The sequence below is a fragment of the Sphingobacterium griseoflavum genome (genome assembly GCF_014653155.1).
Classification (GTDB): domain Bacteria; phylum Bacteroidota; class Bacteroidia; order Sphingobacteriales; family Sphingobacteriaceae; genus Sphingobacterium; species Sphingobacterium griseoflavum.
On record NZ_BNAF01000001.1, the window covers coordinates 346,029 to 403,699 of the forward strand.

Genomic DNA, 57,671 nt, shown 5'->3' on the forward strand with positions numbered 1-57,671 from the left:
ACAAGAGCTTGGTCACGACTGGAAATAACCGTGAGAAAGTCTTGTTTTGAACACCAAAAAGCCTTCCGCATCCACACGGATAGTCCAACATCCAAATGACCAAATCTGGAAAAATTGTATAGAAAATGGCGACAGGAGGAAGCATAAAAAAGCCGTCTCACCATGATTTATGAAACGGCCTCCGGTTATTAATAGGTGGTTAGTAGTTAGAGTTCTATTTAACGCAAGAACAACAGTTCGCGTAACTTTGGTAATGGCCATTTGCCATCATCGACAATTTTTTCCAACTTGTTCACATGGTAACGGATTTCATCAAAGTACGGTTTCACAACCTCATCATATGCAATCGATTTTTCGCGAACATCTTCGATATTGTTTGCTGTTTTCCGAGATTGGCGCATTTCTTCCGCTTTCTCCAAAATAAGATTTGTATGCTTAGAGATGCGCTCTACCAAGTTCAATTGCGAGCTGAAAGCATCTTTCGCTAACCCAAGATCTTTCAAGCCTTTCACGTTTTCGATCAACTCATTTTGATAAACGAAACAAGCGGGTGCTATTTGGCTGGTCACCACTTCTTCGATGACGCGCGCCTCTATTTGCAACTTTTTGTAGAAGTTTTCCAGCAAAATTTCGTGGCGTGCTTCCGATTCGCGTTTCGAATAAATACCTAGTTTTTCAAACAAGGCTAGCGTTTCTTCCTTCACGTAAACATCCAATGCTTTTGGAGTTGACTTGATGTTAGACAAGCCACGTGCTTCCGCTTCTGCAGCCCATTCGTCACTGTACCCGTTACCTTCGAAACGAATAGCTTTTGAATCTTTGATGTATTTTCGTACAACATTCAAGATGGCTAGATCTTTTTTCGTTCCTTTCTTGATTTGCTTGTCAACCTCTGTTTTGAAATCGATAAGCTGCGCAGCAACAATCGCGTTCAAAATTGTCATTGGTAAGGCCGAATTAGCAGATGAACCTACTGCACGGAACTCGAATTTATTACCGGTAAACGCGAATGGAGAGGTACGGTTACGATCCGTATTGTCCATTTTCAATTCCGGAATTTTAGGAATGCCATGCCATAGGTTGGTTTCATTCCGGACTTTTTTGGCAACACGAGCAGACTCTACTTCTTCAAGTATTTCGTCCAATTGTGATCCCAAGAATATCGATATGATAGCAGGAGGAGCCTCGTTCGCACCAAGACGGTGATCGTTGCTATGACTAGCAATGGAAGCACGCATCAAATCTGCATATTCAAAAACAGCTTTTATCGTGTTCACAAAGAACGTCAAGAACATCAGGTTGTTTTTAGGCGTTTTTCCTGGCGACAACAAGTTTACACCTGTGTTCGTAATCAGTGACCAGTTGTTGTGCTTACCAGATCCGTTCACCCCGCTGTATGGCTTTTCGTGTAATAACACTTTGAAATTGTGACGTACAGCAACTTGCTCCATCAAATTCATCAGCAATTGGTTATGATCAATTGCTAGGTTGATCTCCTCGTACATCGGTGCACACTCAAATTGCGAAGGAGCAACCTCGTTGTGGCGAGTTTTTAATGGAATACCTAACTTCAACGCTTCGTTTTCCAAATCAACCATGTATGCCAAGACACGCTCTGGAATAGCGCCAAAATAATGGTCTTCCAATTGTTGTCCTTTCGCAGACATATGTCCAAAAAGTGTACGACCTGTTAACTGCAAATCTGGACGTCCGTGGAACAGCGATAGGTCAACCAAGAAATATTCCTGTTCGATACCTAACGATGCGTTTACTTTAGATACGGACTTGTCGAAGAAATGTACGACATCAGTAGCAGCCTTGTCGATCGCCGCAACAGCTTTTAACAAGGGGGCTTTGTAATCCAATGATTCACCTGTATAAGAAACAAAAACAGTTGGAATACATAAAGTCTTGCCCGCTACAGTCTCAAAAATAAAGGCCGGAGATGAAGGATCCCAAGCTGTATATCCACGTGCTTCAAACGTATTGCGGATGCCGCCATTAGGGAATGAAGAGGCATCAGGCTCTTGTTGCACCAATGCATCGCCCGTAAATTTCTCGATAGCGTTGCCGTTTTCATCGGGCTCAAAGAAAGCGTCATGTTTTTCTGCCGTAGATCCTGTGAGGGGTTGAAACCAGTGTGTATAGTGAGTAGCACCATTCTCAATCGCCCAAGCTTTTACAGCTTGTGCAATATGATCAGCGATCTCCCTAGAGATTTGCGATCCATGCTCGATAAGCTGAACCAACTCTTTGTACGTGTTTTTAGAAAGATAATCTTTCATTTTTGCGATGGTGAATACGTTTTTTCCGTAAATCGTGGTCGCTTTTAAAGATTCTACTTTTTTACTATCCCCCAGAGGTCGCGATACGGCTGACTCTGCTGCTTTAAATCTAAGGCTTGACATTTTCTGTTTAATAGTTTTATTATTTTTTATACAGTTATTGGTTGTTTTGTGTTGTAAATGTACGTTAATTTTTAAAAAACTAGTAACAAAAATAAAAAAATTACAATTTCAACGCGTTTTTCCTGCCAAGAAAACGAAAATGCGACTCCATTTGGTGATGGAATCGCATTTTTGGCTTATTTTCGCGAGGCGCTCTAATCGAGCCCCCAGTCTATACCTTTTTCTATGGCAGGTACACCGCTGCTTATCCATTTTGGAGCAGGTTTTCCTTTGAGGAAATGGTCAAAAAATTGCGCTTGCCGGATTTGTATATCTTTCCGGTTTTGCCGTTTCATCAAGTTATGTTCGTCGCCATTGTAATTTAACATCCAAACGGGCTTTTGCAGCCGCCGGAGGGCCGTGAACATCTCGATACCCTGATACCATGGCACAGCACCGTCGTTATCGTTGTGCATAATGACTACCGGCGTGGTTACCTGATCTAAATGAAACAAGGGCGAATTTTCTAGATACAATGCTTGGTCTTCCCATAACGTTTTTCCGATACGGGATTGGGTGTGCTCATATTGGAATTGGCGTGACATGCCCGACTGCCAGCGTATCCCGCCATAGGCGGATGTCATGTTTACAACGGGGGCTCCAGTCCAAGCGGCCGCGTACATCCCGGCTCGGGTAATGAGGTGTGCTACCTGATAACCGCCCCAACTTTGACCTTGTATAGCCATCTTCGTAGAATCGACCCAGCTGTTTTTGGCAAGATGGCGCATGCCGGAGTTGATATACAGTTCGGCAGATTTACCTGGATGACCGATGTCATAGCGTATATCCGGCGCAAACACCAAATATTCATTACTGACGAAATATGGAATGTTCAGGCGCGACGGTGTGGGAGCAGGCGCTTGGTAGCTGTAAAGCCCGTTGGTAAGCGTTTCGTAGAAGTATGCGATAATCGGGTACTTTTTGTTTGGGTCAAAGTTTTCCGGTTTGTAAAGAATACCTTCGGCAGGCTTCCCGTCTGGGGTTGTCCACTGCACAAGTTCTGCAGTCCCCCAGTTGTAGGATGATTGCTGCGGGTTTGCGTCCGTCAGCTTTTCTTCGTTTTTGAATAACGTGCTCACATGTAGGTTCGGCGATTCGCCGAAATTCTCTTTTGTATAGATAATGGTTTTGCCATCTTCCGACGCTTGGAATGCACGGTAGGTAAAATTGGCCATGCCGATAATTTCCTTCGGACGCCTGCTTTTTGAACTTGATGTCTCAAAAATAGCGTTTTGCTTCGTTTCTTCATGAAAGGCGGTTAGGAATACGGCTTTCTTTTCTGGGATGTAGGTTGTCCTGTTACGCGGATTATCGGATCGTTCGAGGTTTGCATATCGAAATATGGTTTTCGTAGCTCTTCCTTCACCGTTGGTGGTCAGTTGTTTGTCTTTGCCGCTCAGATCAAATTTCCAGATGTCATAGCGGTCATAGATAAATACGCTGCGGTTGTCCTGCGACCAACCGGCTATACCGTAGGCCCCGGGAAGGGTAGGCGAATCGTTTTCTTCGTCCACGAAACTCACGGGCACGCCGTCGTTTAACATTGCAACATGGTCGTTCTTTATCTGGTGGCTATACCAATTGCCTTGGTCGCGATCGAAATACACGACGTAATCGCCTAGTGGAGAAAGGTAAGCATAGCCATTCAGATCTTTCTTGATGATTCTTTTTTGGCCAGATTGCGTGGATACGATATAGACGTCAGATCTCGTGCCACCTTCCCACTGCCCCTGGATGCGTTTCCCAAAATCTGAAGTTGTCAATGCCCATTCATTGTTTGCCTTATCGGTGAAACTTGTTCTCGCAAATGTGTCGTCTACCAAGGATAATAGTCGACGTCCATTTTTTGGATAGATTACAGCAGGATAGGATCTGCTTAGGTCTCTTTTCAAGTTGACGAGCTGCTGGGGCTGTAGATAGTCATCTTGCCAGTGCCAAATGTCCAGTTGCGCATGTTCAAATTCCACCAAAGTCGTATCCTTCACCCGTGGAATGGGCGCTAGTCCAAAAAAAAGTTTTTGTCCATCTGCACTAAAACTGAGCGAACCATCGCCACTCACATACCAGTTTTGTGGCACACCGCTGCTCTGTTGGCTAGCGATTACGTTTGCCGAATCCAGTTGCTGCGTGTAATAGTACAGCCGAAAATCCTTCAATAGCGACTTCTCGGGTGATTTATCGGCCAAGAATGCAAGCTGCGCGCCTTGGTCGTCAAAAGTAAGCTCTTTATAGGTGCCTTTTCCGTTGCTTATTTTCTTTAGACTTTTATTGGCGATATTGTAGATATACAAGCCTGCATCCGTAGCGGTAGAATCTTTCGTGTCATTCTTTTTGGAGAACAGCAGAAAATCCTCGTTTGGGCTCCAGGTATACTGATCCGCTTTCCAAAAGGTTGTGGTATCGCCTGATACGAGGTTCTTTAAATAAAGCACAGAAATGCTTTTTGCCTTTGAAGTACTGGTCTTGGTTGTGGCGATGCTATCGGAAGCCGTAGCCGACGGTGTCTTCTCTTCTTTTACGTCAGCTAGAAAAGCGATGTACTCATTTTTATTCTCTGCTAGCTTGAACGATTTCACCTGCGGAAATTTCCACTCTTGTTTATTTTCCAAGTTGACGATAACCAGAGAGTCTTTGGGCATGTCATCTGCTTTTTTCTTCTTGATTTTAGCCTGTCTAGTTTCTTCGAAGGTAGGTTTGATATACGCTGCCAAGAATTTTTCGTCCGCAGATAGCTGCGCGCCCGATGCTCGTGGGATGGAGAGCAAAAGCTGGTTCGTAGCGGTTTTTAGTTGGAATAGGGCGTTGCCTTCTTGTGGTGTCAAATTATAGAAGATCAACTGACCGCTTTTGCTGATCGAAGCACCCGTGATGCTTTTCCATTGATCGTAAACGCTGTGGTCTAGTGGACGTTTTTGGGCGAAAGACGCGCCCGTTAGCAAAAGAAAAATGCCAAGGCTGGCAACTTTATTATACATATGATGAACTGAAATTTGTGTAATTCACGGAAAAGTAGTTAAAAATGTGTATATTGAACAAGATGTTTTAATATTTTTACACGTTTACATCAGCTTGAACGCATGAAATCACCACACATTATCGTTGCTTTGATAGGCGGCATAGCAATCGTGCTTTTCGCTATTATTTTAGGGAATGCCTACAAGTTTAAATACAAATCGGCCAATACGGTGAACGTTACCGGCAATGCGAAAAAAGATTTCGAATCGGACATTGTGAAATGGTCGGCGTCTTATAGTCGCAAATCCATGGACTTGCGCGCTGCCTCCGAGCAACTGGAGCAAGATCGGGAACTGGTTCGGCAATTTCTCTCCAGTCAGGGCGTCGATCCGAAAGAAATCCTTTTCAACGCCGTCAATATCAACCGTGAGTTTTCCTACCATTCAGACGGTAGTGGTAACAGTTACAATACCTTTACAGGATATAACCTTTCCCAAAGTGTCCGTGTCGAATCCAAAGATCTTGATAAAGTGGATAATGTTTCTCGCGAAATTTCTAACCTGATATCCAGAGGATTGGAGTTAAGCTCCAACTCGCCAAGCTATTACTATTCCAAATTGGAAGACCTGAAGCTCGAACTGATATCGCAAGCATCGCAGAACGCCAATCAAAGGGCCACGAATATTGCAAAGGAAGCCGGTTCTGCTTTAGGGGATCTGATTAAAGCGGATTTGGGGATTTTTCAGATTACTGGACAAAATGACAATGAGGAGTATAGCTATGGTGGTGCGTTCAACACGACATCGCGCAGTAAAACTGCGAATATCACGGTCAAGGCCAGCTATTTAGCCCGATAAGGTTTTACGCTTGCGCGGTGCGGGCAGGGCTTCCTATTATGCTGCCTACAGATCTAACCCTTTTTTTTCTTCTATTTCAAAAACCGAATCAATTTGCCAATTGGCTTTATCTTTGGAGGCCTTCACTGCCAACTGGTCACAACGCTCGTTTAATGGATGTCCGGCGTGTCCTTTTACCCATACCAATTTTACGTTATGGTGTTTGTATAGATTGATCAGCCTCAGCCAAAGATCCTTGTTTTTCTTTCCTTGAAATCCTTTCTGTATCCAGCCGAACACCCATCGTTTGTCGATGGCGTCGATTACATATTTCGAGTCGGAGTAGATTGTCACTTTTTGGTTGATGTTTTTTAACGCTTCAAGCCCGACAATTACCGCTAGGAGCTCCATTCTGTTGTTTGTAGTTTTTCTAAACCCGCCGGAAAATTCCTTTTCAATCAGCTTTCCTTGAAATGCCTCGTTCGTGCCTTGGTAAACGGTCCTTAATATGGTGCCATAGCCTCCTGGTCCGGGATTTCCGCTGGACGCACCATCTGTGTACAGTTCAATCATTCCCCAAAATTACACATATCTTTTTTTTCGTTTACAATATATTTATATCTTTATCGTTAGTTTAAAATTTAAATGGTGATGAAAATTATAAATCTAACACTTGGTGTGTTCCTGTTATGTTGCCCAATGTTTGCTTTAAAAGCGCAGCAACAACCGCAAGACGATAAGATGACTTGGTTTGCAGATGCCAAACTGGGTGTTTTTATCCACTGGGGTATTTATGCTGTGGATGGTATTTCCGAATCATGGGCGTTCTTTAACAACTACGTCAGCCATGAACGTTACCTACGTCAGTTGGATGGCTTTACCGCGAAGAAATATAAACCCAAGGAATGGGCAGATTTGATTCAGGCTTCCGGAGCTAAGTATGCCGTCATCACGTCCAAGCACCACGACGGCGTCGCGCTGTGGGATTCTCAGGCGCCAGAGGCCTTAACTACAAAAAAGCATGCCGCCGCGAAAAGTGACGTATTAAGCCCTTTTATCGACCGATTGAAACAAACCGGTTTGAAAACCGGTATTTATTTTTCCTTGCCCGATTGGAGCCATCCGTATTACGATGTACATACGCGCACGCGGAGACGGTATGATATCGCTGCCGATCCGAAGCGATGGGATAGCTATGTACAATATTATCAACAACAGTTGGATGAACTTTCGAAAGCATACCGTCCCGACTTGTTGTGGTTTGATGGTAATTGGGAGCATAGTTCTGCCCAGTGGGATGCTGCAGGTACCCTGCAGCTGCTCCGCCGGTACAATCCACAGATTATTATCAACTCGCGTTTGGACCATCACGGCGACTACGAGACGCCAGAGCAGGGCATACCTATCGTCAAGCCTGAAGGCGCACATTGGGAGCTCTGCTATACGATGAATGATTCTTGGGGCTACCAGCCTTTTGATCGACATTATAAAACGCCGAATATGATTGTGCGCACACTCATCGATTGTATGGCGATGGGCGGCAATCTATTGTTGGATATAGGGCCCAAGGCCGATGGTACCTTGCCTGAAGAGCAGGTTGCGATTTTGCGCGAGCTGGGGCGTTGGACAAAAAAACATGCGGAGGCGGTTTATGGAACACGAGCGGGCTTGAACGATGGTCGCTTGCGCGAAAAAAGTACTTTTTCCAAAGACGGTAAGACGCTTTACATCTACCTTGATAGCCAGCGAGCTAAGTATCGTTTGCACAACCTGCTGACGCCTGTAAAAAATGTACGTATAGTTGGGCAACCGACGAAGCTCGTCTACAGCTTTAACGAACAATTGTTGGATGTTAACTTGCCGGCAAATGCTTTTGATGCAGTGGCTTCAGTATTGGCTATCGATTTTGATACCGCACCTCAGTTTACGCAGGGAAAGACCTCAACGGCCTACAGCCTCGTCGACATGCTCGCCGAGCCCAGCGCTCAGCATGCTGCCGAACATATCGCCGTAAGCAGCGATGCTGGAGATAATATCTTTGCAGGCAAGCTAACCGAGGATGGTGTTTTCCTAACTTCAGAATATGATGCGGCCAATGCAGCGTTGAAGCAATGGATAAGTAAACACGCCGAAGTTCTTCACGATGCACATGCCGGGATGCCACAAGGACATTATGCTGGATATTCCGCGTTGTCAAAAGATCGCAAAACACTGTATCTTTTTGTAGCGGGACAGCCGACTGGTCCGATTGCTTTGAAGGGGCTGAAAAATAGCATTGCCCGTATTTTTATCGTCGGTGAGGGCTCTATGTTGGGGCATCAGGTCTTTAACAAGTTTTATTGGAGCGCTATTCCGGGCATTGTCTATATCGATATTCCGAAAGAAAGACTAGATAAAAAGATGACGGTTCTTTCCGTTTTGTTGGATAAGCCTATTGATCTGTATCGCGTGGAAGTTGGCGCCATCGAGAGTAACCTGTAGCGCTTTATTTTTTGCCAACCTCCGTGTGCACTTATTGCTCTATAAAGACACCCAATTGCTTGCGGATTTTGCGCAAGATATAGGCGGAGCTAACCACAATGGAAAGACCAATAAGACAACCAATACCGACGGAGGCAAACCGCAGTATCGGCGTGTAAGAAAGTTCTTCCTGATGGGGCTGTACCATAATGATCAACAGGGCGACAACGGCAACCCTCGCCATGTTCATGATGTGGAAGAAACGGCAAACAAGAATTGTTGCCAGCATACCAATAACGATCATATACAATGAATTGCCGTTAATAAGGATGCAAAACAATGCCACAAAGGAGCCAACAAAATTTGATTTAAATCGCTCGATGGATAGCCTTTTTGAGTCGTTTTCCTCGGGAGATATCACCAATATGATGGAGAGAAGTGACCAAAAAAGTTCGAAGTGCACAAACTTGGTGTAAAGTAGGTATCCGATTGTAAATCCCAGCAGGCAACGAAGCGTATAAATGAGTACAGGCGATGAGATGCTTCTTTTAATCAAATGATCAATCATTATCGTTTATTCTACAGAAAAGGGGAGCATGCCCTTACATTATGGGGCACAAAGGTAAGTCATTTCGTCTAAAATGTATAAGGGGAGGGATAATTTTGCAAAAAAAAGTATACCACCCTGTTTGCAGGATGGTATACGCAATCAGACGAATATGCTACGTCAATTTTAGGGTAAGTTCTTTCGCATTTTTGACCTTTTGTTCCATTAAAGCTAATTCGATCACTTCAGACATTCTCGTCACGTAGTGGAAATTTAAATCCTTGATATAGTCTTCTTTGATCTCCAGAATATCTTTCTCGTTGGCTTTGCAGAGGATGATTTCTTTGATGTTAGCGCGTTTGGCAGCCAATATTTTTTCTTTGATTCCGCCGACTGGAAGCACGCGTCCACGTAAGGTAATTTCACCAGTCATGGCCAACTTCTCCTTTACCTTACGTTGTGTAAACAGCGAGGTAAGCGCTGTCAGCATCGTGATCCCCGCAGAAGGTCCGTCTTTTGGTGTAGCTCCTGCCGGCACGTGCACATTGACATCCCATTGATCGAACACTTTGTAGTCGATGTCAAAATCTTCGGCGTGCGAACGCAAATAAGCCATGGCGATGGCGGCCGATTCTTTCATCACATCACCTAGATTTCCGGTCAAACTAAGTTTCCCCTTTCCTGGGCTAAGGCTTGACTCTATAAACAGGATATCGCCACCTACAGAAGTCCAGGCAAGTCCTGTCACGACGCCAGCTACCTCATTATCTTCGTACAAGTCTTTGTCGAAAATAGGGGCGCCCAAAATCTCTTCTACCATCGGTGCATCGATCTTCGGACTGTGCTCTTTCTCCATCACGATACGGGTGGCTATGCCGCGAACGATCGATCCAATCTTCTTTTCTAACCCGCGCACGCCCGACTCGCGCGTATATTCATCGATGATCTTCTCTATGACTTTGTTGTTCAGATTGGCATCTTTCTTCGTCAATCCGTGTACCTCCAATTGCTTAGGAAGCAGGTGCTTTTTTGAAATTTCGATTTTTTCTTCGATCGTGTAGCCGTTCACTTCAATAATCTCCATCCGGTCGAGCAGGGCAGGCTGTATACCATTCAGGGAGTTGGCCGTAGCAATAAACATCACTTTGGAAAGGTCGTATTCCATTTCTACGTAATGGTCGTAAAAGTTGGTGTTCTGCTCTGGGTCCAACACCTCCAGCAGTGCCGAAGAAGGATCTCCTTTAAAGTCGGATCCAAGCTTGTCGATCTCATCGAGCACAAATACCGGGTTGGAAGCACCTGCTTTCTTTAAGGATTGTATAATCCGTCCGGGCATCGCGCCGATATACGTTTTGCGATGTCCACGAATTTCGGCTTCGTCGCGCACACCTCCAAGCGCCATACGCGTATACTTCCGTCCTAGCGCCTTGGCTACCGATTTGCCCAGCGATGTTTTCCCTACACCCGGCGGCCCCACCAAACACAAGATAGGGGCCTTCATGTTGTTTTTTAATTTCAGCACCGCCAGGTACTCGATAATACGGCGTTTAACTTTCTCTAGACCATAATGATCTTTGTCCAAGACTTTCACGGCGCGGTTGAGATCGAAATTATCCTTGGTATAATCACCCCATGGTAAATCCAACAGTAACTCGAGGTAATTGATCTGCACCGAATAGTCTGCCGCCGCAGGGTTTATGCGGCCAAGCTTTTCCAGTTCCTTGCTAAAGTGTTTATGTACTTCTGCAGGCCATTTTTTTGCGCGGGCACGCTTTTCAAGTTCCTGCATTTCCAAATCGGGCGTATTTCCACCCAACTCCTCTTGGATCGTCTTCAGCTGCTGGTTAAGAAAATAGTCCCGTTGCTGCTTGTCCAAGTCTATACGTACCTTGTTTTGGATTTGGTTTTTCAATTCCAAAAGCTGTATTTCCGTAGTCAAATGTTCCAACAATGTCTTGGCCCGCTTGACAAAATCCTTTGTTTCCAACAAACTTTGCTTTTGCTCGGTCTCGAGCGACATGTTGGAAGATATGAAGTTCACCAAAAAGGTTGGACTTTCAATGTTTTTGATCGCAAGGCCAGCCTCGCTCGGCAAGTTGGGCGAAAGCTGGATAATCTGTAAAGCCAATTCCTTGATGGAAGATATCAATGCCTTAAACTCCCTATTGGCCACTTTCGGTTTTTCCTCAGGCACCCGTTCCACGCGGGCTTTCAGGTAAGGCTCAGCGCTTACCAGTTCCGTGATTCGAAAACGTTGTTTTCCTTGTATGATAACCGTCGTGTTGCCATCCGGCATCTGCAAAATTTTAATGATACTAGCTACCGTACCTATTTTATGCAGTTGATCCACCGTAGGCTCTTCGATGTTCATGTCCTTCTGTGAGAGCACACCGATGGTGCGATCGCTCTTATATGCTTCTTTGACAAGCTTTATGGATTTGTCACGGCCAACTGTAATCGGAATAACAACACCTGGGAAAAGTACCGTATTGCGCAAAGGAAGAATGGGCAAGATGTCAGGTATGTCCGCTTTGCTCATTTCCTCTTCGTCCTGTGAACTCATCAGGGGAAAAAACTCGGTGTCTTCATTGATGACAGAAAGTACCTGATTGAGGTCAAATGTGTCGTTTTTGTTCATATATATATGTGTTCATCCGACATTATGTCAGATTTTTAGATAGTTTCTATTCGAATAATTTATTTCCCCTATAAATGCAAGAGCGATGCCAACTTTAAAATTTGGTACTATTTATGTTAAGAAAGAGAATGTCATGTTAAATCGATCCAGCTATGTAATTGGAAACGAAGTCTCCATGCAAAAATGTGGAAATGTTAATAATTTCGCATTGTGTGCTTAAACTATTTAACAGAGATTTATGTCAACTGTATTGATGTAAAATAGGAAAAAAATAATAGAATCCATAAAATAGAGAATATGAAACGTAGATTTTTGAATAAGCAGTGGAAGACGGTAAGATTGGGCTTGGCTGCCGCAGCAATAGCGCTCGGTACATTGGGTGTGCAGGCACAAGATCAATCGCAGCATAGCAATCCGAATGTTCGTTTAGGGCAGAAGGCATTGCTCGATGGCGATTTTAAAGCAGCTGCCGGCCATCTGCAAAAGGCACTTCCTTCGGAAGCCAATGACCCGGATGTACAATATCTGCTCGGATATTCACAATTTCACAACGGTGATTATACCAAGGCCATTGAGACCTTTAAAAAGGTGATAGCGTTGGATGCCAAGCATACGTCTGCTTACTACTATAAAGGGAAAGCAAGTAACAATTTGGCTGTTGCAAATAGCAGCAAATTAACCAATGCCGCAAAAGAGCAACTGTTGAAAACAGCCATTGAAGATTACAGTAAAGCAATCGCCATCAATGCAAACGATGCAAAACTTTACCAAAATAGAGCTGTAGCATATCGCGATTTAGGCATTCTGACAGGAACTAACGGCGCTGCGAATTACGATAAAGCGAAAGCTGCGGATGCGTATGGCAAAGCGGTGGTAGACTACGAAAAGGTTTTAAGCTATGATGCTTCACGTAAGGATATACAGACCGAAGTGAAGAAAGTGAAGGTTTATCGAGATAACTTGAAATAGTTAATTAAATTTAGTAGGATAACGGTGAACAGCAATTTTGTTCACCGTTTCTTTTTTTGCTTTTTAAATAGTTAGCGAGCCTACATCCGTGTGGCCAATGCAATGGGATGAAGGCTTCCTCGGCGTGAAAGCTTGGTCTGCTGGCCTTCCTTTAAGGAATTTGTATTCGCGAGTGTAGCTTTCCTAATTTATGGTTATTTTAGCTCAGCAAATACGGCGAGAATGGATGCTGCCCGTTTTGGTTTGCTTGAAAAGCCAGCAGTATCTTTGGATGAGGATATTGGCTCAGCCGTGCAGCAGCAGCTACCGTGCGCACGATCAATAAAAAAATGCAGGATTACATATAGATATGAAGAATAGAAGAACATTTATTAAAAATAGCCTGGGGCTAGCCGCCGGGCTAGCTGTGGCGAAGGTTGGCCAGGCAGGTTCATTTTTGGGAAACACGTCGGTGCTTGCCTTCCAGTTTGCACAAGAGCCTTTAGCGTATGGATTCAATGCGTTGGAACCTGCGATTGATGCGCAAACCATGCAAATCCACTATGAGCGGCATTACGGCGCCTACGTGAAGAATGCGAATGAAGCCATTGCTGCAGAAAATGTACAGGCTGCCGATGCGGCAACTATTTTTAAGGAGATCGATAAATATAGTGCGAAATTACGCAACAACGCGGGTGGAGCCTACAACCATGCTTATTTCTGGAAAACCTTGCGCGCGCCTAAGGCGGATAATAAACCTACAGGAAAGTTGGCCTCGGCAATCGACAAGGCTTTCGGAAGTTTCGATAAATTTAAGGAGGAATTTACCAAAGCCGCTACCCAACAATTTGGTTCGGGCTGGGCTTGGTTGGTTGTCGATGCCGGTAAACTTAAAGTTGGCGGGACGCCTAATCAGGATAACCCGCTGATGAAGGGTGTGGCGCTTCAGGGAAAACCGTTGTTGGGGCTCGATGTGTGGGAGCATGCCTACTACTTAAAATACCAAAATAAACGTCCAGACTATGTCGCTGGCTTTTGGTCGGTGGTGAATTGGGACGAGGTACAGAAACAATTTAGTGCCACGTAGTAAAAGTCAACAAGCTAGTAATATCGTGTTGCATGCCGTGCGCACCCGTATCCGATAACCTTTGCTATGCTGCCGAGCATAGTAAAGGTTATCTTTTTTTTTGCTATTTTTCCGCTAGACAGCCCGTTGTTGGCTGTTGCTCATATTTGGCCAATAGCGCAAAGGATGTCAGTGTCGAAGCTGCCGACGTACAGTCTACATCCTTGTTGGGCAATTGATCCGGTATCGGATTATCATTTGCTTTGCTGCGCATCACGTAGTTTTTCTGCAGACAACGGAAAGGTTGTTCGTTTCTGAGGTATATCCTTTGTTCAATGACTTGGTCTTTTGTCGCCCCTTCAGCAGCCCCATGCTCGAAAGACCAAGAAGTTGCTCGCCGAAATTGAAAGAACGGCTTTCCATCGCGCACAAAGAACGTTTCGTGCACTTCGTGGTGACTGTATTCACCATAGTAGTGTTTGATAAGCACTAAACTGCCTTTCTCGGTGAAATAGATCACGCGACCATTTCGTTCACCATGGCAATCGTAGTCGAAAAATGTACTGTCCATGGCGCCCTTTTCCAGTCGGCTCATCGTTTGCGTGTATGCATCCTGTATGGCAGCAACCGTTTCCAAGGATTGGTGTGCGCTGGAATTCAAAGAATCATCCGGTTTGATCGATTCGTCGTGTATTTTTGCCCTGCCGTCAGTTGGCTCTTTTCGTGTTTTCATATGGCATGCGCTGAGGCATATCATGCCCGCAAGTAAAAAAAGTAGTTGTTGCATATCGTGTGTCTGCTATCCTGAAGAATAACGGCGTATGTCGCTGTTTGTTTTTACTGCCTCGTTTCCTTCGCAGCATTCCTGTTCACGCTTCTTTTATTTCTATCTATGGACTTATCGTCAACGGGTACTTTTCCGTCCACGCGTCGAGATTCTGTATTAAAATATTTTTCGTACATTTAAGGGGAACGGTTGCTGTGTAGCGTAGATAAGGCAGACAGCACCCTTGATGTTGACCAGATGCTGCGGGTAGCTTCCGCTGGCGATTGTTTTATAGCAATACCCAATTATATGATATATTCTCCGGGTCTTCGGTTTAGGGAGGCCATGCAAAATGAAAAACCCTTACAAATCGTTGGTGCAATTCATGCCAACCATGCTTTGTTGGCCGAGCAAGCTGGGTTTAAAGCAATTTATTTGTCGGGCGGTGGCGTGGCGGCAGGTTCGCTTGGTATACCTGATTTAGGGATTACCAGTCTGCAAGATGTACTTATTGATGCAGAACGAATCACCAATGCCTGTTCGCTGCCCTTGCTGGTCGATATCGATACGGGCTTTGGGCCTTCTGCATTTAATATCGAACGCACGATACGGGCACTCCTCAAGGTGGGTGTTGCAGCGGTGCATATTGAGGATCAGGTGGGCGCCAAACGTTGCGGACACCGACCGGGGAAGGAATTGGTGTCTGCAGCGGAAATGTGCGACCGGGTAAAGGCTGCAGTAGACGCCAGGACGGATGAGAACTTTCTCATTGGAGCACGGACGGATGCTTTGGCTAGCGAGGGCTTGGAGAAGGCGTTGGAGCGTGCCGTCGCCTACAAGGCGGCAGGTGCGGATTTTATATTTGCCGAAGCGGTACACACGCTAGAGGAATACAGGCGCTTTCGTGCAGCGACAGGTTTGCCCATACTGGCGAATATCACCGAGTTTGGGCAAACGCCCCTGTTCACGGTAGCGCAGTTGGCTACTGCTGCTGTGGACATGGTTCTGTATCCACTGTCTGCATTCCGCGCGGCAAACAAGGCCGCAGAAAATGTATATAACAGTATTCGGCGTGATGGAACCCAAGCTGCGGAAATCCATGCCATGCAAACACGTGAGGAGCTATACAAGAGCATAAACTACTATGCATACGAAAACAAATTAGATCAATTGTTTAATACCGATCAAGATGGAAAAAGCAAATGAAACAGGTTTTAAGCCCAAGAAAAGCGTTGCCTTATCGGGTGTGGTGGCTGGCAACACGGCCTTAAGTACGGTCGGGAAAAGTGGAAATGACCTGCACTACCGTGGTTATGATATTTTGGATCTGGCGTGGAAAGCGTCTTTCGAAGAAGTAGCATACTTGTTAATATATGGCGGTTTGCCGACAGAGCCACAGCTGCATACATTCCAGTCTCAAATGGCTAGTCAACGGGGCCTCCCTATTGCGATACAGCGTGTCTTAAAACAGCTGCCCACGACAGCGCACCCCATGGATGTGCTGCGAACGTATGTGTCTTTCTTTGGTAGCTTACAGCCTGAAAGAGAAAGCCAGCCCTTGGCGGCTGCCCGAGACATAGCAAGTCGTCTGATGGCTTCCATGGCGTCGGCACTTTTATATTGGCATCACTTCAGTCAGAACGGCCGTGAAATTGCTGTCGAAACAACTGACGATACCGTGGGAGGACATTTTCTACATCTGCTGCATGGCCATGCACCTTCTGCCTCATGGGTGCGGGCCATGCAGGTGTCGCTGAACCTGTATGCCGAGCACGAGTTTAATGCTTCAACGTTCACTGCGCGCGTTATTGCCGGTACGGGGTCTGATATCTATTCTTGCATCGCCGGAGCCATTGGAGCGTTACGTGGCCCGAAACATGGGGGCGCCAATGAGGTGGCTTTTGAGATCCAGAGTCGCTATGCGGATGCCGACGAGGCCGAGGCTGATATCCGCAAGCGATTGGCCAACAAAGAAGTGATCATTGGTTTTGGACATCCGGTTTACACCATTGCGGATCCGAGAAATGAAGTCATCAAGCGCATAGCCAAGGAACTGAGTGAAGAAGCGGGAGATATGACGCTCTACCGTATCGCCGAACGACTCGAACAGGTGATGTGGGACGAAAAACGGATGTTTCCTAATTTGGATTGGTACTCGGCCGTGGCTTACCACATCATGGGTATTCCAACAGAGATGTTCACGCCGCTATTTGTTATTTCGCGCATCACCGGTTGGTCTGCGCATGTGTTTGAGCAGCGGCAGGACGGTAAGATCATTCGCCCAAGCGCCAACTACACAGGGCCGGATAACCGGGATTTTAAACCTATTGCCGAACGATAGCACCCGCGGGATCGTAGATAATCATCGTATGAGTTGTTTAACATAGCATGTATGAGTACATATATTTCGAATGAAAGACCTGAAGTTGACCAGGTAATAAAAGATATTGTCGACTATGTTGTCCATTACAAAGTAGAGAGTCCAGTGGCTTGGCGTACGGCCTTCTATTGTTTTCTAGATACCATGGGCTGCGGCTTTGAGGCACTAACCTATCCGGCATGTACCAAGATGCTGGGGCCGGTCGTGCCGGGAACGGTTGTGCCACACGGCGCCAAGGTGCCCGGCACCGCCTACCAGTTAGATCCGATACAAGCAGCCTTCAATATCGGCACGATGATACGATGGCTAGACTTCAACGACACTTGGCTGGCTGCCGAATGGGGGCACCCCTCGGATAATTTGGGCGGCATATTGGCTACCGCGGATTGGCTAAGTCGTACGCGCATCGCGAATGGAGAGGAGCCATTAAAGGCGAAGGAACTCCTGGAGGCGATGGTCATGGCGCATGAGATTCAGGGGGTGCTCGCTTTGGAGAACTCGTTCAACAAAGTAGGGCTAGACCATGTGCTACTGGTGAAGGTGGCGTCGACGGCGGTGGTTGGCAAGATGCTAGGTTTAAGCTATGACGAGCTCGTCAATGCGGTGTCCTTGGCGTTTGTCGATGGGCAGGCGCTGCGCACCTATCGGCATGCGCCAAATACAGGCAGCCGCAAATCGTGGGCGGCGGGGGATGCTACTTCGCGGGCTGTTAAGCTGGCACTTATCGCCAAGACGGGCGAAATGGGGTATCCATCCGTGCTCACAGCCCCAGTTTGGGGATTTTATGCGGTGTCGTTCCAGGGTAAGGCGTTCCAGTTCCAGCGCAATTACGGTAGCTATGTGATGGAGAATGTCTTGTTTAAGATCTCTTTTCCGGCAGAATTTCATGCACAGACAGCCGTAGAGGCTGCTATGCAGCTGCATGGCATGTTGAAAGAGTTGGGGAAAACGGCTGACGATATCGCGCAGATCCAAATTCGTACGCACGAAGCTGCCATTCGCATTATTGATAAGAAAGGGCCATTGCACAATCCGGCAGATCGTGACCACTGCCTGCAGTACATGGTTGCTGTGCCGCTCTTGTTTGGACGATTGACGGCCGAGGATTACGAAGATGCGGTGGCCAATCATCCGCAGATCGATGTGCTACGCGCCAAGATGAGCTGCCTCGAGGATACAAATTTTACCGAGGACTATCACGATCCCGAGAAAAGAGCCATTGCCAATGCATTGACCATCGTCCTGAATGACGGCACGGTTTTGCCTGAGGTGTTGGTGGAATATCCCATCGGACATCCCCGTCGTCGGGAAGAGGGCATTCCCAAGTTGATTGAGAAATATAAACGAAATCTGAAGCGCGTGTTTGCTGAAAAACAACAGCAGGCCTTGCTGCAGACTACGTTGGACTATGATACCTTTATTGCGCTAGATGTGCATACCCTCGTGGATATGATGGTTCATTAGTCAGGAAGAAATTGCTGAAGAAGTAGTTTTGTACGGCGCGGGACGAATAGATCACCCGCGCCGATTTTATGTCCTGCCCCTGGTTCCAGACTTACCGTTGTCCTTTCCAATTGGACTCCAGCCCATCATAAAAGCGGAAGTCTGATTCCGCCAATTGCCTAAGCCTTTCTGGTATATGCCATTCATCACCATACAAAGCGAATGCACGGCAATCGTTAACAAAAGTTCGTATGCCCACCCCGTCGATGTAGCTGAATACACCACCTGTGTGCCGCGGGAAGCCTATGCCAAGCACAGAGCCGATGTCGGCATCGGTAACGTCCATCAAAATGCCTTCTTCCAAACAGCGGAAGCTGTCTAACGCCATCACGTGGAGCAATCTTTTTTGGATAGTTCCGCTTTGGTCATAGACTGCTTTTTGGGCGATGCTAGGGTCGTTCCATATAGCTCTCTTTCCCGTTGTTTCGTCATAATTGTAAAAGCCTGCACCTGTCTTACGTCCATTTCGCCCATCTACGACAAGCGATTGCAGGTACCGGTAGCAGCGTTCTTGTCCGGAATGTAGCTGTGGCAAGCTGTCATATACCTGCAACATCAGTTTTAAGGAAATCTCATCTAGCACGGCCAATGGACCAATGGCGAAGCCCGCTTTTTGCGCTTCCTGTTCGATCAATGGAGCAGGAATCCCTTCCAAAAGCATGGTAACGGCTTCTAAAAGGTAATTGAAGAAAATACGGGATGTGAAAAATGCCGGTCCGTCGGACACGACAATAGGAACTTTCCCGAGCTGGTGCGCCAATTTCATTGCCTTATCCACGGTAGCGCTGGCGGTCACATCAGCCCGTATAATTTCGACAAGTGGCATCCGATCTACCGGAGAGAAAAAATGCATGCCGACGAAGCGGTCGGGGTTTGGGCTAACGGATGCCAGTGTATGGATAGGAAGTGCGGTGGTATTGCTGGCGAAGATGCCGCCATGTTTAAGGAAAGGTAGGCTCTCTTTCGTGACGGCAGCTTTTAATTTTACATCTTCAAAAACCGCTTCGATAATCATATCTGCCTCTGCAAAATGTTGGACATCAGCAGTTGGATAGATACGGCTAAGTAAATTTGTTTGATGCTTTTCGTTTATTTTGCCTTGGTCGACCAACCTATCGGTCAGCTTTTTGGCATAGGACTTTCCGCGCTCCGCTGCTGCTTCGTCTACATCTTTTAAGACCACATCGATACCGGCGCGGGCCGCTTCATACGCAATTCCTGATCCCATGATGCCGGCACCCAGTATCCCCAGCTTGCTTGTGGGTGAGGCAACTTTTTCCGCTGCTGAACGACGTGCATGGTTAACGTTACAGTAGAGCGTGCGCAGCATGTTTAACGTTTGCGGTGCATCCCATAGGGAGGCCCATGCGTTGTTTTCCTGGCGCAGGTTTTCTTCCAAGGCGTCTTGCCGATGCGTTGCTACGAGCTCGAAAAAAAGGTTGTCAGCAGGAACTAGACCGTTGCTTTTCCCTCGCAGGGAGGAGAGCACAGCATCGACCGCCAGACGCTGCTGTTCTTGGTCTCTGTGTTGTCTGTCCGCTCTATCTGTTTTACGTATCCAGCGCTTGGCCATGTCGAGCGCTTGCTCAACGTCTGCTGCCTGTTGGTGGATCAGTTCCCATTCCTGCGCTTCCGCAGCCGAAAGGATCGTACCGTGGTAAAGGAAAGGAATGGCCTTTGCTGGATCCATCAATTGAAGCAGGAGCGAGGTGGCACCAAAACCAGGGAACAATCCCGACGAAGATGTGGGGAAACCGATTTTTACGTTTGCCGTGCCGATGCGGTGGTCGGACCATAGCAGTGAAGCCAAACGGAGATCCGTCGATACGGCCTCAAGAATAGAGACGATTGGTTTGTGTTTAGCTCTTAGATGCAAGAATTTCGTGCTTAATACCTGCATTCGATCGGCCATGCTCGCCGGCCCATGCGATGCCTGCAGAAAATACTCCGGATCGAAGTCTTCTGCAACAATCGGACTGCGGTAGATCAATCCTTTCACTTCCGTTTTGTCAAGCTGCAGCGCGGCTTGCTCCAAAAATTCGTCGAGGCGCTCAAAATACTGCGCACCGTGCGATAGCGATGCTAACTTTGGACCAATATAGATGATGCCATCCTCGTGTTGTTCCACGCTTATGTATGCAAAGCTTCCTGTGGGTTTTTTGCTCATGCTTTTCTTGTCTTTCGTGCCAGCCATTAATGGCGACACCGGTTTACCTTTCTTTCGCTCTATCGTAATCGACCCCATCGATCACCATTTTTGCGATGATCTCCAGCATAATTTCTGAGGTTCCCGCGATAAGCGTTCCTACGCGTACATCACGATAGAGGCGGGCAATCTTATAGTCTTCGGTAAAGCCATAGCCTCCAAAAAGTTGCAGACAGCGATTGACGACGCCTACTGCCAATTCACTCGCTTGCAATTTGGCGATAGAGCATTCCTTCACCGCATAACGCCCCCACTGTTGCAGATCGCAGCAATGGTAAACAAATGCTTTCGTTGTTTCTATTTCTGCCGACATGGTTGCAATCCGGTGCCGCAACGCTTGGAATTCCTGTAGTTTTTTACCGAAGGTTTCGCGGTTTTCCATATAATCCAGTGTGTAGCGCAATGCCGATTCGGCGGTCGCCAAACTATGGATGGCCGCGGTAAGCCGCTCCAGCTGCAAGCCATCCATCAAGTATTGAAACCCTGCGCCCTCCTCGCCAAGCAGGTTGGCCACCGGAACTTCTACCTCATCGAAACTTAGTTCGGCCGTATCTGACGCATGCCAGCCCAGTTTTGATAGTTTGTTGGCCTGCACGCCCACGGCGTCCCGGTCGATCAGTAGCAGGCTGATGCCTTTGCTTCCTTTGGAAGGATCGGTCTTTACGGCAGTGATGAAAAAGTCGCCATAATAGCCATTGGTGATAAAGGTTTTTGATCCGTTGACATAGTAATAGTCGCCGAGACGAACGGCGGTCGTTTTGATGTTCTTAACGTCCGATCCGGCACCCGGTTCGGTGATGGCCACGGCGCTGACCAGATCGCCGGCAATAATGCTCGGCAAGTAGCGCTCCTTCAGTGCAGAAGAGCCATACTTTAGGAGATATGGCGCCGACATATACTGTATCACCAGTGCCGAAATGGTAAATCCGCCCGAATAACAATAGGAGAGCTCCTCGCAAAAAATCATGCTGTAGTAAAAATCCAGATCCAGTCCTCCATATGCTTCGGGGTAGTTGAGGCCCATAAAACCCATTTCGCCCATCTTTTTCCAGATGGAACGGTCAATCTGCCCTTCCTTTTCCCATTGATCTACATAAGGGGCTATCTCCTTGCGTATAAACGCCCGTAAAGTTTCGCGAAATGTTTGATGCTCATCTGTCAGTAATGTTGCCTGCATATGCGCTAAAGTTTTATAATGGTTACCTTTTTTTTTTCTTTGAACGGAAAAATATGTACACTAATGTACAATAAATAGATGGTTTTTGGGAGAGATTGTCTATATTTATTTGTGAATAAATCAGATTTTTTGAATTATCTGAGTTGAAATGCTACATATTTTTTATAAGTATAAAGTGGAAGATAAATAAACATGCATTTGTAGGTAAGGTGTAATATAATAACCTAATGAAATACAGCATCCAATTTTTAATAGACCTTATTGAGTCGGATAAAATACCTGCTTCCATTAAACACGATGTCTCGTGCCTTCTCGAGTCTATCGACGACTGGCCCAATACGGTAGACGATTTAGATGATTTTGAGCGGCAGTTGACAGAAAGCGTTCACGCCGAACTGACGATTATCAATTTAAAGAACTACGCAAAGGAGCTGTGTGTAAAAAAAGATGCTTGGAAAATGGAAGCCCTCAGCTCATTGTATCGATTGTATGATCGGTATGCCCATGGGGTAGTGTTGCATGAAATTTTAAATCCCATTAAAAGGTCGGTTGATGAGTTGAAGACTGCCGGTGGTATCAATTAACCTTCTATATTTAGTTCTGTATTTTTTACTGGTAGGAACGAAGCAGCTCAAAATGTTTATTAAGACAAGATTGCCATGATTACGATAGTCGGAGGTCAATCAGTTAAGTTTTAAAAGTTAAAAGACGGGGGAATTTGTTAATATCAAAAGAATTTTTCCTCCTAAAAATTTCATCTCCTACTTGAAGCTTCGCTCTTATGAGGTTGGCAATTATTGTATAAGGTTAAATCGAAGAAACCATTGGTCCGTCTACACGGATACCACCGCAGTGCAAAAGCAAAAAAACTAAGCAGAAATTCCCTATCTTTAAAGCATAAACTTATTCATGGCATCCTTCGCTTGACGGGAAGAACAGGCAGCACAATGGTCGTTGTCACAGATGTTGACGCTAAGTGCAGGGCAGACCTGCTGGCATTATTTCGGAGGATTGCCATGCTAAAAAATCGATTATGAGTACAAGAAAGGTATTTATTGTTGCGGCAAAGCGCACAGCTATTGGAAGCTTTGGTGGCAGCTTATCCACACTATCGGCCGTGGAGCTCGGTCGACGCGCAGTGATGTCTGCATTGGAAGCGTCGGGAATAGATCCGGCGGAAGTTGACGAGTTGTTGATGGGCTGCGTGTTGCAGGCAGGCCTGGGGCAGGCACCTGCGCGGCAGGTGGCTAAGTTGGCGGGCTTGCCAGATCGGGTGACGGCAACGACAATCAACAAAGTATGCGCCAGCGGTATGAAAGCCGTTTCTTTGGCTGCGCAAGCCATATTGCTGGGCGACGCCGACGTGGTGGTTGCTGGTGGTATGGAAAGCATGAGCCGCGTGCCCTATTACTCGCTTTTTAGCCGTTGGGGTGCCAAATATGGAAACCAATCCCTGCTGGATGGCTTGCAATACGACGGTTTGCAGGATGCCTACAACCAAGAGGCGATGGGTGTATTCGGAGAGCTATGTGCTGAAAAATACGCGATTGGCCGCAGCGAGCAGGATGCCTATGCCCTGGCGTCTTACGAGCGTAGCCGAAACGCGTGGGAGCAGGGCAAGTTTGCGCAGGAGGTTGTTCCGTTGACGCTAAAAACCAAGAAGGGCGATCAGATCGTTAGTGAGGATGAAGAATTTAAGCAGGTCGATATTGCGAAAATCCCACATCTGCGCACGGCTTTCAAAGATGGGGGGAGTATAACGGCGGCGAACGCGTCCACATTGAGCGATGGTGCGGCAGCACTTGTTCTGATGAGCGAAGAGAAAATGTTGTCCCTAGGGATAAAGCCGCTGGCAGAAATCGTGGCCTATGCTGATGCGGAGCAAGAGCCGGCTTGGTTTACCACGACGCCTAGCCTCGCCGCGGAAAAAGTACTGCGGAAGGCCGGCTTATCCGTCACGGATATGGATTACTTTGAGTTTAACGAAGCCTTTTCTGTGGTGGCATTGGCCAATGCGCAAATTTTAGCTATCCCTTTGGAGCAAGTCAATGTATATGGCGGAGCGGTATCCTTGGGACATCCACTGGGCTGCTCGGGCGCACGCATTCTCACGACGCTAAGCAGCGTGCTTCGGCAAGAAGGCGGCACCTATGGTTTGGCCTCCATTTGCAATGGCGGAGGAGGGGCCACGGCCATGATCTTGAAGGCTTGCTAGCCAAGCGAATAACCCTGCGAAGGACAGGGATGTTTTTGTGCGTTTCTTCCACCCCTGTCTGCAGCTAGAGGTTTGGCAGAAAACATGCCTGCTATTTTTGCTGTTTGCAGGATTTTTTCAAAAGAAAAGCACGCGAAGTTTTGCGAATCTTCACGTGCTCTAGCCTATAAATTTTGGTGTCGTACCAGCATAGGACGACCGTTCTATCTAATTTAAAAGTCCGGCGCGTCTTAATAGAGCGTCCACCTCGGGTTCCTTTCCGCGGAAGCGCTTGTATAGTACCATGGGGTGTTCGCTTCCACCTTGCGATAGGATATGTTCTTTAAATCTTGCCGCCACTTCCGCATCGAAGATGCCTGCTTCCTGAAAATAGGCAAAGGCATCGGCATCCAATACCTCGGCCCACTTGTAGCTGTAATAACCGGAGGAGTAGCCGCCATTGAAAATATGAGAGAAGGAGGGGCTCATGGCATTTTCCTGTACGTCTGGATAAAACTGTGTCGCCGCAAAGCAAGCGGTCTCCAAGGATTTCACATCTGCAATGGCTGTAGGGTCGGCGCCATGCCATCCCATATCCAGTAATCCGAAACTGAGCTGTCGCAGCGTGGCCATTCCTTCTAAAAAGGAAGCCGAAGCCTTGATCTTTTCGACGAGGTGCATCGGAATTGCTTCGTTGGTTTCGTAATGGCGGGCGAATAAGGCCAAGGCGTCCTTTTCGTAGCACCAATTTTCCATGATCTGGCTCGGTAGCTCAACAAAATCCCAGTACACAGAGGTGCCCGATAGGTTGGGGTAGGTCGTATTGGCGAGCATGCCGTGCAGGGCATGTCCAAACTCGTGAAATAAGGTCGTTACCTCGTTAAAGGTCAACAAAGAGGGTTTTGTCGCTGTGGGTTTCGTGAAGTTGCAGACGATGGATACATGGGGTCGCTCATTGACGCCGTCTTTTTTATACTGAGGCTTGAACGAGGTCATCCAGGCGCCATTTCGTTTTCCCTTGCGCGGGAAGAAGTCGGCGTAGAATATGGCTACCAGCTGCCCCTTTTCGTCGGTCACTTCGAAGGTCTGCACTTCCTCGTGGTATTTATCTATCGTCTGTACCTCCGTGAAGTGTAGGCCAAAAAGTTTGTGGGCGACTGTGAAAGCGCCGTTCAATACCTTTTCCAGCTTAAAGTAAGGCTTGAGCAGTTCGTCGTCCAAATTGAATTTCTCCTGTTTCAATTTTTCGCTGTAGTAGGCGCCGTCCCATTTTTCGAGCTGCTTCAGCCCATCGATTTTTTTGGCAAATGCGCTAAGCTCTTCAAATTCCTTTGTTGCGGCAGGTTTCGCCTTTGCCAGTAGATCTTGCAAAAACGTATTGACCTTGTCTGGGCTTTGCGCCATGCGTTCTTCCAATACGAAATGGGCATGGGTGTTGTACCCCAGGAGTTGGGCCCGCTCGAAGCGCAGTTTGACAATGCTTAAAATATATGCACTATTGTTGTGTGCATTGTCCTGAAAGGCCTTACGCCCCGCAGCTAAACTGATCTCTTTGCGGAGTTCGCGGTTGTCGGCGTAGGTTACAAAGGGTATGTAGCTCGGATAATCCAAGGTAAATACCCATCCTTCCTTTTCCAACGATTCGGCAAGTCCTTTGGCGGCCTCTATAACGCCTTCTGGAAGGCCCGCCAAGTCCTTTTCCTCGGTGATATGCAGTTGGTAGGCATTGGTTTCGGCCAATACATTTTCGCCAAATTTCAGTTTCAATACCGCTAGCTCAGCATCTATTGCGCGAAGTCTCTCCTTTTTATCCGCCTGTAACAGCGCACCGTTTCGAACGAACCCTTTGTACGTTTTGTCCAACAGGGTCTGCTGTTCGGGGGTCAGGTTCAAGCTGTCTTTCTTTTTATAAACCGCTTTGACTCTTTCAAATAGAGCCAGATTGAGGTTGATATCATTGGCGAGTTCGGAAAGTTTGGGTGCAACTTCCTGCGCAATGCTGTCTAGTTTATCACTGGTCTCGGCCGAATGTAGGTTGAAGAATATGGAAGAGATACGGTCCAGTTCCATGCCCGAATAGGCCAATGCTTCCACACAGTTGGCAAAGTTAGGCTGCGCCGGCTGATCCACGATGTCTTGAATTTCAGCTTTTGCTTTGGTTATAGCTTCCGCAAAGGCCGGAAGGTAGTCTTCGGTTTTTATCTGCGAAAATGGAGCGGTGTCGTGCACCGTGTCAAATTGTTGATTTAATATTCCCATAGGTATAAAATTACGGTTTTTTGCGCGTTGTGCCCAGCCTATTTTTTAAAGCACACATCGCTAGATCACCTCCCTGTTGAATTCTTCCTCAACAAGCTCTCGATTGACCATGGCGCCTGTTAGGTTACCGGTGTATACGGCCGTGGCAACGGATCGCATCATCGAGGAGTTATCGCCGCAGGCGTACACACCATCCGTACTAGTCTTTTGGAAGCCATCGACTTTGATGTAGCCATTTTCCGTTAAGGCACAGCCCAGTTGCTGGTAAATATCGTCTCGTTGCACGAAAGGGGCGGCCACATACAGTGCATCCACAGCCTGTATATCCCCATTAGACAACTCCAAGCTGCTCATTTTTCCTGCATCGTGCTGTATCGCTGTTATGTCCACATCCAAGATGCTGATCTGGTTCCGCTTCAGTTGGGCAAGCTGCACCTCGTTAAAATGTTTTGGAGAAGTGATCAGGGTGAGGTTAGCTGTTAAATTGCGCACCATGCCCGCCAGGTGAAACGCCCGATCTCCATCCGCTAGAATGGCGGTTTCCTTTGTACGGAATTCATAACCATGGCAATAAGGGCAATGAATTGCCGTGATGCCCCAGCATGCTGCCAGGCCGGGAATACTAGGTAGTAAGTCTTGGATACCTCCAGCGAGGATCAACTTTTTTGTTTCGAAAATCTGGCCGTCAGCTGTTTCTACCGAAAAACCTTCAGTATATTTTTTAGCGCGCACCACGCTTCCTTGAAGCCGCGAAACATCGGGGTAGGACATCACCTGCGACTGGGCGAGCGTTGCTATTTCTTTTGGTGTCCGTCCATCTTGCGTCAGAAAATTATGCGAATGCGGGGTCTGCCGGTTGCAGGGTTGCTCGTCATCGATGATAAGGGTGCGTCTCAAGGAACGACCTAAAGACATCGCCGCCGATAGCCCGGCATAACTACCGCCTATGATGATGGCATCCCATGCCTTGTCTTTTTTCATACTTTTCTTTTTGTTGGTGCAACACAAAAATAATAGCATCAGTTCCATTTTGCAATATTGTTGCGTTTGTTCGATCTCTTATGGCATTCCGATGACGGATGATTGTGCAGGGAGCTTCTGTTTGCGGTCTAACGATAGAAGTGCTTACGGTCGTCAATTCCCAAGCCCTACTCTTGATTGGGCCTTGATATCAAAAAAAGTGATAGGATTGTAAATTCCTGCAAAAAGTGTCACCTCGCTTATTTATCACAAAAAAATAAATTTTTAAATAGCTAATAATCATTGTTTTATGTGTTTTTTCTGAGTCATTTAAAAAAAAATGACTTTTATTCAATCCAACTATCCAATCTCGTCGTAAGTAGGGATAAAGAATAATTATAAACAAAACAAATAAAAAAGGTTATGAAAGAAACGACCTCTACTAAAGAAAGCTTGACTGCTGCAGAACAGCAATTGTCGAGCAAGCAACTTCAACGAAGGAATTTTTTGAAGCTTGCAGGCGCAGGTGCTGCCGGTGTTGCCTTTTTGGGCATGGTTGGTTGTAGTAAAGATGATGACAATGGTCCCGATCAAGGGGGAGATGGATTATATTTTGGGAGTGGGGATATTGCGATCTTAAACTACGCCTACGCGTTGGAACAACTTGAAGCAGCCTTCTACATCGAATTGGCAAACAAACCTTACTCAGGCATCAGTGATTGGGAAAGAACATTGTTCACCGATATTCGCGATCATGAAATTGCCCACCGTGAGTTTTTTAAAGCGGCTTTAGGCACCAACGCCATCACAAACTTGGAGTTCAATTTTTCTGCTGTTAATTTTTCCAGCAGAGATAGTGTGCTCGCTACCGCAAAAACGTTCGAAGATCTTGGCGTTTCGGCCTACAACGGCGCTGGCTGGTTGATCAAGAATGAAGCTTACCTAGGCTTGGCTGGAAAAATTGTTTCCGTGGAAGCTCGTCATGCGGCGCTGGTACGTGATTTAATTAGCAACGGTTCTTTTGCAAACAGCGAGGTTGTTGATAGCAACGGGCTCGATGTGTCCAAAAGTCCAACCATGGTGTTGCAGGCAGCGGCTCCATTCATCAAATCAAAAGTGGACGTTCGCGATTTACCAACCTATTAATTTATTTCAAATTTAAAAGATCATGAATTTATTCAATATATTCGATTCAATCACGCAAGTGGATCCAGAGTTCAACGAGCGTGTTAGCCCCCGCCGCGACGCCATTCGTAATATGATGTCTTTTGGCAAGAAAGTTTCTTTGGCCGCTATGCCTTTTGTCTTGAGCGACCTTTTCAAACGGGCGTATGGACAAACTCCAACCGATGTGAACGGCGTTTTGAACTATGCCTTGACCTTGGAATACCTAGAGGCAGAGTATTATACCATCGGTGCGTCTACATCTGGGCTCGTACCGACAGGTGCACCGGCAGGCGCCATCGCTACGATCCGCGACCATGAGGTTGCGCACGTTGCTTTCCTGAAGCAAGTACTCGGATCAAATGCCGTGGATAAACCTACTTTCGATTTTACAGCTGGTGGTGCGTTCGCTAATGTTTTCTCCAACTACGATACATTTTTGGCCTTGGCGCAAGCTTTCGAAGATACAGGCGTACGCGCTTACAAAGGGCAAGCTGGTATTTTAAAAGGCAACCAGGTGGTCTTGACTGCCGCCTTGCAAATCCATTCGGTAGAAGCACGGCATGCTTCCCATATCCGCCAGATGCGTCGAGCACGCGGTGGAGCAGCAGCAAACATGAAACCATGGATCACCGGGGCTAACGATTCTGGCATCGGAGCCGCAGTAGATCCAATATATGCTGGAGAAGATGAAAAAGTACAGGCGGGTGTAGATATCACGACATTGAATGGCGTGAGCGGAAAAATTTCAACAGCTGCCGCGACGCAGTCTTTCGATGAACCGTTGGCTGCTACAGCTGTACTGAATATCGCCGGTCTTTTCATAAAGTAAGATTTGATGGATAAGTGGAGGTTGATGTAATTAGGCCTGTTCCTTCGGGAGCAGGCCTTTTTTTTTTAAGCAGGGCAATGGGGCAGACAGCTCATAAAAAAGCCTTTCCTACTAATTTCGGAAAGGCTTTTTTTTATCTAGCTTATCTTAAATCTTAAATGTTGCCGATGACATAGAGGTCGCTCAATGTAGGTGTTGGCTTACCGCCCTCATCCTCCAGCGTAATAGCAAAAGCCTGCGCTTGGGGAATGTTGTTCATTTTAAACAAATTGTCTGCAGATGCTAACGGCAGTACACCGGCATCTACAGGCTGCCCATCCACAATCGCCCAAAGTTGATATTGCTTACCTGTCGGGGCCGCGGGCAATTTGTCGGCTGTTAGGTACACGTTGGCATTTTTGGTATCCCAAAACACGACCGCTTTCAGATCCGGGAATTTCTCTACCCCCGCCAGCGATACGGTTTTTATGCTGGGTCGCTGCAACAGCTCCCAACGGCTATTTGCAGCGCTTAGCAACGTTTCCGCAGAATCGCGTTCTGCTAGACTGTTAGCCAACATCGCTTCGCTCTCTTGTCGCTCTTGATACAATAAAACATTGCCGCCTAAGCTTAGCGCCAACAAAACAGTGGCCGCAATGGCCAATACATTGTTATCCCGCTGACCAGGCAGCTTTAATACCTTTTCGCTGGTTTCAGGCTCCACCTTATCCGGTTGCGAGCCCCTTGTAACATCATCGGTATGCGTCACAGGTTCATCCGCCGCAGGATTTATTTGCTGGGAGCTATCCGCCAATTTGGCCCAAATTTGATCTTTGAGCTCTGGTGCTGGACTAACCGCCTGCTCTGCCGCAAAATCTTCTAACAACAGCTGTGCATCCAGGATCGCCTGTTGCACTTCAGGATGCTTTTGGCGCACGCAGTCCAAGATGCTCACTTCCTCTTCGGTAGCAAGACCAAGAACATAGGCCTCAATAATCCCTGATGATATGTATTCCTTGATATCCACGGCTACTGTTCGTTTAATATTCCACGAAGCTGCAACAATGCAGCTCTAATCCTCGTTTTAACCGTCCCCAACGGAATCTCTAAATTATCCGAGATCTCCTGTTGTGTGTACCCTTCGTAATACGCCATCTGTATAAGACGCCGCAAATCGGGCTTCAATTTACCTAGCACGTCACTCATTCCAATAAAATCTACACTTTCCATTTGATTCATATCCGCATATCGATGCGTCTCAGAACTATGTACGACATCTGGAAGCGATTGGTTTTTTTGTTCGTTCTGAACACGTCTAGATTTGATGTAATCGATGGACGTGTTTCGGGCAATATTGATCATCCACGTATAAAGGCGACCTTTTTCCTGATTGAAAAGTTCCACATGATTCCAAATTTTTACAAAGATATCTTGTATGACTTCCTCCGCATAGTTTTTGTGTAGCACAATGCGAATGACTACGCCATACAATGCTCCCGAGTAATTATCATAGAGGTAATTAAAAGCACGCTGATCTCTTTTCTTCAGCAAAGATATCAGATCGTCTTCGGAAAGGTAGTGTATTGGACTCAATCAATTATGTGTTTATGCCAAATATAACGATTAAACGTTATAAAAGTTGACAAAGTATGTTTTTATTTTTTTTCAATCCATAGCTTTTCTTTCATCGTACATCTCAAAAAAAGATCACATGAAAACGTTGATGAATCGTTACAGCCTTGCATGGCTTGGCATCCTTTTAGGGATAGCAGTTTCTATAGATTCCGCTGCGCAGGTTGCGCAGGTACCTAACCCCTATTACAGTAGGACGGATACCAACGAGATCCACGTGAGCAACAGCGAGTGGAAGAAAATTTTACCGGAAGCACTCTATCTAGTTGCTCGCGAGGGCGCTACCGAGCAAGCCTTTACCGGAGCGTATACGGATTTTGATGGTGTAGGGACTTACTACTGTGCGGTCTGCGGGAATGAACTCTTTCGTTCGACCGCAAAATTTGCATCTACTTGCGGATGGCCATCTTTTTACGAGCCTCTACGCGACCATTCCGTGATTTACAAAGATGACTACAGCCACAACATGCACCGGATCGAAGTGCGTTGCGGCCGTTGCGATTCGCACTTGGGGCATGTTTTCGATGACGGCCCCGTTACCGGTAAGCGCTATTGCATGAATTCGGTGAGTTTGGATTTTGAACCGGATCAGAAACAATTAATATTTAAAAAATAAAATCCAAGCGCATCAAATCATCGTAAGTGGATACAAAAGCAATAATAATTTTTAAACAAACAACAATAAAAATCAACAACATGAAAAAGACATCAATTTGGGCGTCCGCGCTATTAGCCTTGGCGCTAGCTTATCAACCGGGAGCTGTACACGCACAGGAAAAGACAGTGGTTGTCGGTGGTGCACCCATGTACCCTTCTAAAAACATTGTTGAAAATGCCGTGAATTCGAAAGACCACACCACATTGGTCGCTGCGGTGAAAGCAGCAGGCTTGGTGGAAACACTTTCTGGCAAGGGGCCATTTACAGTTTTTGCGCCGACAAATGCGGCTTTCGATAAGTTGCCCGCTGGAACGGTAGATAATTTGGTGAAGCCCGAAAACAAGGCGATGCTTACCGGTATCTTGACCTACCATGTCGTTGCTGGAAACCATAGCGCGGAAGATTTGTGGAAATTAACTAAAAAAGGCGGTGGCAAAGCGATGTTGACCTCGGTTCAGGGAGAAAAGCTTACCCTGTGGACAAAAGGCGATAAGCTTTATGTGCGCGACGCCAAAGGTAACGACGCGTTGGTCACCATTGCCAATGTACATCAATCTAATGGTGTGATTCACGTTATTGACACCGTATTAATGCCATAACTTAACAAATATATGTAACCCTTAGGTCCCTGCGCTGTGAAGCGCGGGGATTTTTTTATATATTTTGGTGTATTTGTAAACTATTTTTTGACTTTAATGTTTATTAATAAACTTATTTTTATGCAATATAGGTTATTAAGGGATGTTATCGATTTGCTTGCGGCATTTGAAGAAGAGGCGTTATCAAATGGCATGCAAGCAGATATCAAGCAGTTTAAACGTTGGTTAGCGAAAGACCTTTCGACGAACGCTATAGCTGCAGAGGAAACAGATTGGGTAGGCAAAAGGCAAGGGAGATCGGCGGATAGTGTGATCAGTACCTTGTTTGTGCATGTAAACAGATATGCCAAGATGTATGCGAAGGCTGCCATGCAAGGTTCTTCGTTTGCTACGCAGGAGGAGTTTATCTACTTGATCAATTTGCAGTCATTTGGTCCAATGGGGAAAATGGAACTCATCAAGTCTAACATCCAGGAAAAACCTGTCGGCATGCAGATTATCCGTAGACTGTTGAACCAGGGTTGGGTAAAACAACGTGACTCGCAGCGGGACAAACGTAGCAAGATTATTGAAATCACCGATGCGGGGATCCACGCATTAGCAGCACAGATGCCGAAAATACGGCAAGCCACCCAACTTATAGGTGGCGATCTTCGCGATACGGAAAAATTGGAACTTATTCGGCTTATGACCAAGCTTGATAACTTCCATAAACCTATTTATTACGCCAACCACGCCCCAGCCAATTTGTTGGATCTGGTTGCAGATAACTATTTAACACCTAACAATTGATACATGAAAAATAAGGTGGCCATCATTGGTTCAGGATTTTCGGGCTTATCGGCAGCCTGCTACCTTGCAGCAGCGGGCTTCGAGGTGGAAGTGTTCGAAAAAAATGCACAATTTGGTGGCCGTGCAAGGCAATTTACCACGGAGGGTGGATTCCGCTTCGATATGGGGCCAAGTTGGTATTGGATGCCGGATGTCATGGTCGATTTCTTCCGGGATTTCGATCTTCGTGTCGACGACTACTATACGCTGACACCGTTGAATCCGCAGTTTGAAATGGTATTTGCGCGAGACAGCGTTTGCGTACCATCCGGAATGGACGAGCTGCGTATGCTTTTTGAAGAGATTGAGCCCGGTGCCGGCCAGAAATTTGACCGTTTTATGGAGGCTGCCCGGTTCAAGTACGAGGTCGGCATGAAAGATTTCGTGACGAAACCCTGCCATTCCTGGTGGGAGTTTGTCGATCTGAAGATCGTAAAAAGCGCTATTAAGCTTAACCTGTTAACCGACTTCCGCAGCTATGTCCGCCAGTACTTTAAAGACCCCAGACTCGTTGCACTGATGGAGTTTCCGGTTATATTTTTAGGTGCTGCGCCCAAGGATATTCCGGCGATGTACAGCTTGATGAACTATGGAGGCTATGGTTTGGGCACTTGGTACCCGGAAGGCGGCTTTGTGCAAGTCGTGGAGGCCATGGTAAAGGTCGCTAAAAATCTGGGCGTTCGGTTCCACGCCAATCGACCCGTACGTCGTATCCTGTTGGAGGATGGCCGTGCATCGGGCATCGTCCTTGATGACGAAACGGTATACTGCGACAAGGTCGTAGGCTCGGCGGATTATCAGCATGTAGAAAGTCTGTTACCCAAGGATCTGCAAAATTATCTGCCGACGTATTGGCAGCAACGGACTTTTGCGCCCTCGTGTTTGATATTCTATCTCGGATTCAATACACAAATCGATGGATTGAAACACCATACTTTATTTTTCGAGCACGAACTAGAAGGACATGTTGCAGATATCTACAGCCATAAAAAATGGCCAGAGAAACCTCTGTTCTATGTTTGCTGTCCCTCCAAGACCGATTCTCAGGTGGCCCCCGCAGGTTGTGAAAACGTTTTTTTGTTGATGCCTATTGCAACGGGCCTGGAAGATGGTGACGCGGTCCGTGAGCACTATTTCCAGCAAATGATGACACGATTGGAGAAGCACACCGGCAGGAAAGGCCTCGCCCAACATATTATTTACAAACGTAGCTACTGCGTGCAGGACTTTATGCAGGATTACAACGCCTACCAAGGCAATGCTTATGGCTTGGCGAATACCTTGAAACAGACCGCGGTCTGGAAGCCGTCGATACGGAACAAAAAGGTGAAAAATTTATTCTATACAGGACAATTGACGGTACCCGGGCCGGGCGTTCCGCCAGCAATTATTTCGGGGAAAATCGTTGCACAAGAAATTATCAATTACAAAGAATTTGGTTATGAAAAAATTGTTTGATGAACTCGCGTTTCACATCAGTAAGGAAACGACGAAAAAGTACAGTACAAGCTTCTCGCTCGGTATATTGGCATTGGAGGCGTCCATTCGACCGGCTATTTATGCGATCTATGGTTTCGTGCGTTTGGCCGACGAAATTGTGGATAGTTTTCATGGCTACGACCGGGCCGTCCTGCTAGATCGATTGAAGGATGAAACCAACTATGCGCTGGAAAACAGGATCTCGGTCAATCCTATTCTGCAATCGTTTCAAGATACATACCACCGCTATGGGCTGCAGCGCTATCTAGTGGACCGCTTTTTGGAGAGTATGGAGATGGATCTGCATAAGATTGATTACAACGATGTACGCTACAAGCAATATATCTTGGGCTCTGCCGAAGTGGTGGGGTTGATGTGTCTGCATGTTTTTGTGGATGGGGATGCACAGCGATACCATGAACTAAAACCCTATGCGATGAAATTAGGCTCGGCTTTCCAAAAGCTCAACTTTCTCCGCGATATGCGCGAAGACTATTGCGCCCTGGGACGGACATATTTCCCGAATGTCGATATGGAATGCTTTGACAATGCGGCGAAAACAGCTATAGAGCAGGATATTGAAGCGGAGTTTCGAGAGGCGCTGATTGGCATAAAAAAATTGCCGTCGTCCTCAAAATTTGGTGTTTACCTAGCCTACAGATATTACCGATCGCTATTTAGAAAAATTAAAGCCGCCTCTGCACAGCGTATTTTACAGGAGCGGGTAAGGATACCGAACGGACGTAAGCTCTCGCTAATGATGAGCAGCTATGTGCAATACAAAATGACGATCCTTTAATAAGTAATGTTAATTTATCCGCGATGATCTACACACTCGAACGTACCCAATTTCTCAGCTGTAGTCTGGAGGAAACTTGGCGTTTCTTCACAAATCCCCATAACTTGGCCACCATTACTCCCGATTCGTTAGACTTTACCGTATTGAATACATTTGACGAAGAAGAGATCTACGAAGGCATGCGGATAAATTACTATGTAAGACCCCTTTTGGGCATCCGGCTGGCTTGGCAGACAAAGATACTTGAAGTACATCCCCAGCGCAGCTTTGTAGACTTGCAGGAAAAAGGTCCGTATAAATTATGGCGGCACCAACATGAATTTTTTGAGGAAGGTGCAGGTGTGCGCATGAAGGATACCGTGCAGTATGAGCTTCCTTTTGGTATATTGGGTACATTGGCTCATCGGATAGTAGTGAGAAAAAAACTTCGCGAAATATTTGACTTTCGTTACCAAACTCTTGAAAAAATATTAAATGATGCAGATATTGATTAATGTGCTGATCGTCGTCGCTGTAATTGTCCTGATGGAAGGATTTACCTGGGTGGTTCATAAATATGTTATGCACGGCTTCATGTGGCGCTGGCATGCCGATCATCACGACCCCAAGCATGCGAAAACATTAGAAAAAAACGATTATTTCTTCGTCGTGTTTGCTTTGCCTGCCATTGCGCTGCTTTATATCGGAACGGTACAAGGCTACACGATTACGTTTTACATAGGTCTTGGCATTGCACTGTATGGTATGGCTTACTTTTTTGTTCATGACATCTTTATCCACCAGCGCATTCCCTTGCTCAAGCAGACGAAAAATCCCTACCTAAAGGCTATTCGCCGGGCACACAAACAGCACCACAAACATGTTACGAAATACCATGGAGAGTGTTTCGGTTTTCTGTGGGTGCCTGTGCAGTACTTTAAAATGTATTTCAACAAAAAATAAAGCATGGAAGCATATACGTATCTGCTCATCAACTTTTTCACGGTTATCATTTGCTTTATTTTTTCCTTTCATCGAAAAATAAGATTTGATAGACATTTTGGAGCCTTCCTCCAAGCTAGTTCGCTCGTGGCGGTTTTCTTTATTGCGTGGGATATTTGGTTTACGGCACACGGTGTGTGGTGGTTCAACGATCGGTACCTGCTCGGATTCCGAGTGGCCGGATTGCCCATCGAAGAGATTCTCTTTTTTATATGCATCCCCTTTTCTTGCGTGTTTACCTACCATTGCTTGACTACATTCTATGATTTGGAATGGTCTCCAAAAACTTCGTTGTTTTTTTCGCTCGCTGTCATACTGCTGTGTGTCGCGTTGGCTATCTTGTCTTGGGGCAAGATTTATCCTTTCGTGACTTTCGTGCTAACCGCAGCTACCTTTGCTTATCTCGCGCTCGTTGCCAAAGTACGTTGGATAGGAAGGGCCTCTACACTCTACGCTGTTCTGCTTATCGGTTTTTTCCTTGTAAACGGCGTGCTTACGGGCACAGGATTGGAAGAAGCGGTTGTCAACTATAATCCAGCACATTTTTGGGGCATCAGGGTGCTCACCGTGCCGGTGGAAGATGCCGTCTACGGTTTCAGCCTGTTCCTTTGGAATATTTATTTTTTTAACCTTTTTAAAAAGAAGGAGGAGGGTGCCACTGGAACAGCAGTGTCTACCGGCTCCTAGCAGATGATGATGAAAGATAAGATAGCGGTATTTTGGTTTCGACGTGATTTAAGGCTTTCGGATAACAGCGGGATGCGGGCCGCCCTGCAAAGTGGTTTTCCGGTGCTGCCCATTTTTATTTTCGATCCGAAGATCTTGGGAAAGCTGACCGATAAGTATGACAAACGTGTCGACTACATTCACCAGGCTTTGCAAGCCCTGCAAGAAGACCTGTTGGCAGCTGGCGGAGATATCCGTGTGTTTCATGCGGAGCCCTTGTCGGTATTTGCCGCCCTTCATAAAGAATATGACATAGCCAGCGTGTACGCTAGCCGAGATTATGAGCCTGATGCGATAAAACGGGATAGCGAGGTGGAGAAATCGCTGAAGGACCGTGGGATATCTTTTGTGACGGTGAAGGATCAGGTGATTTTTGAGCGGGACGATATTTTAAAGGCAGATGGCACCCCTTATACCGTATATACGCCTTACAGCCGGAAGTGGAAGGAGAAACTGGAGGATAAGGACTATCGGGCAGCCATCATGAAAACGGATCACTTGCTGCCGCTCAAGAAAAAGGCGCTGCCAAGATTGGAGGATATCGGTTTCAAGAAGACGGATATTGCGTTTAAACGCCCTCGGTTGGATGCAACGATCATTGACGATTATGGCGAGAACCGTGATTTCCCTGCAAAAGATCATACCACTCGTTTGGGGATTGCGCTGCGCTTTGGGACAATCTCCGTGAGAGCCTGTGTACGGTTTGCGTTAAAACATAACGGCACATGGCTGAATGAACTTATTTGGCGGGAATTTTTTATGCAGATCCTGGCTCATTTTCCCAAAGTGGTGGATACGTGTTTTAAGCCGCAATACGAGCATATTAAGTGGCGGAATAACGAAAAAGAATTCGATCTATGGTGCGCAGGCAAAACCGGATATCCGCTGGTGGACGCCGGCATGCGCCAATTGAATGAAACCGGATTTATGCACAACCGCGTGCGCATGGTGACGGCTAGCTTTCTGACGAAGCACCTGCTGATCGACTGGCGTTGGGGAGAAGCTTATTTCGCCACAAAATTGTTGGATTACGAGCTGTCGTCCAACAATGGGAATTGGCAATGGGCAGCGGGCTGTGGATGTGATGCAGCCCCATATTTCCGTATATTCAACCCCTCGGCGCAAACCAAAAAATTTGACAAGGATCTTGCCTATGTGAAGGAATGGAACCCTGATTTCGAGTCGCTTGAGAAAGAGCCGATTGTGAAGCACGAGTTTGCGCGTGATCGAGCATTGAAGGTATATAAACAGGCGTTGAATAAAAATAAGGAGAGTTGATGATGCTACGCGACAAGGTATTATTGGTGGACAGGCAGGATACTGTTCTAGGCGAAATGGACAAGCTACAAGCGCATCAGGAAGGGCGCTTGCACCGGGCTTTTTCGATATTTATCTTCAATAGTTTCGGGCAAATGCTTATCCACCAGCGTGCGGAAACCAAATACCATGGTGCTGGATTGTGGACAAATGCCTGTTGCTCGCATCCACAGGCCGGCGAGACCCTAGCCGCAAGCGCATCGGAACGTTTGGACTATGAAATGGGCATACAGTGTAAGCTGCAACGTACATTTTCTTTTGTCTATCATGGTCGGGTTGAAAATGGGTTGGTGGAGCATGAGCTGGATCATGTTTTCGTCGGTACATTCGATGGTGATCCTAAAATCAATAGGGAAGAGGTGGCAGATTTCCAGTGGATCGACCTAGATACCTTAGCCGATTGGCTCACACGCTCGCCGCAGGCATTCACCATATGGTTTAGAAAAGCGCTCCCTATGGTCGTGGAGGAAATGTCCAAAAGATCAAATCCGTAGCCTGTTTCGACGTCTCGCGTTTAACCGGCAGCGGATTCCATGATGTAGACTATCCAAAACGCTCCAACAGAACGAAAAGGATGGCGATCAAAGCAGGTAGAGCCTGCACGAAAAATATTTTGGGAGAAGCCGTTATTGCACCATAAACACCAGCGGTGGCCACGCACCCTAAAAAGAAAAGTCGTACATTGCTACTCCATAGCGGATCTTGGATTAGGAATGACCAGATAAGACCGGCTGCCAAGAAGCCGTTGTATAAACCCTGATTGGCCGCGAGACCTTTCGTAGGCGTAAACAGGTGGTCGGGTAGCGATCCTTTAAAGGTTGCTCGGCCTTTGCTTTCCCAGGCAAACATTTCCATCCAAAGGATGTATATATGCTCCAGGGCAACTAAAGCCGTACATAGAATAGCGATGGTAGCGATCATGTTTTTTGTTTAATATGGAAACGATTGTAGCTGCTGGTCAAGGCATCATGCAGGTAACCCACACCTGAGGCAATCTCGAAGCTGTGCCAAAAGAAAAGCTGTCAAAAAAGTGTATCGTCAACCTATCGTGCTTTTCGATTTTTCGGTTTCGGATTGCAGAAATAGGTTTTTGATCCATCATTTCTGACAGCCGTGGGATCTTTACTTCTTTTTACCCGATTTTTTCTTAGGTTGGCTTTCAACAGCTTCGAAGTCACGCGCGATAAGTCTTTCGATTGCCTTTTCGATGCGTTCCCTTCCTTCGTCTTCGTTGATATCTATACCCGCGATCGTACTGCCATTATTCTTGGCATGCAATGTCAGGTAGTAAACACCGCCCAGTATAAGAGCCATCGTTGCACGGATATCAACATCTGTCCCTTCAAATGTTGAATCGACGTGTGCAAGCAATTGATTGCTCAACTCCTCGCGGTCGTCGGCTACTTTGCGAAGCAACTTATTTTTCATGCCCATTTCCCAATGAATGATACGCTGTGTAGACTTATCCTTCAAGAACGCATCAAATTGCAACTGCATCATTTCGTTGATCGCGTCAGGCCCGATTGATTCCGGCTGTTCGAGAAGATCCGTAAGGTGTGTTCGCGATCTTGCGGACCAAAAGTCCTTCTCCAAAATATATTCCTCAATCAAGCCGTCCAAACTGCCAAAGTACAGATAGATCAACTTCGGATTAAGCCCGGACTCTTTCGCAATGTTCGTGATTGTTAAGCCAGAGTAAGTGTATTTCTGCAAAACTTTCCCGACAGTGGCGATCAACCTCCGTTTTGTTTTTTCTTTGTCCCGGATTGGCCCGGATACAACCTTCCGTGGCTTCTTCACAGGAAGCGCCTCGATAGGTTCTGTTGTTTGGTTCTTTTTTCGTGCCATGGTAAGAATTACCTTTAATTGTGTATAGTGTTCGGGGATAAAATTCAATATTTATATCGAATATATCAAGTAATTGTTAATTTTTTTTTCTTCTTCTAGGTCTTGTTTAGCAGGGGGTTATGCTGTTTCACTTTTTGGTGAATTTAATTGAATAATTTAACACGATCCAACCAAATTTTTACCAACAAAAAATGCCCATTACGGTTTTATTTAGGTGTTTAACCACTCGTGTCGAATTTACTCTACAAAAAAAGAAAAAACAACCCTGTTTCTTCCCTTTTTTTTGAAAAAAAATAGATTGTGGACGTGGTGTCTCTATCGTGGCGCTAAGGGTATGAAAGAAACGTGCTGGCAATAGGTAAAGGCTATAGGCGGCACGTTTCTCCTAAAGAAGGGAATGTTTAATGCAAATTGGATGGATTTACTTTATTCTTGCCTTGTTTTATAAAAAGTACAAAAGGTACGCAAATCAAGAATAATATACCCAAATAGAGGAAGACGTCCATGTAAGAGAGGATCGTAGCTTGCTTCATAACGGAGCCTTCTATCAGTTGCTGAGCCTTGGCCAGGGCCTCATTGGCCGAAAACCCCTTCCCCATAAAGGATGCCTGCAGCCCTTCCAGTCGCTGTTGCACTTCAAAACGGGAAGGATCAATGTGCGCTATCAGGTCGACGCGGTGATGCTGGCTATCTCGCGAGATGAAGGTCGTGATAAGTGCAATGCCAAACGATCCACCGAGCTGTCGGCTCATTCCTGTGAAGGATGCGCCCTCGCCAATAGCTTTGCCGGATAGGGTAGACAATGGCAGCGTCATGATCGGGACGAATAGGAGTCCTAAGCCTATACCACGGATAATGAGCGGCCAGAACATATGTTCGCTACCGGTGTCGTTTGTAATCATGCTGTACATAAATAACGAGTAGCCGAAAAATATGCAGAGGCCCAATGCTACCATATATTTTTGCGGTACGCCGGCTTGGATCATCTTTCCGATGAAGGGCATCATCAGTCCCGTCATGATCGAACTAGGGATAAGCAGCATGCCTGCATCGGTGGCCGTCCAGCCGAGGATGGACTGGGTGTAGATGGGGATGATAAATGTCGAACCGAATAATCCGAAGCCTAGAATGAAGCTCATGATTGTACCTATTTGCAGGTTCTTGTCTTTCAATACCCGCAGATTGACAATCGGTTTCGCGTAGGTCAGCTCGCGCCATATGAAAAAGAAAAGGCCAAAAAACGATAATATGGAGAGCACGACAATGGTAGGATCTTCAAACCAGTCGTCCTGTTGTCCATGTTCCAAAACAAATTGCAGGGATCCAATGAACATCATGAGAAATAACATGCCCCACCAGTCGACCTCTTTTGCAGATTGCTTTTGCCCATAGCGCGGACTTTTTACCAAATAGACGGTCATGATGGTCGCCAGGATGCCCAGCGGCACGTTTATATAGAAGATATATGGCCAAGAAAAGTTGTCTACGATATATCCGCCAAGTGGCGGACCCAAGGTTGGGCCAACAATAACGCCCATTCCATAGATGGCCTGCGCCATGCTTCGCTTTTCCGGAGGGTATGTTTCGGTCAAGATCGTCTGTGCGGTCACCAAAAGTGCTCCGCCACCCATGCCCTGCAAAAAACGAAAGGCTACCAGCTCCCAGATGTTGTTGGCATTGCCGCATAGAAAGGAGGAGACGGTAAAAAGAATGATGGAGGCCGCAAAGTAATTGCGTCGCCCAAACTGTTGCGAGAGCCAGCTGGTCATTGGAATGATGATCACATTGGCGATGGCATAGGCCGTGATAACCCAGGCTACGTCGGTCAGGGTGGCGCCTAAGCTACCCTTCATGTCATTGAGCGCCACATTGACGATGGTCGTATCCACGATCTCCAAAAGCGCGCACAAGATACAGGTAAAGGTAATCAGGATACGTTTGAAACCGTACTCGACAAGATTGTGTTGATCGGATAAAGTTTCCATAATTTATTGTACATGTACATCCACGTCTGCATTCATGCCCGGGCGCAGCATCGCGATCAGTTCCGGCTTGTTGCTTGCCGTAAACGTGATCTTGACCGGAAGCCGCTGTACCGTTTTCACGAAGTTTCCGGTGGCGTTGTCTGGCGGCAAAAGGGAAAACCGAGATCCGGTGGCCGGCGAGAAGGACTGTACCTCGCCTTCGATGATGTCGTCCGGAAAAGCGTCCACCTTGATTTCCACCTTTTGTCCAGCCCTAATTTTGTTCAGTTGTGTTTCCTTAAAATTGGCAACCACCCAGGTTTCCCTATTGTTGATGACATAGAAAAGCGATTGGCCGGGGTTCACGAATTGTCCGGGCTGCAGCTTGATGTTGGACACCTGTCCGTCTACCGCAGCAGTGATCACTGTGTAGGAAAGGTTAAGCTCTGCGGCCTTCAACATCGCCTTGGCTTTTTCGATGTTCGCCTTTGCCACGGCGGTCTGCTTGCTGGCTACGTCGGTTTTGCTCATCACAGCTGATTTCTGCGAACTGCTGGCTTTGCGTTGCTGCTGCAATACCTCTACCTGCTTGTCGGTTTCCAGTTTGGCAGTCTGCGCCTGCTCGTATTGCTGTTTCGTTATGGAGTGGTTTTGGTAGAGGTTGGCGTAGCGTTCGAAATCGTTATTGGCCTGCTTTGCACGAATTTCCGCGGCTTCGATCGTGCCGGTGTTGGACTGGATCGTTGCGTCAGAGATGGCGACATTTGCACTGCTGGCAAACACGTCTGCTTTGGATACTTCCAAAGAGCTTTCTGCAACCAACAGGGCTGCGCGAGCCTCCTGCACGCGTACTTCATAGTCTACCGGCTGTATGGTGAACAGCGTATCTCCTTTTTTTACAAGTTGGTTATCGCGTACATACACCTGCTCAATGTATCCGCCCACACGCGGCAGTATCGGCGTCAGGTTTCGCTCCACCTGCGCATCATCGGTTGTTTCGTGCGCTTGACTGTGCTTGTATTTGTAAATGCCAAATCCGCCGACCAAAAGGACGATCAATGCAAATACAATAATAAATTTTTTATTTGCCGGTTTTTTATGTGCTGTTGTCGTTTCCATGTTATTGTACAGGTTTATTTGATGGTGAAATGTCCAGTTGCGAATAATAGATCGTAATATTTTTCAATGAGGGAGGCCTTACCAAGCGCAAGGTTGATCTTGCTTTGCAGCTGTTGTACGTCTGCCTCGAGCAAGTCGTCCGTGTCGGCTACACCGTTGTCGTATTTATCCTTCACGATCCGATAATTTTCGTTTGACTGCGCCAGTGCTTCCGCGTACAGACTGTTTTTTGTCTTAGCCAAGCGCACATTTTCCTGCGCTTCATTGATCTCGTTCTTGATCTTGTCGTTTACCACGGCGAGGTGCTCATCGATGCTGTGGAGTTGCTGCTGCGCGACCCGAATTTTTTTCTTGTTTTTGTAGAGCGAGCCGATATCATAAGACAGTCCTAACCCAATATTGGCTGCATTGGTCACGGTAAGGAGGTTCTGCACGTGCAGCGCCGCGTATCCACCGGTGGCAAATAGCGTAGGGTGATAAGCCGCCTTGTTGATGTTCAGCTGATCTTGTGCCACATCTTTCTGCGACAACAGCGATTTGATCTCGTTGCGTTCTGCCGGATCTTCCACCATGGATTCGTCCATGGACGGGAGTTCCTCCAAACGGATGTGCTCTATCCAGGTTTGCTCATCTAAGCCTAGCAATGTATTCAGTTGGTAATTGATGACCTTTGCATTCTTCATCGCTTCCTGATAGGAGACGTTAAAGTTGGATAGCTGTAATTCAGCCTTGAGCAGATCGTTACGCGCGATAATGCCATTCTCCTCCATAGCTTTAAAATCCACAACCTGTTGCGCTGCCTTTTTGATATTCTCGGCAATAAGGTCTGCGGTCTGCTGGGCTTGGTATAGGGCGAGGTAAAGGTGTACGGCTTGCAAGGAAAGCTGTTCCTTGGATGCCAAGCTTTCGTAGGCAGTCGCTTTCCAACTGTCTTCTGCACTTTTAATGCCGTTCTTGATCTTTCCGCCCGTATACAAGGGCATGTTGACGGAGAGCTGTCCGATAAACAATTGGTTTGGAGATATGCCCAGACCATCGCCCGATCCCGTCGGTATGTTCAGGTTGACAGTCGGGTTGTTTATCGCAAGGTAAGTGCCCGAAATCTTACTTTCCGGGAGACGGCTATCTTTCGCTTCTTCGTAGCGCAGTTGACTGGTCTTTACCTGGGCATCCAACAATTTGGCGTTGGACGATTGGCTGGCGGCCAATATAATGACATCCGCTAGTTCGAGGTGCTTTTTCTCTTGTGCAAAGCCGAATACACTCGTCGCCAACAGCAGGCAAGCTGTACTCCAATATTTAATTTTCATAGGTCAAAATAGCTTTCAATATATATTTTAGGTGTTTTGTAAGCTCAATTTTCAGATAGTCTTCAAAGCTCATTCCTTTCGGGATATCAATAAATTCTTCCATCACCGATTTATTCATCTTAAAATTTAAAAAGGTTCCGATCATCGTGGTATGCAGCAAAACGGGATCGTAAAAACGGAAGACACCTTTTTCTACGCCGTAGACCACAACCTCCCGCAAACGTTCGATATTGTGCCGGCGCAATGCCGTGAAGAGCGTCGCATAGGAAGCTCTTTTTTTGCTGTTGGCTTCGTTGGTTAAAATTTGGTAAAGGTGCAGATCCGAAAATTTGGAGTCGACATAATGTTCGACCATCTTCGCTAAGCGAAGGAATGGATCTGACGCTGTTTCGTACTTTCGTGCATCGAGTTTGTACGCTTCTATGCCGTGTTTGATCAATACCTCCAATAAATTCTCTTTCGAATCGAAATAATAGTTGATCATGGCCACATTGATTTGCGCGCGCTGGGCTATATCCCTCACCGACGTGGCATCGAAGCCATTTTGCGCAAAAAGCGCTTTTGCAATCGCAATGATCTCCAGTTGTTTGTTGTTCAGTTCCATGTCGTGACTAAAATCTGGCACAAAATTAAACAATCGTTTAATTTAAACAAGTGTTTAATTTTATCCCCGTGTGAAGATTGCTTTGGCATGATAATTTATTACCGCTGAGCGAGCAGATGGCGTTAACTGCGCTACGGCAAGTGGAATCGTAGTTCTGCAAGCCTGGTTAAATTTGGAAAGATAGATGGCTATAGGGAACGTATTCGGTTTAAGAGGAGGAGGGCTGCTGGATAAGAACAGCTTCAGGCATTGTGCAGGCTTTTGGCAGGTCTATGCTTAGTCGCTTTCGCAATAACGGAGTTCCACGGCTTCACCGGGCAACATCACATGTTTGCGAAAAGACAAACCGAGCTTTTCAATAAGCTTCTGCGACGCATGATTGTCTTCGGTGGTGATGGCGGAGAGCCGGTTGACCCCATAACGTTTCGCGATTGTTGCTTTGAGATGAGCAGCAGATTCATATGCATAGCCTTGGCCCTCGTAGGCTTCGAGAAATGAGAAACCGATGTCCATAACGTCCAACCCTTCCCGTTCAAAGATGCCGACGGCACCTATCTTTTCTTCCCGCTCGCGCAAAATAACGACATAGTTCCCAAAGCCCAACTTGTCAAATTGGGGGCGAAAGCGATTTTCGATGTATCGTTCCGCGTCTTCGAGGGTTCGGAGGTTTCTATCACCTATAAATTGAATAAACTTGGGCATATTATACAATTGCAGGAAAAAGGCCGCGTCCTCCCGCGATGCTGGCTTTAAGATTAATCTTTCCGTCTCAAAATTCTTCATGCTTTCCGGTATGGATTGATTCGCTAAAGATATTTTTTTTTGCTTTATCACCCAACTCGATTGCTGTTCCTTTCCCTTTAGGATGTCTCGGGTGCGGATAGGTAGGCCAGCGCATCTTTTCATAGCGTCCATTCGACGATATGACGTTATCACGGTGTCGTACCGCATAACTTCCATCATATGCGGCGCTTTAAATCTGGTATGCTGTAGGCAGGCGGCATGACCGGTACAAAAGACGGCAAGGAATCCGGGATGTGCGGCATGGTGCTGTAGGAGATTCCTATTTCGTCGGCAATAAGCAATAGTCTCCTGCGTTTTAGCAACAGTTTGACGAGGAAATTCAAGACATCGCCGGAGAAAAACAAAGCAGTATATTACGGACACGATATACGAATGCTACGTAGCATTCGTTAGTTGAAAATGAATTTCTTTTTACCGTTAAACCATTTTTATTATAAGTAATAAAGCAACGTGTTGTTGGTCAATGGATCTGCTACATGGCATCTGCTCTTCACGGTGTCAACCTCATGCATCACGCTTTTGCGTGAAGTCGCTGTCTCAAATGCAGCATAAGATGCTAAAAAGGTGTAAGACGACAGGTTATCGGAAGGATACCTGAAAAATTAGCAGATCATCTAGGCTTTTCACGGTGAAAAGGAAGCCTTGCTGTATACGTGCAACATGACAGTGTTGATCGACTATAAACGAATGTTACGTAGCATTTTTAAAGCATATTTTCCTTTTATTTTTAATAACTTTATAAAACACATACAATTTTATTTGTCCTATTGAGTTTAATTGATGATTTTATTTTTTTGTTATTCGATAGTTTACTTACAGTTTTTTATTTTTTCAGCGCATGCTGGGTGCAGATAGGCTTGTCGTCCACGGATTCACTTCACGGCATGTTGCAGATTGGCGATCGCATGCACACGACCAAACAGCTAGGTCGTTGATAAATTTATTTTTTTGTATTTTGCGACGCAACTAAATAAATCTACTATGTCTATTCCCTGTGAAACTAAAACGTTTTCTCAAAAGTTAGCTATACTCTTATATGTTGTTTTGTTCTGCGGTGTTTGCTTCGGACAGCGTGCTACGATACCGGGCGATTTTCCGGATCCCACCGTCATTTATAGCGAGGGACGATACTATAGTATTGGTACATCGAGCGAGTGGGGCCCACATTTCCCGATGTATGTATCTGACGACTTACGGCATTGGGAGCAGACAGGTTTCTTGTTCGAGCAGACACCGGAATGGGCCCAATCGTCCTTTTGGGCAGCCGAGTATTTTTACCATGAGGGCTTGTATTATGTTTATTATTCTGCCAAGCGCAAGTCGGATGGTGTATCCTGTATCGGGGTAGCAACGTCTGCATTTCCTGATCGCGATTTTGTGGATCAGGGCATTGTTGTAGATTATGGCAGCGAATCCATTGATGCATTTGTTGTCCGCGAAGGTTCGGATCTGTATATGACCTGGAAAGCGTATGGTCTGGACGAGCGGCCGATAGAGTTGTTGGGCAGCAAGCTGTCTCGAGATGGGCTACGTTTGGAAGGCGAGCCTTTTTCCCTATTGATGGATACCGCCAGAGTGGGCATCGAAGGACAAAGTTTTCTGAAGAAAGATGGGTATTACTATATGTTTTATTCGGCAGGTAATTGTTGCGGTGTTCAATGTGACTATCGCGTGCAGGCCGTACGTTCAAAGTCTATAAAAGGACCCTATGAACCGGTCGGCACAACGGTTCTTTTAGGTGAAAATAACGATTGGAAATGTATGGGCCATGGAACCTTCGTGGAAGGTAAAGACGGGCATCGCTATTATCTATTTCATGGCTACAGCAAGGCTGGTACAACCTATACCGGAAGAGAAGGGCTGCTTGCACGATTTGATTGGGATAAGGAGGATCGGCCCACTTTTACCTTTTTACCCGCGACCGTGGAAGAGCCCACAGAAACGGTTCATATTGATTTTCGTCGGAAAAAGCCCGAGCAGTCCTTTTGGCAGTGGGACTTTCGTTATGCTTCGCCGCAGATACATTACGGAAAGTTTGGGTTAGCATTGAGTGGGCATAGCGCATCGGACAACCCCACAGGCGTGGTGCTCGCTTGGCGTCCGCATAGCCTGCACTACCGTTTGGAAACGGTGGTGGATCTGGTCAGCAGTAGTCCGTCGGCAGCGAAGGGTTTGGTCATCTACGGGGACAAAGATCGATCCATCGGTTTGGTGGTTAAAGATGGCTTGGTCGAATTTTGGCGGATAGACCAAGGTATACAACAGCAACTAGGGCAATATGCTGCGCCGATGGAACAGAAGACTGTCCGTTTGCGACTGGAGCTGGTTGAAGGGCTGCGCTGTAGGGCGTATGTTGCGCTGGGCAACCAATGGCAGGAAATAGCCGTAGAAGATGCCCGTTTATCCAATATTGGTGGTCTATCGCCGTGGGATAGAAGTCCGCGACCTGGTCTGCTTTTCAGGGGACGGGAGTCTGAGAAAGCAGTTTTTCAACAGGTGAGCCTGACGTCGTATTGAGTATACAGGCGAAGCATCGCACATCAAATACGCCGGACTATCGGCTCAACTTGTGTTGCCGTGCAAATTGACCTTTTGCCGCGGAAAACACGCTATCGGCCCGATAGACGCTTTGGTAAAGCGTTTGTTTATGCTGTGTTAATTCCATCAACTTGTCCTGCGCTTTGCTCTGTTCGTTGCCGCTAGCATTCCAAAGTATTTTTTGCTGTTCAATTTCTTGCTCGGCATAGCCGTATAGGTTTTTTAATACTTGATAATATTGTACCGAGGCTGTTTGCAAAGCTTGGGCATCCTTGAGGTTAGCGGTAGGCAGATCCTGAATATGGCGGATGATGCTGTCGAACTCCATTTGCTGTTTAGCGGTGATTTGCAAGGCGCTGTCAAAATTATTGTTGATGATGTGTTCGAGCTTGCGGGATTCGCTGCCTTTTTCTCCTAGCAAGATATCGTTCGCGATTCGTTCTTGTTGATCGATCGTGTCCAAAAACTGTTTGGCGGTTCGCTGCTCGCAGGATAGGAGGAGGATAGCCAGCAAGAATATTATGCCGGCATCCTTCAGATTTTTTTTAGCCATGGGCGTGTGTTCATTTGCAGAACTAAATCTACGAAAAGAAACCAAAACCTTGGCGTTCAAATCTGAAGTGGGCGGTAAATGGGGGAAATAAACAATCCCCCAGCGGAGAGGCTCGCGCTGGGGGATCGATAGGGTGTCACTTCACGTTTTAATACGTCAAGCGGCATGATTCCTACTGCAGCAACGGATAGACCCGTACGTAATCGACCTCGAATGTTGCGGGCCAAACGCTGTCGTCAATGCCTTGGGCGCCACCCCAGTTGCCGCCTACGGCTAGGTTGATCAGCCAGTGGAACTGTTGATCAAATGGCCAAGCTTCAAATCCTGTTTGTTCGTTCGAAAAATGAAAAATTTCTACATCGTCAACAAAGCCCTTGATGTAGGCCGGCGTCCAATCTACGCGATAAAGATGAAAGTCGTCTGCGGCACCGGATACCTTGGTGCTTGCCGTTTTTTGCGTGTTGATGGAATGATGGTACGCTTTGGTATGTGTCGATATATGAACGACATCCTGATCGTAACCGACGTGTTCCAGGATATCGATTTCGCCGGAACTAGGCCAACCTCCATATGCGTTGGCCGTAGGGAGCATCCAAATGGCGGGCCAGGTGCCTCTGCCGCGTGGGACTTTGGCACGCGCTTCAAATCGTCCATAAAGAAAGTCTCCCTTGCCCTTACTTACCAGGCGTGCCGAGGTATATGGCCTATTGTTGTCTGCTTCTTTGCGTGCCGTAATATGTAGATGTCCGTCCCGAATATGCACGTTTTTTTTGTCCGCTTGGGTGTAGTACTGCAATTCGTTGTTACCCCAACCCTGATAGGGAGAGCCGAAATCATAGGACCATTTGCTGGTATCGGGCATGCCGTCTTGATTGAACTCGTCTGCCCAGACTGCTGTAGTAGCAAAGGCGTATGCCCCCTTACCGGTCGGCGATGCGGCCGCTTCATCCTGCTTGCGCGTGCCGACATAAAAAGGAATATTAGCCGTTGCTACCTTATTCTTTCCATCCGAAATATATGCAAAAATGCGGTATGCACCTTCTTCTTCCGGAGCGGTAAGTATTGCTCTGTCGAATGCTTGCTCACGAACCAAGTCAGTAATTGCTTCGGGCCGTGCTTCCCGGTCGCCCCCTTCTTTGAGGTCGGTGCTCTCGTGCAAAAGTTCCCACCGCGTGGTCAACCGATCCTGATTCGGATCGCTCGCGGCAATGTCCAAAGCATAGGTTTGTTTGGGTTTTAAGTAGATCATATCCGATGCTTTGCGTCCGTCCAACTGAAAACTGTTAAGCTGTGGCGCTCTATTTTTTGGATATTTCCCCGTCCATAAATACTCCATGACGTCAACGACTGCATTCTGCTCGCCCGCCTCCGTGAAGAGACCATACCAGGTCGGGGTACGTTCCTGTTTTTGTCCCCAAAGGAATACATAGGAACCTAGACACCGTTTGTCCGTGGCAATGGATGCCTCGTACCTGCTTTTGTATACAGCTGCCTTTTCACTGCTGTTTTCCTCGATAGCTGCCGTCCATGGCGTTTGCAATCCTTCCCAGTGGCCCGTAGGTCCCCATTCCGTGACCATATAGGGCTTTTTCCAGCCCACTGCAGTGATCTGTTCGGGCACGGACGCTAGCCCGCCATATACCTGTACCGAGAGGAGGTCGAGCGCTGGGCATTTTTCTTTGATGAGATCAATTTCCTTTTGGTTGATGCCAGCCAGCATCGTGGTCACCAAGTGGTTTGGATCAATATCGTGGATCATCTGGGCCACCCCATTGACAGCATCCCAAACTTTGGGATTGCTGTAATGTAGGTTCAATTCGTTGCCGATACCCCAGGCCAATAGGGCGGGGTGGTCTTTGAACTGTATGATTTCTTGGCGTACACGTTTCAGCTGTTCTTGGACTGCTTCGGGGTCATCATAATCAAAACCGTGCCGCTCAACGCCCATGCGTATACCCATTGTCACGGTTAGCCCAAGTTGCTGGGCGCGGTCCAGGATCTGCTTGGCGCCATCGGTGCTCCACGTCCGGATGGAGTTCCCCCCTTTGTGCTTTAGCTGCTCGATGTAGCTTGTACCACCAGCGCCTTTAATAAAATAGGGTTTGCCGTCACGTATGATGGTATAGCCTTCGTCCGTTCTCTCGATCGTTGCCTTGATGGGCTTTTCTTGCTGCGCTGATGCCGACATTTCTGCGAGCGACAGGCAAAGGATCGTAAGGTATACCAATATGTGTCTTATCATCGTATGTGTTTTTTGTCGAATTATCTAAAATTGCTGTTCGCGTCAATTTGCGTTTGTGGTATGGGCACATACTCGCTCTGTCCGGGGATGAAGCGCGCGCCGAATACCTGCTGTGCGCGACCGGTTCGCACGAGGTCATTAAAGCGTTCGCCCCACCATTCGCAAGCAAATTCAGCTCTACGCTCGTCCAATATCTGGTCTAGGGTAACACCGGCAATGGCGGGCATGCCTGCCCGTTCACGCACCAATCGGAAAGGCTCATCTCCGTTTTGTCCTTTTCGCACTTTGGCCTCGGCATTTAATAACAAAGCGTCAGCATATCGCAGGATGCGGACATTGTTGTTGGCTCCGTACTCCAGCCTGCCTTCTGTCATTTGGTTAACGGGAAGATAGGCCTTTCCGTTAAAGTGTTTGATGCCAAACGTATTACCGTACACGCGATCTCCGCTGGGCGTTAATTTGAATGTGGCCGGATCCCCGTTTATACCACAGTCCAAAATTGTTGTCCGCAGTCGGGTTGTATCGTTTCTATTGGTTAGGAAGTCGACAATATTTTGCGACGGCGGGATCCAGCCGGCTCCGGAAATAGCGCTACCTCGCTGATCGCCGGCAGGGCCTTGCCATCTAAAAAACGTCCCCCAATCCACGCCTGGGCGAACGATATCACCCACGGGAAGGCCGAAATCGGAATACTGAAGCTCGAAAAGCGATTCATTGCTAAGCTTTCCGGGGAGCTTGAACAGCTGATAAAAATCCGGGAAAAGCGAAAATTTATTGCTGGCAATAATTTCGTTGGTAGCGTCCAACACCTGATCCCAGTAGGGGCTTGCATTGTCGTTGCCCGCAAGATCGGCGGCGGCTTTGGCCTTCAACAGTAAGGCTGAATATCTGGTCACCGCGCCCACATGTTTTGATTGATTGGGACGGGCATCTTCCAAGTCCTGGATACAGGCGTCCATTTCGGAGATGATAAATTGTCGAACTTCCGCTGCCGTACTTTTTCCAATGGTGGTGAGGCGTGCGATATCGCCGCTGTCGGAAAGAATAGGCACATCGCCAAAAAGCCGGGAAGCCATGAGATGGGCATAGGCGCGCAGAAAGCGAACTTCCGCTTGATATTGGCGGTTTAGTGCAGCATCTTCCATGTTTGCTGCAGGAATGTTTGCTGCAAAAAGTTCCAATTCCATCAGGGCGTTGTTTGCGGTTATGGCCAAGCTGTAATAGCTGATCCACGACTGGTTCAGGCCCCAGTAAGACTGTATGGTTACATCGCGCTGGAAATTTTTGATAGCCATCAATTCTGGATTGTCATTGGCATTTGGTGCGGCCTGCAGATAGTCATCATCCCGCATGCAACGGATGGTAAGATCTATCCAATGTACGAGGTTGTCGTCGGAGGCCGCGCGATAAACGCCCGATACGGGTGCATACATCAAGGCAAGGTTGCTGTAGTTGATTTCCTCAGAACGCTGTTGATTCTCCAGTGGCTTGTCCAAGAATTTTTCGCAGCCAGTCATAAGCGACGCAAAACCTAGGCAGCTACAAATGATGATATATTTGAATTTTTTCATGATTGTCCTTTTATAAATTAGAAGCTTAAACGTAATCCCAAACTATAGGTTGCCGAGATTGGATACACATTGGCATCGTAGCCCATACCGGATATTTCCGGTGTAAAGCCTTTGTAGCGGGTGAAGATAGCAGGTCTGTCTGCTGTAGCAAACACCCGGATGGGCATAGACTCGCCGAGATTGAACGAATAGCCCAATTGTATATTTTGAATACGGAAGTAAGCACCACTTTCCACAAAAAAGGAGCTGGCTTGCAAATTCCAGGAAGCTACGGTTCCTTCGGCAGAAGGGTAGATGTTCGAGCTGCCTTCGCCATTCCATAGACCTTCGATGAATGCCGCATCGGCGTTCATCTGCGGGTATTTGCGGCGCATGGCACGATTGAGGTTGTGTATTTTGTTGCCGGCAACGCCTTGAAAAGCGATGTTCATATCGAACTTTTTGTATTGGAGGCCGATGTTGAATCCGTAGGTGAGCTTAGGTAGGTAGTTTCCTAGGTTGATGCGATCTTCTTCGTCGAGCTCACCATTTCCATTTTGGTCTTTGTACCTGAGATACCCCGGCTTGATGGGCGATCCCGGATTAAGCTCGTTATAACGGCTGGCAATAGGGTCTGCATCAATTTCGGCTTGTGTTTGATAGATGCCGGCCACCTCATAGCCATAGTAGTAGTTAAGCGGTTGTCCTTCTTCCACTCTGGCGGGAAATTCCGCCGCCCATTCCGGAAAACCGTTCATGATATTGTCCAAGCCACCCAGATCGGTCACCCGATTTTTAAGCGTGGTAAGGTTTACGCCGAGGTTGTATCCAAACTGACCTACTTGATCCTTCCAGTCTAATCCGATCTCCCAGCCGCTGTTGGCGACGCTACCCCAGTTTCCGTACACACGATCCCACATAAATGGAATCGGGCGGCTAAATGCCAGATCACGGGTTTTCCGGTGATAGTAGTCCACCGTACCATGCAATCTGTTGTTGAGCAAGGCAAAATCTAGACCGCCGTCCCATTCTTCCACAACTTCCCAACGCACTTGTGTGAAGAATCGGCCTACACGATAGCCCGGCACGCGAGCACCATAGGTGGAGCCAATGCTGCCGAAGATGGCCGAGTTGTTGTTGCCGGAATTTACAATAGCGTAGCCGGCGTTAGGCTGTATACCATCGTTGCCGAGTAGACCCCAGCTACCACGGATCTTTAACAGGTCGAAAAGCGACTGGTTTTCCATGAACTTTTCACGGCTTAATACCCAGCCTAACCCGATGGAGGGAAAGTAGCCCCATTTCGTTTGGTATTTCGAGCTTCCATCGGCACGGAATGTGGCAGTCAGTAGGTATTTGTTGTCATAATCATAGGTGGCTCGGGTGAAGGCCGACACGCCGGAGTTTCGCGACCCGCCTTCGCCATAACCTGTTGCCGATCCAATACCTTGGGCGCCTTGCCCCACATACCAAAACTCCTCTGCCGCAGGAACGTCGTTTGCCGACACCCAAGTCTCGCGCCAGCGTTCCTCACGTACAGATTGTCCCAAAAGCACGGTCCAGTGATGTTTGCCAGCCTCGTCGCGGTAGGTCAGGAGGTTGTCGAGAATATAGTCTGTATTTCGTGTTTGCGCAGATCGTAAGTACGAGCGATCGCTACGTTGATCGTTATCGATATAATATACCGGGGTGTAGTTTATACCGTGGGTCGATTGCAAACGTTGGCTCAATTGCGAGCGAAAGGTCAGTTTATCTTTCCACAGCTGCGCTTCGACATAGGCACTCGGCAAAATTTGGAAACCTTTGTCTTGGCTATGATTGTAATGGGCTGTTGCAAGTGGATTGTTGAACCAGAATCCTGTTGGAATACCCAGTGAAGCGCTTGTCCCAAATTTTATCGGGTCTGCCATTTCCAATGTTGGATCGTAGGCTGGATAAAGCGGCGAAGCGAAATACGCTTGTCTGAATGCCGTGTTGTTCGGTAAAAAAGCATTGAAATTGTTGAGATGCGCCGTAAACCCTATTTTCAACCAATCGGTGACGCGGGCTTCTGTTTGCATGCGGATGTTGTACTTTTTGTGGTAGTTTTTGGCATCCATGATACCATCTTGGTCGAGGTAATTGATGCCAAATGTATAGGTGATCTTGTCGCTACCGCCCTGCACGTCGATGTTGTGGTTCGTAATCAGCGCCTTTGAACGTAGCAGTTCGCCATACCAGTCGGTGTTGGTCGTTGGAGCGTCGCCCTGTCCGCCAAACTTTTCGATGGAATTGTCGACGATATAGCCTTCACCTTTTGCACGCGCATAGGCGGCAAACTGAGGTCCATTTGCCATTTTAAGGACATTCGTGGGGATTTGGAATCCGGTGTATCCATTGTAAGTGACGCGCGCTTTCATGTTCAGGCTACCCTTTTTAGTGGTGACGATGATCACACCGTTTGCTGCCCTGACGCCATAAATGGCAGCGCCAGATGCGTCTTTCAATACCGACATGTCTGCGATGTCATTGGGATTCAAGAAGTCGATATTGTCCATGAACATGCCATCGACGACATATAAAGGACTTTCATTGTTAAAGGAGCCTACCCCCCGCACGCGCACGGTCGCACCTGCCCCAGGAGCGCCCGAGCTTACAACCTGCACGCCGGTGACAGATCCCTGTAGGGCATCCATCGGTGTGGAGACGGTGCGTTTCACCAAATTCTCCACATTTACGGTCGCTACGGGCGCAGTAAGGTCGCTCTTTCGCTGCGAGCCATAGCCGATGATCACCACCTCATCGAGATTCAAGTTGCCGTCGGCCGAAAGCTGCACGTTAACGGTGTTGCCCGTGACAGGGACGGTCTTCCGGGCATAACCCACCGCCGACACAACCAAAGAGTCGGTGGTTGTTGGTACGCCAAGGGTGAAAAAGCCCCGCTCATCGCTGCTCGTACCCAAATCAGGCCGGTCTTTAACGGTAATGGTTGCAATGACGGCCTTCCCCACCTCATTGCTGATGTTACCGCTGAGCGTTTTTGTCTGCGCGTGCGCATCACGACATAAACCGAATAGCAAGGTAACGACGGTCAATAATACTACTTTGTTTTTCATGCACAATCAAATTAACATGGTTAGGAATTCTTGTTTATAACTTAGCGAATCAAAATTAGTGTAACCCCTCAGCCCGCTGCTTATCGAAGGGTACATCATTTCTACTTCATATTGCTGTAGTTTGTCAATTTTGCTATATTTGACCTACTTCAAGCATACATCATCATCTCTTATAAACCTTGTCATGAAGTATATCGACAAACTGGCTGCTGTATTACTGATACTGTTCCCCCTGTTATCGAACGGGCAAAATCCGTTGGGTATACCTATGGTACACAACTATGGTAAAGTGGTTTTCCAGGGTGGAAGTCGGACATGGGACATCAAGCAGGACAGCCGAGGGATCTTATACTTCGCCAACAACGAAGGTCTTATTACGTTTGACGGAAAATATTGGAAGCGTCATGCCTTGCCTAACCATACAATTGTTCGTTCGATCGCCATCGATGAGCATGACCGTGTCTATGTTGGGGGGCAGGGCGAGTTCGGCTATTTCGAACCGAACCGAAACCAGCAGCTCACATACGTTTCGCTGAAAGGACTACTCGCCGAGGGACAAGCGCAGTTTGCGGATACCTGGAATACCGTGTGTCTTGATCGGGCTGTATTTTTCAGGACAGACAAGCAAATATTTGAGTATCGTAACGGGCAGATAAAGGTGTATCCGGCAAACGTCAATTGGGAGTTTATGGGAAAAGCGGGCAACCAGTTGTTTGCGCAAGATGCCAAACATGGTTTATTGCGTTTTGCCGACGGAAAATGGAAACAGGTACTACGGCACAACGACTTCAAAGCCATGAAGATTGCTTCCATGGCCAGCTTAGGCGATCAGCGCTTGCTTATCACCACCCTTACAGATGGCGATTATTTGCTGCAAGACAGTGTAGCGAGCCGACAACATGTTCACGCCCCCTCGGGCGGGCTTTACACGCCATCGTTAGCACTGATCAATACCAACGAATACGTTGTCGCCACGGCTTCGGAAGGTTGTGTCGTTCGGCATGTACAGGGGCATGTATTGCAAAAGATCGGGCTGGCAGAAGGATTGCAAAATAAAAACGTAACGACGGTTTTTGTGGACCGGCAGAAGAATATCTGGGCAGCCGTAGACAATGCCATCGCGGTGATTAGTTATGGCAGCGCTATCCGTTATTTTAGACCCAGTGCGGAATTTGATGTGACGGGCTATTCGGCATTGATTTTTCAGGAGAAACTGTACGTAACTTCATCCAACGGTGTCTATGTTACAGCGTTGCAGCCGGGGTTTAAAAACCACAGTCAATCTGTCGGTAAGTTTAGGTTGATTGCAGGAAGCGATGGCGGGGAAGCTTGGCGCGTGTCCGAGATTAACGGGCAGCTGCTGCTGACCCATAACCGTGGTCTCTTTAGCATACAGCAGGACAGATTGGTTGCTTTAGAGGAAGGAGCCGGCGCTTGGCTCCCGATGGCGCTTTCTGCCGTGTATCCGGTCGAGCGGGCGTTGCTGGGTACGTACTATGGCCTGGATCTCATTCGGTTTAACGACGGGCGATTTGAGCGTGTCGACAAGCTTAAAGGCCCTTCCGATTCGTACCGGTTTCTTGAAATGGATAGCCGGGGCGGTATTTGGGCGTCGCACCCTTACCGCGGTATTTACCGTTTACGGTTGGCCGACGATGCCACAGCGTATGACGCCCGTCTGTTTACCGAAAAAGATGGGCTTCCT

46 protein-coding genes (1 of these 46 only partly in view) are annotated in these 57,671 nt (G+C 47.1%); 23 read left to right on the forward strand and 23 right to left on the reverse strand.

Going from position 1 to position 57,671, the window contains the following annotated elements:
• Window positions 1-218 precede the first annotated feature (218 nt).
• Both IE165_RS01455 and IE165_RS01460 read right to left on the reverse strand, forming a co-directional pair.
• Window positions 219-2,408 (reverse strand): glutamine synthetase III family protein, encoded by a 2,190-nt coding sequence (locus IE165_RS01455; protein ID WP_189624815.1) that lies wholly within the window; start codon window positions 2,406-2,408, stop codon window positions 219-221.
• A gap of 194 nt (window positions 2,409-2,602) precedes the next feature.
• Window positions 2,603-5,422, reverse strand: a complete 2,820-nt coding sequence (locus IE165_RS01460; protein WP_189624816.1) for a S9 family peptidase — start codon at window positions 5,420-5,422, stop codon at window positions 2,603-2,605.
• A gap of 102 nt (window positions 5,423-5,524) precedes the next feature.
• Here IE165_RS01460 and IE165_RS01465 point away from each other — a divergent pair, with 102 nt between their 5' ends.
• Window positions 5,525-6,259, forward strand: coding sequence for an SIMPL domain-containing protein (locus IE165_RS01465; protein WP_189624817.1), 735 nt, complete (start codon window positions 5,525-5,527; stop codon window positions 6,257-6,259).
• 45 nt (window positions 6,260-6,304) lie between these two features.
• Here the strand turns inward: IE165_RS01465 and rnhA are convergent, their stop codons facing one another.
• Complete coding sequence (rnhA, locus tag IE165_RS01470; RefSeq protein WP_189624818.1) at window positions 6,305-6,811, reverse strand: ribonuclease HI; 507 nt, start codon at window positions 6,809-6,811, stop codon at window positions 6,305-6,307.
• 78 nt (window positions 6,812-6,889) lie between these two features.
• On the opposite strand from rnhA, the gene IE165_RS01475 reads away from it, so the two are divergent.
• Window positions 6,890-8,719, forward strand: a complete 1,830-nt coding sequence (locus tag IE165_RS01475; RefSeq protein WP_189624819.1) for an alpha-L-fucosidase — start codon at window positions 6,890-6,892, stop codon at window positions 8,717-8,719.
• A 31-nt stretch (window positions 8,720-8,750) separates the two neighbouring features.
• Here the strand turns inward: IE165_RS01475 and IE165_RS01480 are convergent, their stop codons facing one another.
• Both IE165_RS01480 and lon read right to left on the reverse strand, forming a co-directional pair.
• Window positions 8,751-9,266, reverse strand: a complete 516-nt coding sequence (locus tag IE165_RS01480) for an FUSC family protein (protein ID WP_189624820.1) — start codon at window positions 9,264-9,266, stop codon at window positions 8,751-8,753.
• A gap of 154 nt (window positions 9,267-9,420) precedes the next feature.
• Window positions 9,421-11,883 carry an endopeptidase La gene (gene lon, locus IE165_RS01485; protein WP_189624821.1) on the reverse strand — a complete coding sequence of 821 codons (2,463 nt, stop codon included), beginning with the start codon at window positions 11,881-11,883 and terminating at the stop codon, window positions 9,421-9,423.
• Between the two features lie 297 nt (window positions 11,884-12,180).
• Between lon and IE165_RS01490 the strand changes: the two genes are divergently transcribed.
• Window positions 12,181-12,852 carry a tetratricopeptide repeat protein gene (locus IE165_RS01490; protein ID WP_189624822.1) on the forward strand — a complete coding sequence of 224 codons (672 nt, stop codon included), beginning with the start codon at window positions 12,181-12,183 and terminating at the stop codon, window positions 12,850-12,852.
• Window positions 12,853-13,201: 349 nt separating this feature from the next.
• The gene (locus IE165_RS01495; protein WP_189624823.1) at window positions 13,202-13,918 is read left to right on the forward strand and encodes a superoxide dismutase; all 717 of its coding nucleotides are present in this window, start codon (window positions 13,202-13,204) and stop codon (window positions 13,916-13,918) included.
• Window positions 13,919-14,021: 103 nt separating this feature from the next.
• Here the strand turns inward: IE165_RS01495 and IE165_RS01500 are convergent, their stop codons facing one another.
• Window positions 14,022-14,630: a hypothetical protein gene (locus IE165_RS01500; RefSeq protein WP_189624824.1), complete on the reverse strand. Its 609-nt coding sequence runs from the start codon at window positions 14,628-14,630 to the stop codon at window positions 14,022-14,024.
• A 342-nt stretch (window positions 14,631-14,972) separates the two neighbouring features.
• On the opposite strand from IE165_RS01500, the gene prpB reads away from it, so the two are divergent.
• The 3 genes from prpB to IE165_RS01515 are packed head-to-tail and all read left to right on the forward strand — an operon-like array spanning window position 14,973 to window position 18,507.
• Entirely contained in the window at window positions 14,973-15,869 is an 897-nt protein-coding gene (gene prpB, locus IE165_RS01505) for a methylisocitrate lyase (protein WP_189624825.1), read from the forward strand.
• A complete protein-coding gene (gene prpC / locus IE165_RS01510; protein WP_189624826.1) occupies window positions 15,853-17,004 on the forward strand; it encodes a bifunctional 2-methylcitrate synthase/citrate synthase in 1,152 nt (383 codons plus the stop codon). Before prpB ends, prpC begins: the two co-directional genes overlap by 17 nt.
• A 51-nt stretch (window positions 17,005-17,055) precedes the next feature.
• A complete protein-coding gene (locus IE165_RS01515) occupies window positions 17,056-18,507 on the forward strand; it encodes a bifunctional 2-methylcitrate dehydratase/aconitate hydratase (RefSeq protein WP_189624827.1) in 1,452 nt (483 codons plus the stop codon).
• A 91-nt stretch (window positions 18,508-18,598) separates the two neighbouring features.
• Here the strand turns inward: IE165_RS01515 and IE165_RS01520 are convergent, their stop codons facing one another.
• Together IE165_RS01520 and IE165_RS01525 are read right to left on the reverse strand one after the other, a co-directional pair.
• The gene (locus IE165_RS01520) at window positions 18,599-20,791 is read right to left on the reverse strand and encodes a 3-hydroxyacyl-CoA dehydrogenase NAD-binding domain-containing protein (RefSeq protein ID WP_229826264.1); all 2,193 of its coding nucleotides are present in this window, start codon (window positions 20,789-20,791) and stop codon (window positions 18,599-18,601) included.
• Window positions 20,757-21,929 carry an acyl-CoA dehydrogenase family protein gene (locus tag IE165_RS01525; RefSeq protein WP_189624828.1) on the reverse strand — a complete coding sequence of 391 codons (1,173 nt, stop codon included), beginning with the start codon at window positions 21,927-21,929 and terminating at the stop codon, window positions 20,757-20,759. The genes IE165_RS01520 and IE165_RS01525 overlap by 35 nt, the downstream gene beginning before the upstream one ends.
• 227 nt (window positions 21,930-22,156) lie before the next feature.
• On the opposite strand from IE165_RS01525, the gene IE165_RS01530 reads away from it, so the two are divergent.
• Window positions 22,157-22,513, forward strand: coding sequence for a hypothetical protein (locus IE165_RS01530; protein ID WP_189624829.1), 357 nt, complete (start codon window positions 22,157-22,159; stop codon window positions 22,511-22,513).
• Between the two features lie 449 nt (window positions 22,514-22,962).
• The gene (locus tag IE165_RS01535; protein ID WP_189624830.1) at window positions 22,963-24,144 is read left to right on the forward strand and encodes a thiolase family protein; all 1,182 of its coding nucleotides are present in this window, start codon (window positions 22,963-22,965) and stop codon (window positions 24,142-24,144) included.
• Window positions 24,145-24,351: 207 nt separating this feature from the next.
• Here the strand turns inward: IE165_RS01535 and IE165_RS01540 are convergent, their stop codons facing one another.
• Together IE165_RS01540 and IE165_RS01545 are read right to left on the reverse strand one after the other, a co-directional pair.
• Window positions 24,352-26,382: a M3 family metallopeptidase gene (locus IE165_RS01540; RefSeq protein ID WP_189624831.1), complete on the reverse strand. Its 2,031-nt coding sequence runs from the start codon at window positions 26,380-26,382 to the stop codon at window positions 24,352-24,354.
• A gap of 60 nt (window positions 26,383-26,442) precedes the next feature.
• Window positions 26,443-27,363, reverse strand: a complete 921-nt coding sequence (locus IE165_RS01545; protein WP_189624832.1) for an NAD(P)/FAD-dependent oxidoreductase — start codon at window positions 27,361-27,363, stop codon at window positions 26,443-26,445.
• A 402-nt stretch (window positions 27,364-27,765) separates the two neighbouring features.
• Here IE165_RS01545 and IE165_RS01550 point away from each other — a divergent pair, with 402 nt between their 5' ends.
• On the forward strand, window positions 27,766-28,488 hold the full coding sequence (locus IE165_RS01550) for a ferritin-like domain-containing protein (RefSeq protein WP_189624833.1): 723 nt from the start codon (window positions 27,766-27,768) through the stop codon (window positions 28,486-28,488).
• A gap of 22 nt (window positions 28,489-28,510) precedes the next feature.
• The gene (locus tag IE165_RS01555) at window positions 28,511-29,338 is read left to right on the forward strand and encodes a ferritin-like domain-containing protein (RefSeq protein WP_189624834.1); all 828 of its coding nucleotides are present in this window, start codon (window positions 28,511-28,513) and stop codon (window positions 29,336-29,338) included.
• Between the two features lie 154 nt (window positions 29,339-29,492).
• Here the strand turns inward: IE165_RS01555 and IE165_RS01560 are convergent, their stop codons facing one another.
• Both IE165_RS01560 and IE165_RS01565 read right to left on the reverse strand, forming a co-directional pair.
• Window positions 29,493-30,344 carry an anti-sigma factor gene (locus IE165_RS01560; protein WP_189624835.1) on the reverse strand — a complete coding sequence of 284 codons (852 nt, stop codon included), beginning with the start codon at window positions 30,342-30,344 and terminating at the stop codon, window positions 29,493-29,495.
• 2 nt (window positions 30,345-30,346) lie between these two features.
• On the reverse strand, window positions 30,347-30,910 hold the full coding sequence (locus IE165_RS01565) for an RNA polymerase sigma factor (RefSeq protein WP_229826265.1): 564 nt from the start codon (window positions 30,908-30,910) through the stop codon (window positions 30,347-30,349).
• Between the two features lie 118 nt (window positions 30,911-31,028).
• Between IE165_RS01565 and msrB the strand changes: the two genes are divergently transcribed.
• From msrB to idi, 10 genes are all read left to right on the forward strand, one after another.
• The gene (gene msrB / locus IE165_RS01570) at window positions 31,029-31,565 is read left to right on the forward strand and encodes a peptide-methionine (R)-S-oxide reductase MsrB (protein WP_189624836.1); all 537 of its coding nucleotides are present in this window, start codon (window positions 31,029-31,031) and stop codon (window positions 31,563-31,565) included.
• An 80-nt stretch (window positions 31,566-31,645) separates the two neighbouring features.
• The gene (locus tag IE165_RS01575; protein WP_189624837.1) at window positions 31,646-32,206 is read left to right on the forward strand and encodes a fasciclin domain-containing protein; all 561 of its coding nucleotides are present in this window, start codon (window positions 31,646-31,648) and stop codon (window positions 32,204-32,206) included.
• A gap of 120 nt (window positions 32,207-32,326) precedes the next feature.
• A complete protein-coding gene (locus IE165_RS01580; protein ID WP_189624838.1) occupies window positions 32,327-32,998 on the forward strand; it encodes a MarR family winged helix-turn-helix transcriptional regulator in 672 nt (223 codons plus the stop codon).
• A 3-nt stretch (window positions 32,999-33,001) separates the two neighbouring features.
• On the forward strand, window positions 33,002-34,495 hold the full coding sequence (crtID, locus tag IE165_RS01585) for a bifunctional phytoene desaturase/3,4-desaturase (protein WP_189624839.1): 1,494 nt from the start codon (window positions 33,002-33,004) through the stop codon (window positions 34,493-34,495).
• A complete protein-coding gene (locus IE165_RS01590) occupies window positions 34,479-35,315 on the forward strand; it encodes a phytoene/squalene synthase family protein (RefSeq protein ID WP_189624840.1) in 837 nt (278 codons plus the stop codon). Before crtID ends, IE165_RS01590 begins: the two co-directional genes overlap by 17 nt.
• 23 nt (window positions 35,316-35,338) lie before the next feature.
• Window positions 35,339-35,809: an SRPBCC family protein gene (locus IE165_RS01595; RefSeq protein WP_189624841.1), complete on the forward strand. Its 471-nt coding sequence runs from the start codon at window positions 35,339-35,341 to the stop codon at window positions 35,807-35,809.
• Window positions 35,790-36,257 (forward strand): sterol desaturase family protein, encoded by a 468-nt coding sequence (locus tag IE165_RS01600; RefSeq protein WP_229826268.1) that lies wholly within the window; start codon window positions 35,790-35,792, stop codon window positions 36,255-36,257. Before IE165_RS01595 ends, IE165_RS01600 begins: the two co-directional genes overlap by 20 nt.
• Before the next feature lie 3 nt (window positions 36,258-36,260).
• Entirely contained in the window at window positions 36,261-36,983 is a 723-nt protein-coding gene (locus tag IE165_RS01605; RefSeq protein WP_189624842.1) for a lycopene cyclase domain-containing protein, read from the forward strand.
• 9 nt (window positions 36,984-36,992) lie between these two features.
• Window positions 36,993-38,300, forward strand: a complete 1,308-nt coding sequence (locus IE165_RS01610) for a cryptochrome/photolyase family protein (RefSeq protein ID WP_189624940.1) — start codon at window positions 36,993-36,995, stop codon at window positions 38,298-38,300.
• On the forward strand, window positions 38,300-38,833 hold the full coding sequence (idi, locus tag IE165_RS01615) for an isopentenyl-diphosphate Delta-isomerase (protein ID WP_229826269.1): 534 nt from the start codon (window positions 38,300-38,302) through the stop codon (window positions 38,831-38,833). The genes IE165_RS01610 and idi overlap by 1 nt, the downstream gene beginning before the upstream one ends.
• Window positions 38,834-38,882: 49 nt before the next feature.
• On the opposite strand, the gene IE165_RS01620 is transcribed toward idi, so the two are convergent.
• The 7 genes from IE165_RS01620 to IE165_RS01650 all read right to left on the reverse strand — a co-directional run bounded on the left by IE165_RS01620 (window position 38,883) and on the right by IE165_RS01650 (window position 46,090).
• Window positions 38,883-39,260 carry a DUF1304 domain-containing protein gene (locus tag IE165_RS01620; protein WP_189624843.1) on the reverse strand — a complete coding sequence of 126 codons (378 nt, stop codon included), beginning with the start codon at window positions 39,258-39,260 and terminating at the stop codon, window positions 38,883-38,885.
• Between the two features lie 201 nt (window positions 39,261-39,461).
• Complete coding sequence (locus IE165_RS01625) at window positions 39,462-40,187, reverse strand: TetR/AcrR family transcriptional regulator (protein ID WP_189624844.1); 726 nt, start codon at window positions 40,185-40,187, stop codon at window positions 39,462-39,464.
• Between the two features lie 401 nt (window positions 40,188-40,588).
• The gene (locus tag IE165_RS01630) at window positions 40,589-42,172 is read right to left on the reverse strand and encodes an MDR family MFS transporter (RefSeq protein WP_189624845.1); all 1,584 of its coding nucleotides are present in this window, start codon (window positions 42,170-42,172) and stop codon (window positions 40,589-40,591) included.
• Window positions 42,173-42,175: 3 nt separating this feature from the next.
• Window positions 42,176-43,270, reverse strand: a complete 1,095-nt coding sequence (locus IE165_RS01635) for an HlyD family secretion protein (RefSeq protein ID WP_189624846.1) — start codon at window positions 43,268-43,270, stop codon at window positions 42,176-42,178.
• A gap of 14 nt (window positions 43,271-43,284) precedes the next feature.
• The gene (locus IE165_RS01640; protein ID WP_189624847.1) at window positions 43,285-44,580 is read right to left on the reverse strand and encodes a TolC family protein; all 1,296 of its coding nucleotides are present in this window, start codon (window positions 44,578-44,580) and stop codon (window positions 43,285-43,287) included.
• Window positions 44,570-45,205 (reverse strand): TetR/AcrR family transcriptional regulator, encoded by a 636-nt coding sequence (locus IE165_RS01645; RefSeq protein ID WP_189624848.1) that lies wholly within the window; start codon window positions 45,203-45,205, stop codon window positions 44,570-44,572. Before IE165_RS01645 ends, IE165_RS01640 begins: the two co-directional genes overlap by 11 nt.
• A gap of 255 nt (window positions 45,206-45,460) precedes the next feature.
• Window positions 45,461-46,090 (reverse strand): GNAT family N-acetyltransferase, encoded by a 630-nt coding sequence (locus IE165_RS01650; protein ID WP_229826271.1) that lies wholly within the window; start codon window positions 46,088-46,090, stop codon window positions 45,461-45,463.
• An 879-nt stretch (window positions 46,091-46,969) separates the two neighbouring features.
• Between IE165_RS01650 and IE165_RS01655 the strand changes: the two genes are divergently transcribed.
• Window positions 46,970-48,505 (forward strand): glycoside hydrolase family 43 protein, encoded by a 1,536-nt coding sequence (locus IE165_RS01655; protein ID WP_189624849.1) that lies wholly within the window; start codon window positions 46,970-46,972, stop codon window positions 48,503-48,505.
• A 37-nt stretch (window positions 48,506-48,542) separates the two neighbouring features.
• On the opposite strand, the gene IE165_RS01660 is transcribed toward IE165_RS01655, so the two are convergent.
• The 4 genes from IE165_RS01660 to IE165_RS01680 all read right to left on the reverse strand — a co-directional run bounded on the left by IE165_RS01660 (window position 48,543) and on the right by IE165_RS01680 (window position 55,966).
• Window positions 48,543-49,079, reverse strand: coding sequence for a hypothetical protein (locus IE165_RS01660; protein WP_189624850.1), 537 nt, complete (start codon window positions 49,077-49,079; stop codon window positions 48,543-48,545).
• A gap of 172 nt (window positions 49,080-49,251) precedes the next feature.
• On the reverse strand, window positions 49,252-51,321 hold the full coding sequence (locus tag IE165_RS18470; protein WP_229826273.1) for a glycoside hydrolase family 16 protein: 2,070 nt from the start codon (window positions 51,319-51,321) through the stop codon (window positions 49,252-49,254).
• 20 nt (window positions 51,322-51,341) lie between these two features.
• Window positions 51,342-52,892 (reverse strand): RagB/SusD family nutrient uptake outer membrane protein, encoded by a 1,551-nt coding sequence (locus IE165_RS01675; protein ID WP_189624851.1) that lies wholly within the window; start codon window positions 52,890-52,892, stop codon window positions 51,342-51,344.
• Window positions 52,893-52,909: 17 nt separating this feature from the next.
• Complete coding sequence (locus IE165_RS01680; protein WP_189624852.1) at window positions 52,910-55,966, reverse strand: SusC/RagA family TonB-linked outer membrane protein; 3,057 nt, start codon at window positions 55,964-55,966, stop codon at window positions 52,910-52,912.
• A 184-nt stretch (window positions 55,967-56,150) separates the two neighbouring features.
• On the opposite strand from IE165_RS01680, the gene IE165_RS01685 reads away from it, so the two are divergent.
• Window positions 56,151-57,671, forward strand: partial view of a triple tyrosine motif-containing protein gene (locus IE165_RS01685; protein ID WP_189624853.1) — the 5' portion only. The gene runs 1,374 nt beyond the window's last position; 1,521 of the gene's 2,895 nt are visible here — the first part of the coding sequence; its start codon is at window positions 56,151-56,153; its stop codon lies off the right edge, out of view.

What these genes read in the sequence shown, in the direction of transcription:
- IE165_RS01455 (WP_189624815.1), bottom strand. Translation starts at nt 2,408, where the DNA reads ATGTCAAGCCTTAGATTTAAAGCAGCAGAGTCAGCCGTATCGCGACCT.
- IE165_RS01460 (WP_189624816.1), bottom strand. Translation starts at nt 5,422, where the DNA reads ATGTATAATAAAGTTGCCAGCCTTGGCATTTTTCTTTTGCTAACGGGC.
- IE165_RS01465 (WP_189624817.1), top strand. Translation starts at nt 5,525, where the DNA reads ATGAAATCACCACACATTATCGTTGCTTTGATAGGCGGCATAGCAATC.
- rnhA (WP_189624818.1), bottom strand. Translation starts at nt 6,811, where the DNA reads ATGATTGAACTGTACACAGATGGTGCGTCCAGCGGAAATCCCGGACCA.
- IE165_RS01475 (WP_189624819.1), top strand. Translation starts at nt 6,890, where the DNA reads ATGAAAATTATAAATCTAACACTTGGTGTGTTCCTGTTATGTTGCCCA.
- IE165_RS01480 (WP_189624820.1), bottom strand. Translation starts at nt 9,266, where the DNA reads ATGATTGATCATTTGATTAAAAGAAGCATCTCATCGCCTGTACTCATT.
- lon (WP_189624821.1), bottom strand. Translation starts at nt 11,883, where the DNA reads ATGAACAAAAACGACACATTTGACCTCAATCAGGTACTTTCTGTCATC.
- IE165_RS01490 (WP_189624822.1), top strand. Translation starts at nt 12,181, where the DNA reads ATGAAACGTAGATTTTTGAATAAGCAGTGGAAGACGGTAAGATTGGGC.
- IE165_RS01495 (WP_189624823.1), top strand. Translation starts at nt 13,202, where the DNA reads ATGAAGAATAGAAGAACATTTATTAAAAATAGCCTGGGGCTAGCCGCC.
- IE165_RS01500 (WP_189624824.1), bottom strand. Translation starts at nt 14,630, where the DNA reads ATGAAAACACGAAAAGAGCCAACTGACGGCAGGGCAAAAATACACGAC.
- prpB (WP_189624825.1), top strand. Translation starts at nt 14,973, where the DNA reads ATGATATATTCTCCGGGTCTTCGGTTTAGGGAGGCCATGCAAAATGAA.
- prpC (WP_189624826.1), top strand. Translation starts at nt 15,853, where the DNA reads ATGGAAAAAGCAAATGAAACAGGTTTTAAGCCCAAGAAAAGCGTTGCC.
- IE165_RS01515 (WP_189624827.1), top strand. Translation starts at nt 17,056, where the DNA reads ATGAGTACATATATTTCGAATGAAAGACCTGAAGTTGACCAGGTAATA.
- IE165_RS01520 (WP_229826264.1), bottom strand. Translation starts at nt 20,791, where the DNA reads ATGGGGTCGATTACGATAGAGCGAAAGAAAGGTAAACCGGTGTCGCCA.
- IE165_RS01525 (WP_189624828.1), bottom strand. Translation starts at nt 21,929, where the DNA reads ATGCAGGCAACATTACTGACAGATGAGCATCAAACATTTCGCGAAACT.
- IE165_RS01530 (WP_189624829.1), top strand. Translation starts at nt 22,157, where the DNA reads ATGAAATACAGCATCCAATTTTTAATAGACCTTATTGAGTCGGATAAA.
- IE165_RS01535 (WP_189624830.1), top strand. Translation starts at nt 22,963, where the DNA reads ATGAGTACAAGAAAGGTATTTATTGTTGCGGCAAAGCGCACAGCTATT.
- IE165_RS01540 (WP_189624831.1), bottom strand. Translation starts at nt 26,382, where the DNA reads ATGGGAATATTAAATCAACAATTTGACACGGTGCACGACACCGCTCCA.
- IE165_RS01545 (WP_189624832.1), bottom strand. Translation starts at nt 27,363, where the DNA reads ATGAAAAAAGACAAGGCATGGGATGCCATCATCATAGGCGGTAGTTAT.
- IE165_RS01550 (WP_189624833.1), top strand. Translation starts at nt 27,766, where the DNA reads ATGAAAGAAACGACCTCTACTAAAGAAAGCTTGACTGCTGCAGAACAG.
- IE165_RS01555 (WP_189624834.1), top strand. Translation starts at nt 28,511, where the DNA reads ATGAATTTATTCAATATATTCGATTCAATCACGCAAGTGGATCCAGAG.
- msrB (WP_189624836.1), top strand. Translation starts at nt 31,029, where the DNA reads ATGAAAACGTTGATGAATCGTTACAGCCTTGCATGGCTTGGCATCCTT.
- IE165_RS01575 (WP_189624837.1), top strand. Translation starts at nt 31,646, where the DNA reads ATGAAAAAGACATCAATTTGGGCGTCCGCGCTATTAGCCTTGGCGCTA.
- IE165_RS01580 (WP_189624838.1), top strand. Translation starts at nt 32,327, where the DNA reads ATGCAATATAGGTTATTAAGGGATGTTATCGATTTGCTTGCGGCATTT.
- crtID (WP_189624839.1), top strand. Translation starts at nt 33,002, where the DNA reads ATGAAAAATAAGGTGGCCATCATTGGTTCAGGATTTTCGGGCTTATCG.
- IE165_RS01590 (WP_189624840.1), top strand. Translation starts at nt 34,479, where the DNA reads ATGAAAAAATTGTTTGATGAACTCGCGTTTCACATCAGTAAGGAAACG.
- IE165_RS01595 (WP_189624841.1), top strand. Translation starts at nt 35,339, where the DNA reads ATGATCTACACACTCGAACGTACCCAATTTCTCAGCTGTAGTCTGGAG.
- IE165_RS01600 (WP_229826268.1), top strand. Translation starts at nt 35,790, where the DNA reads ATGATGCAGATATTGATTAATGTGCTGATCGTCGTCGCTGTAATTGTC.
- IE165_RS01605 (WP_189624842.1), top strand. Translation starts at nt 36,261, where the DNA reads ATGGAAGCATATACGTATCTGCTCATCAACTTTTTCACGGTTATCATT.
- IE165_RS01610 (WP_189624940.1), top strand. Translation starts at nt 36,993, where the DNA reads ATGAAAGATAAGATAGCGGTATTTTGGTTTCGACGTGATTTAAGGCTT.
- idi (WP_229826269.1), top strand. Translation starts at nt 38,300, where the DNA reads ATGATGCTACGCGACAAGGTATTATTGGTGGACAGGCAGGATACTGTT.
- IE165_RS01620 (WP_189624843.1), bottom strand. Translation starts at nt 39,260, where the DNA reads ATGATCGCTACCATCGCTATTCTATGTACGGCTTTAGTTGCCCTGGAG.
- IE165_RS01625 (WP_189624844.1), bottom strand. Translation starts at nt 40,187, where the DNA reads ATGGCACGAAAAAAGAACCAAACAACAGAACCTATCGAGGCGCTTCCT.
- IE165_RS01630 (WP_189624845.1), bottom strand. Translation starts at nt 42,172, where the DNA reads ATGGAAACTTTATCCGATCAACACAATCTTGTCGAGTACGGTTTCAAA.
- IE165_RS01635 (WP_189624846.1), bottom strand. Translation starts at nt 43,270, where the DNA reads ATGGAAACGACAACAGCACATAAAAAACCGGCAAATAAAAAATTTATT.
- IE165_RS01640 (WP_189624847.1), bottom strand. Translation starts at nt 44,580, where the DNA reads ATGAAAATTAAATATTGGAGTACAGCTTGCCTGCTGTTGGCGACGAGT.
- IE165_RS01650 (WP_229826271.1), bottom strand. Translation starts at nt 46,090, where the DNA reads ATGAAAAGATGCGCTGGCCTACCTATCCGCACCCGAGACATCCTAAAG.
- IE165_RS01655 (WP_189624849.1), top strand. Translation starts at nt 46,970, where the DNA reads ATGTCTATTCCCTGTGAAACTAAAACGTTTTCTCAAAAGTTAGCTATA.
- IE165_RS01660 (WP_189624850.1), bottom strand. Translation starts at nt 49,079, where the DNA reads ATGGCTAAAAAAAATCTGAAGGATGCCGGCATAATATTCTTGCTGGCT.
- IE165_RS18470 (WP_229826273.1), bottom strand. Translation starts at nt 51,321, where the DNA reads ATGATAAGACACATATTGGTATACCTTACGATCCTTTGCCTGTCGCTC.
- IE165_RS01675 (WP_189624851.1), bottom strand. Translation starts at nt 52,892, where the DNA reads ATGAAAAAATTCAAATATATCATCATTTGTAGCTGCCTAGGTTTTGCG.
- IE165_RS01680 (WP_189624852.1), bottom strand. Translation starts at nt 55,966, where the DNA reads ATGAAAAACAAAGTAGTATTATTGACCGTCGTTACCTTGCTATTCGGT.